48 protein-coding genes are annotated in these 40,904 nt (G+C 28.6%); 7 read left to right on the top strand and 41 right to left on the bottom strand.

What is annotated here, in order from left to right:
• Nucleotides 1-345: 345 nt before the first annotated feature.
• Nucleotides 346-438, bottom strand: coding sequence for a helix-turn-helix domain-containing protein (locus tag KGF52_RS21620; RefSeq protein ID WP_227840063.1), 93 nt, complete (start codon nucleotides 436-438; stop codon nucleotides 346-348).
• 101 nt (nucleotides 439-539) lie between these two features.
• Here KGF52_RS21620 and KGF52_RS09945 point away from each other — a divergent pair, with 101 nt between their 5' ends.
• Nucleotides 540-650 (top strand): helix-turn-helix domain-containing protein, encoded by a 111-nt coding sequence (locus KGF52_RS09945; protein ID WP_413894803.1) that lies wholly within the window; start codon nucleotides 540-542, stop codon nucleotides 648-650.
• 53 nt (nucleotides 651-703) lie between these two features.
• Here KGF52_RS09945 and KGF52_RS09940 read toward each other — a convergent pair whose 3' ends face one another.
• Genes KGF52_RS09940 through KGF52_RS09930 form a run of 3 tightly spaced genes read right to left on the bottom strand, consistent with a single transcriptional unit; the run spans nucleotide 704 to nucleotide 1,724 of the window.
• Nucleotides 704-904, bottom strand: a complete 201-nt coding sequence (locus KGF52_RS09940) for a hypothetical protein (RefSeq protein WP_227840061.1) — start codon at nucleotides 902-904, stop codon at nucleotides 704-706.
• 32 nt (nucleotides 905-936) lie between these two features.
• The gene (locus KGF52_RS09935) at nucleotides 937-1,086 is read right to left on the bottom strand and encodes a helix-turn-helix domain-containing protein (RefSeq protein WP_227827704.1); all 150 of its coding nucleotides are present in this window, start codon (nucleotides 1,084-1,086) and stop codon (nucleotides 937-939) included.
• Nucleotides 1,087-1,109: 23 nt separating this feature from the next.
• Entirely contained in the window at nucleotides 1,110-1,724 is a 615-nt protein-coding gene (locus KGF52_RS09930) for a TetR/AcrR family transcriptional regulator (protein ID WP_227827705.1), read from the bottom strand.
• 258 nt (nucleotides 1,725-1,982) lie between these two features.
• On the opposite strand from KGF52_RS09930, the gene KGF52_RS09925 reads away from it, so the two are divergent.
• Complete coding sequence (locus KGF52_RS09925) at nucleotides 1,983-2,627, top strand: nitroreductase family protein (protein WP_227840060.1); 645 nt, start codon at nucleotides 1,983-1,985, stop codon at nucleotides 2,625-2,627.
• A gap of 367 nt (nucleotides 2,628-2,994) precedes the next feature.
• On the opposite strand, the gene KGF52_RS09920 is transcribed toward KGF52_RS09925, so the two are convergent.
• The 27 genes from KGF52_RS09920 to KGF52_RS09790 form a co-directional block, all read right to left on the bottom strand.
• The gene (locus tag KGF52_RS09920) at nucleotides 2,995-4,380 is read right to left on the bottom strand and encodes a M20 family metallopeptidase (protein ID WP_227840059.1); all 1,386 of its coding nucleotides are present in this window, start codon (nucleotides 4,378-4,380) and stop codon (nucleotides 2,995-2,997) included.
• Between the two features lie 162 nt (nucleotides 4,381-4,542).
• Nucleotides 4,543-5,286 (bottom strand): glutamine amidotransferase, encoded by a 744-nt coding sequence (locus KGF52_RS09915; protein ID WP_227840058.1) that lies wholly within the window; start codon nucleotides 5,284-5,286, stop codon nucleotides 4,543-4,545.
• 19 nt (nucleotides 5,287-5,305) lie between these two features.
• Nucleotides 5,306-6,568, bottom strand: coding sequence for a M20 family metallopeptidase (locus KGF52_RS09910; protein WP_227840057.1), 1,263 nt, complete (start codon nucleotides 6,566-6,568; stop codon nucleotides 5,306-5,308).
• An 18-nt stretch (nucleotides 6,569-6,586) separates the two neighbouring features.
• Nucleotides 6,587-7,585: an ABC transporter permease gene (locus KGF52_RS09905; RefSeq protein ID WP_227827710.1), complete on the bottom strand. Its 999-nt coding sequence runs from the start codon at nucleotides 7,583-7,585 to the stop codon at nucleotides 6,587-6,589.
• Nucleotides 7,569-9,080 (bottom strand): sugar ABC transporter ATP-binding protein, encoded by a 1,512-nt coding sequence (locus tag KGF52_RS09900; RefSeq protein WP_227840056.1) that lies wholly within the window; start codon nucleotides 9,078-9,080, stop codon nucleotides 7,569-7,571. The genes KGF52_RS09905 and KGF52_RS09900 overlap by 17 nt, the downstream gene beginning before the upstream one ends.
• A gap of 50 nt (nucleotides 9,081-9,130) precedes the next feature.
• Nucleotides 9,131-10,087, bottom strand: coding sequence for a substrate-binding domain-containing protein (locus KGF52_RS09895; protein WP_227827712.1), 957 nt, complete (start codon nucleotides 10,085-10,087; stop codon nucleotides 9,131-9,133).
• A 47-nt stretch (nucleotides 10,088-10,134) separates the two neighbouring features.
• The gene (gene rbsK / locus KGF52_RS09890; protein ID WP_227840055.1) at nucleotides 10,135-11,028 is read right to left on the bottom strand and encodes a ribokinase; all 894 of its coding nucleotides are present in this window, start codon (nucleotides 11,026-11,028) and stop codon (nucleotides 10,135-10,137) included.
• Nucleotides 11,029-11,069: 41 nt separating this feature from the next.
• Nucleotides 11,070-12,092, bottom strand: coding sequence for a LacI family DNA-binding transcriptional regulator (locus KGF52_RS09885; RefSeq protein WP_227840054.1), 1,023 nt, complete (start codon nucleotides 12,090-12,092; stop codon nucleotides 11,070-11,072).
• A 220-nt stretch (nucleotides 12,093-12,312) separates the two neighbouring features.
• Nucleotides 12,313-13,290 carry a biotin synthase BioB gene (gene bioB / locus KGF52_RS09880; RefSeq protein ID WP_227840053.1) on the bottom strand — a complete coding sequence of 326 codons (978 nt, stop codon included), beginning with the start codon at nucleotides 13,288-13,290 and terminating at the stop codon, nucleotides 12,313-12,315.
• Between the two features lie 196 nt (nucleotides 13,291-13,486).
• A complete protein-coding gene (locus tag KGF52_RS09875; protein WP_227827716.1) occupies nucleotides 13,487-13,750 on the bottom strand; it encodes a hypothetical protein in 264 nt (87 codons plus the stop codon).
• Between the two features lie 68 nt (nucleotides 13,751-13,818).
• Nucleotides 13,819-14,892: a DUF362 domain-containing protein gene (locus KGF52_RS09870; protein WP_227840052.1), complete on the bottom strand. Its 1,074-nt coding sequence runs from the start codon at nucleotides 14,890-14,892 to the stop codon at nucleotides 13,819-13,821.
• 404 nt (nucleotides 14,893-15,296) lie between these two features.
• Complete coding sequence (locus KGF52_RS09865; RefSeq protein WP_227840051.1) at nucleotides 15,297-16,055, bottom strand: ABC transporter permease; 759 nt, start codon at nucleotides 16,053-16,055, stop codon at nucleotides 15,297-15,299.
• A complete protein-coding gene (locus tag KGF52_RS09860) occupies nucleotides 16,052-16,972 on the bottom strand; it encodes an ABC transporter ATP-binding protein (RefSeq protein ID WP_413927391.1) in 921 nt (306 codons plus the stop codon). Before KGF52_RS09860 ends, KGF52_RS09865 begins: the two co-directional genes overlap by 4 nt.
• A complete protein-coding gene (locus tag KGF52_RS09855) occupies nucleotides 16,969-17,169 on the bottom strand; it encodes a PLD nuclease N-terminal domain-containing protein (RefSeq protein WP_227840049.1) in 201 nt (66 codons plus the stop codon). The genes KGF52_RS09860 and KGF52_RS09855 overlap by 4 nt, the downstream gene beginning before the upstream one ends.
• A gap of 4 nt (nucleotides 17,170-17,173) precedes the next feature.
• A complete protein-coding gene (locus tag KGF52_RS09850) occupies nucleotides 17,174-18,268 on the bottom strand; it encodes a helix-turn-helix domain-containing protein (protein ID WP_227840048.1) in 1,095 nt (364 codons plus the stop codon).
• 240 nt (nucleotides 18,269-18,508) lie between these two features.
• The gene (locus KGF52_RS09845; RefSeq protein ID WP_227827722.1) at nucleotides 18,509-18,712 is read right to left on the bottom strand and encodes a hypothetical protein; all 204 of its coding nucleotides are present in this window, start codon (nucleotides 18,710-18,712) and stop codon (nucleotides 18,509-18,511) included.
• Between the two features lie 143 nt (nucleotides 18,713-18,855).
• Nucleotides 18,856-19,020 carry a DUF2185 domain-containing protein gene (locus KGF52_RS09840; protein ID WP_227840047.1) on the bottom strand — a complete coding sequence of 55 codons (165 nt, stop codon included), beginning with the start codon at nucleotides 19,018-19,020 and terminating at the stop codon, nucleotides 18,856-18,858.
• Nucleotides 19,021-19,205: 185 nt separating this feature from the next.
• On the bottom strand, nucleotides 19,206-19,661 hold the full coding sequence (locus KGF52_RS09835; RefSeq protein ID WP_227840046.1) for an L-serine ammonia-lyase, iron-sulfur-dependent, subunit alpha: 456 nt from the start codon (nucleotides 19,659-19,661) through the stop codon (nucleotides 19,206-19,208).
• A gap of 16 nt (nucleotides 19,662-19,677) precedes the next feature.
• Entirely contained in the window at nucleotides 19,678-20,985 is a 1,308-nt protein-coding gene (locus KGF52_RS09830) for a M20 family metallopeptidase (RefSeq protein WP_227840045.1), read from the bottom strand.
• Between the two features lie 64 nt (nucleotides 20,986-21,049).
• Nucleotides 21,050-21,529, bottom strand: coding sequence for an L-2-amino-thiazoline-4-carboxylic acid hydrolase (locus KGF52_RS09825; protein ID WP_227840044.1), 480 nt, complete (start codon nucleotides 21,527-21,529; stop codon nucleotides 21,050-21,052).
• 46 nt (nucleotides 21,530-21,575) lie between these two features.
• Complete coding sequence (locus KGF52_RS09820) at nucleotides 21,576-22,439, bottom strand: PTS system mannose/fructose/sorbose family transporter subunit IID (RefSeq protein WP_227827727.1); 864 nt, start codon at nucleotides 22,437-22,439, stop codon at nucleotides 21,576-21,578.
• Nucleotides 22,439-23,194 carry a PTS mannose/fructose/sorbose/N-acetylgalactosamine transporter subunit IIC gene (locus KGF52_RS09815; protein ID WP_227827728.1) on the bottom strand — a complete coding sequence of 252 codons (756 nt, stop codon included), beginning with the start codon at nucleotides 23,192-23,194 and terminating at the stop codon, nucleotides 22,439-22,441. Before KGF52_RS09815 ends, KGF52_RS09820 begins: the two co-directional genes overlap by 1 nt.
• A 26-nt stretch (nucleotides 23,195-23,220) precedes the next feature.
• The gene (locus tag KGF52_RS09810) at nucleotides 23,221-23,709 is read right to left on the bottom strand and encodes a PTS sugar transporter subunit IIB (protein WP_227840043.1); all 489 of its coding nucleotides are present in this window, start codon (nucleotides 23,707-23,709) and stop codon (nucleotides 23,221-23,223) included.
• A gap of 17 nt (nucleotides 23,710-23,726) precedes the next feature.
• Nucleotides 23,727-24,128 carry a PTS sugar transporter subunit IIA gene (locus KGF52_RS09805; RefSeq protein ID WP_227827730.1) on the bottom strand — a complete coding sequence of 134 codons (402 nt, stop codon included), beginning with the start codon at nucleotides 24,126-24,128 and terminating at the stop codon, nucleotides 23,727-23,729.
• Nucleotides 24,129-24,130: 2 nt separating this feature from the next.
• On the bottom strand, nucleotides 24,131-24,628 hold the full coding sequence (locus KGF52_RS09800) for a PTS sugar transporter subunit IIB (RefSeq protein ID WP_227840042.1): 498 nt from the start codon (nucleotides 24,626-24,628) through the stop codon (nucleotides 24,131-24,133).
• A gap of 23 nt (nucleotides 24,629-24,651) precedes the next feature.
• Nucleotides 24,652-25,056 (bottom strand): PTS sugar transporter subunit IIA, encoded by a 405-nt coding sequence (locus KGF52_RS09795; RefSeq protein ID WP_227827732.1) that lies wholly within the window; start codon nucleotides 25,054-25,056, stop codon nucleotides 24,652-24,654.
• A 230-nt stretch (nucleotides 25,057-25,286) separates the two neighbouring features.
• On the bottom strand, nucleotides 25,287-27,854 hold the full coding sequence (locus tag KGF52_RS09790) for a sigma 54-interacting transcriptional regulator (RefSeq protein ID WP_227840041.1): 2,568 nt from the start codon (nucleotides 27,852-27,854) through the stop codon (nucleotides 25,287-25,289).
• A 165-nt stretch (nucleotides 27,855-28,019) separates the two neighbouring features.
• On the opposite strand from KGF52_RS09790, the gene KGF52_RS09785 reads away from it, so the two are divergent.
• Complete coding sequence (locus KGF52_RS09785) at nucleotides 28,020-28,763, top strand: PHP domain-containing protein (protein WP_227840040.1); 744 nt, start codon at nucleotides 28,020-28,022, stop codon at nucleotides 28,761-28,763.
• 857 nt (nucleotides 28,764-29,620) lie between these two features.
• Here KGF52_RS09785 and KGF52_RS09780 read toward each other — a convergent pair.
• Both KGF52_RS09780 and KGF52_RS09775 read right to left on the bottom strand, forming a co-directional pair.
• Complete coding sequence (locus KGF52_RS09780) at nucleotides 29,621-29,839, bottom strand: hypothetical protein (protein WP_227827736.1); 219 nt, start codon at nucleotides 29,837-29,839, stop codon at nucleotides 29,621-29,623.
• A gap of 21 nt (nucleotides 29,840-29,860) precedes the next feature.
• Nucleotides 29,861-29,980, bottom strand: a complete 120-nt coding sequence (locus KGF52_RS09775) for a helix-turn-helix transcriptional regulator (RefSeq protein ID WP_227827737.1) — start codon at nucleotides 29,978-29,980, stop codon at nucleotides 29,861-29,863.
• A 213-nt stretch (nucleotides 29,981-30,193) separates the two neighbouring features.
• Between KGF52_RS09775 and KGF52_RS09770 the strand changes: the two genes are divergently transcribed.
• The gene (locus KGF52_RS09770) at nucleotides 30,194-30,505 is read left to right on the top strand and encodes a DUF6442 family protein (protein WP_227840039.1); all 312 of its coding nucleotides are present in this window, start codon (nucleotides 30,194-30,196) and stop codon (nucleotides 30,503-30,505) included.
• Between the two features lie 4 nt (nucleotides 30,506-30,509).
• Nucleotides 30,510-30,719: a helix-turn-helix transcriptional regulator gene (locus KGF52_RS09765; RefSeq protein ID WP_227827739.1), complete on the top strand. Its 210-nt coding sequence runs from the start codon at nucleotides 30,510-30,512 to the stop codon at nucleotides 30,717-30,719.
• A gap of 408 nt (nucleotides 30,720-31,127) precedes the next feature.
• On the opposite strand, the gene KGF52_RS09760 is transcribed toward KGF52_RS09765, so the two are convergent.
• Together KGF52_RS09760 and KGF52_RS09755 are read right to left on the bottom strand one after the other, a co-directional pair.
• Nucleotides 31,128-31,334 carry a hypothetical protein gene (locus tag KGF52_RS09760; RefSeq protein WP_227840038.1) on the bottom strand — a complete coding sequence of 69 codons (207 nt, stop codon included), beginning with the start codon at nucleotides 31,332-31,334 and terminating at the stop codon, nucleotides 31,128-31,130.
• A 413-nt stretch (nucleotides 31,335-31,747) separates the two neighbouring features.
• Nucleotides 31,748-32,143, bottom strand: coding sequence for a pyridoxamine 5'-phosphate oxidase family protein (locus tag KGF52_RS09755; RefSeq protein WP_227840037.1), 396 nt, complete (start codon nucleotides 32,141-32,143; stop codon nucleotides 31,748-31,750).
• 141 nt (nucleotides 32,144-32,284) lie between these two features.
• On the opposite strand from KGF52_RS09755, the gene KGF52_RS09750 reads away from it, so the two are divergent.
• Nucleotides 32,285-32,677 (top strand): winged helix-turn-helix transcriptional regulator, encoded by a 393-nt coding sequence (locus KGF52_RS09750; RefSeq protein WP_227827742.1) that lies wholly within the window; start codon nucleotides 32,285-32,287, stop codon nucleotides 32,675-32,677.
• Between the two features lie 96 nt (nucleotides 32,678-32,773).
• Here the strand turns inward: KGF52_RS09750 and KGF52_RS09745 are convergent, their stop codons facing one another.
• Complete coding sequence (locus tag KGF52_RS09745; protein WP_227840036.1) at nucleotides 32,774-33,742, bottom strand: aldo/keto reductase; 969 nt, start codon at nucleotides 33,740-33,742, stop codon at nucleotides 32,774-32,776.
• Between the two features lie 285 nt (nucleotides 33,743-34,027).
• Between KGF52_RS09745 and KGF52_RS09740 the strand changes: the two genes are divergently transcribed.
• The gene (locus KGF52_RS09740) at nucleotides 34,028-34,636 is read left to right on the top strand and encodes a TetR/AcrR family transcriptional regulator (RefSeq protein ID WP_227840035.1); all 609 of its coding nucleotides are present in this window, start codon (nucleotides 34,028-34,030) and stop codon (nucleotides 34,634-34,636) included.
• A gap of 128 nt (nucleotides 34,637-34,764) precedes the next feature.
• Here the strand turns inward: KGF52_RS09740 and KGF52_RS09735 are convergent, their stop codons facing one another.
• The 5 genes from KGF52_RS09735 to htpG form a co-directional block, all read right to left on the bottom strand.
• A complete protein-coding gene (locus KGF52_RS09735; protein ID WP_227827745.1) occupies nucleotides 34,765-35,181 on the bottom strand; it encodes a DUF3788 domain-containing protein in 417 nt (138 codons plus the stop codon).
• A 17-nt stretch (nucleotides 35,182-35,198) separates the two neighbouring features.
• Entirely contained in the window at nucleotides 35,199-36,107 is a 909-nt protein-coding gene (locus KGF52_RS09730) for an AraC family transcriptional regulator (RefSeq protein WP_227840034.1), read from the bottom strand.
• A gap of 181 nt (nucleotides 36,108-36,288) precedes the next feature.
• The gene (gene splB, locus KGF52_RS09725) at nucleotides 36,289-37,311 is read right to left on the bottom strand and encodes a spore photoproduct lyase (protein ID WP_227840033.1); all 1,023 of its coding nucleotides are present in this window, start codon (nucleotides 37,309-37,311) and stop codon (nucleotides 36,289-36,291) included.
• 211 nt (nucleotides 37,312-37,522) lie between these two features.
• Entirely contained in the window at nucleotides 37,523-38,653 is a 1,131-nt protein-coding gene (locus KGF52_RS09720; RefSeq protein WP_227840032.1) for an iron-containing alcohol dehydrogenase, read from the bottom strand.
• A gap of 307 nt (nucleotides 38,654-38,960) precedes the next feature.
• Entirely contained in the window at nucleotides 38,961-40,901 is a 1,941-nt protein-coding gene (gene htpG / locus KGF52_RS09715; protein ID WP_227840062.1) for a molecular chaperone HtpG, read from the bottom strand.
• Between the last annotated feature and the right edge of the window lie 3 nt (nucleotides 40,902-40,904).

Raw genomic sequence — 40,904 nt, 5'->3', positions numbered from 1 at the left:
GTAACAATCTATATCTATAAATATCACATTTAACTCTTTTATATTCTCAATACTTCTTTGTGGTTTATAAAAAGTATTGTGACTTACATAAATGTATACTTAATTGACTCTATTGTTTTATTAGTGAAAAAATGAGTGTATGCCATCAAACATGAACTCATTCTTTTTCTATTTTTTGTTAATTATTATTATATCATTAATAAAATTATAATTCATTGTTTAGAACTATTTTTCTGATGGTTTTAATATATCTTTTTCACTAAAATATCTTGTTAACTCTAAGGCATCAACTTCGAGTGCTTTTGTCAATTTAAGTATCAGTGTTGCTGTTGGACTATGATAAAATCATTCTCTCTCTAATTTTGATATATAACTTTGACTTATATTAGTTATTTTACTAAGTTGATTTTGAGTTATTTTTTTATTTGTATGAAATATTTTTAATATGTTTTCTATTTTTAATTGCTACCAATATTTTACACTTACACTTACACTTACTATATTAATTATATGCAACAATGGTTGTCAATAATTAAATTGTGTACAATACATATCTTGTGATATCTATTAAATTTGATTCATTAGAAAAAATTTGCATGACTCTCAAGTGTTCTCCTAATGAGTTATTAGGTTGGAAGCAAGATAAATAAAAATATTAATTCTAAAGGGTTTATTTATAACTATCAGAAGGCTACTTTAGTAGTTATTTTAGAGGTTTACATATGGATAGATATACATTTGATAATTTACCTATCATGGAGCAGATAAAAGATATTACTAAGAATGTTATGTTAGGTAGTGATTTAGTTACAACCTCATCTATTGTTATATCTGAATCTTTATTTTTCGATAAGCTCTCATTTATTACTTTTAATTCTGTTTTTAAAAGTTCCACTTTTACCATTTGCTCTTCTTACATAAGATAACTCTATATATCTAACTATCATAGATTGATACGCCTAAAATATTATCAATCGCAACCAAAGTCGGTAGGCTAACACTAGAATTGCCAGTCTCAAAATTCGACATGTGTTGAGGCGTAATTTTTATCATTTCTGAAACAGTGTCTTGTGTGAACCTTTTCAAAATAATATCTATTAAAATTGTTTTTATGAATCTTTACGAATACCTACTGCCCTTAATGGACCGAGTAACGACATTCTAGCAAGTATCAGTGCCATTTCATCAGGAGATTCTTTCATGTTTTTTTCAAGCCAATACTGAATTACACCTAAGTCCGCTGAAAGTATATATTGTATAAAATATTCTTCTGAAATTACTGCCTCATCTATGTTAAAATTTTTTAACTTTTGTTTCTCAAACAAATTGATTTCAATAAATCTTTTTATTTTTCTTTCAAAAGTAGGGTCACCTTTGGGACCTAAAATAGATTTAATAATTACCGAATTTTTTCTAAAATATTCAAAAAGCTTTACCATAAATGGAAGGGGTTCATTTGAGGCATCTATATTCATCATGTTGACTGAATCAAGGTGCTTAGTCTCTTCTTCAATTTCTTGTATTATTTCATTTTCAATCTTCTCTAACAAGTCATACTTATCAACATAATGCAGATAGAAGGTTCCTCTATTTATATCCGCCCTTTGAGTTAAGTCAGTAACTGATATATTGTTAAATCCTTTCTCGTCTATTAACTCTGCTAATGCAGACCTAATCATTTTTTTAGTACGTATTGTTCTTCTATCAATAGATACTTTTTTCATGAATTATTCCCTCATTCTATATAAATTTTTTTAATTTTAATTAACAATTTTATAGTTTATTACTTAACAATTTAAATATTATTGTTCATTGCATAAATCAATATAAATATTATAATATACATATAGGTTATTAATCAACAACGTGTTCATAAAAAATAGCGAATTAATTTGAAGTAAATGTTTAATATGACCGAAAATTTCGCCTTTATATGGATGCATTATAGGATATCTTAAGAATAGTATTAATGGAGGATAAAAATGAACAATTTAGATAAAAACAATGTTAATGAAGTTTTGGATATGCTGTTAAGAACTCGAAGATCCATAAGAAGTTTTACAAAAGAAATACCTTCAAAAGAACTAGTTGAAAAAATAATTGAAACTGGAAGACTTGCACCTTATGCAATACTTGCAGTAGCAAAACAAACAGATTTTAGACATTTTTTTGTTATCTCAAATAACAGTTTACAAATGGATAAAATAAAAACTATTCTTGTTGATGTTATTAAAACTCAAATATCAACCCATGAGAAGGAGGCGGAGAACGACATCACTCTACAATCCTTCATTACTTCCTTAAAGATGCAAGTTAAAAAAGGGGTTCTTGGTGTAGGGACAGCACCTTATCTTATTATTGTGGCAGAACGTCGTGGAATACCAGCCATAGAACAAAAGTCATTATCTCATGTTATGCAGAATATGTGGCTTAAAGCAACTGCTTTAGGATTAGGTTTTGAACTTGTTAGTATAATAGGAAGATTAAGTAATAATAAAGATTTTTGCGATATTTTAGGAATACCAACAGGTGAATATGGATTTGATGCCTGTACAATTGGTTTCTCTACAGCATCTGTAACTAAGGAAGGCAGAGCCGTTCCTCATCCATCCATAAAATGGATATAATAAATAATATTGAAAATCAAATATTTATAAACTATTCTTACATATTTTTAATAATAGGTGACATGTTGTTTCTCAGAGGAATCTATAATTTAACTGAACCTAAGATAATCAGATTAATTACAAACAAAGAATAAATATAATAAAAGGACTTATAAATTATAAGTCCTTTTATTGAGCATGAAATTAAATTCTTTTCCTTCAACTCCGATAAATAATTTTCCTGTATTTCTTTTAAAGTATATGTATATCCATCATAATCAATTATTTTTACTTCTGTTTGTGTCTTAGAATTTAATTATTCCTGTGGCTCGCAATATATATTTATACTATTTCATACAATTCAATCTTACTTACATTAAATTAGTTTTTAAATGATTGGAGTATATTCAAAACTGCCTAAAGTATCTTTTAATTCCTTTTTTGCTTTATTTACAATAGATTCATCAAGCATTACATCATTTATTGAACATGCTATAGATTTAGATGCTAACAACATCGCTTTAAATCCCATGTCAGAACCTGCACTAGCACAAGATTGCCATGTATGAGCAGAAATACCAATAGGCCAAACTGAACAAGAACATTGTGCTGTGGGAGTTATGTAACTAACATCTCCAATATCTAATGACAGTGATATACAGTTATTATGAGTAAAGGTATCATCTGTAACTTCATCATGTAGATTCATCTTAGTAATCTCCTTGTTTCCACTCAATACACTAGAAACACTAATTCTTTTGTCTATAGACACTGTTTCAGCTAATTTTTTTGCAAAATAGTAGTCATCTTCATCATACTTTTGCACTCCTATCAATTTCATGTTTTGTGATAAAACATCTGTTAATATTGTATTTGGAATATAGTCATATACTCCACTTATAATATTATATTCCATACTAGTACCAGTCATCAATGCTGCTCCTTTTGCTATATCAACAATTCTGTCAAATACATCTCTTACATGCTCCATTTTAACTCCTCTTATGTAATACCATACTTCTGCATAGTCTGGAACTATGTTTGGCATTTTTCCACCATTAGTAGTTACATAATGAACTCTACAGCTATCAAATATATGCTCTCTTAAATAGTTACAACCTATGTTCATAAGTTCCACTGCATCAAGTGCACTTCTTCCGTTATAAGGAGCTTGTGCTGCATGAGCGCTAATCCCATTATATCTAAATTTTACAGAATAATTAGCAAGTGTTGGAATTCTTATTGGAGTGTTTATATCAAATGGATGCCAACTAAATGCACAATCGATTCCATTAAAGAAGCCTTTTTTTATCATTAATACTTTTCCTGACAAATCTTCTTCTGCTGGACATCCATAGTATTTTATAGTTCCTTTCAATTTTTTTAGTTTGATTAATTCCTTTATTGCAATTGCAGCTCCTATTGAACCTGTACCAAGTAAATTATGTCCACAACCATGACCTGCACCACCATCTGAAATAGGTTCTTTTGTAATGGATACTCTTTGAGACAAACCACCTAAGGCATCATATTCTCCCAAAACTGCTATAACTGGTTTACCTTCTCCATAGCTAGCTACAAATGCTGTATCCATATCCTCTAATTCATCTACACTAAAATCATGTTTTTTTAAATATTCTTTTTGTAAGTTTGAAGCATAATATTCTTTATATTGAAGTTCTGGATTTTTCCATATTTTATCTGATATATCTCTTAACTCTTCCTGTATCTCATCTATATATTCAACTAAAAACTTTTTATTTAAATCACTCATATTAATCGTATAAACCTCCTTATTTCTAATAACTTATCAATTACTAACCAAAATAACTGATTTAAAAATATTTTCTATTGTACAGCTACTTTATACAATAAAACCTCTTGACTTGTAAGTTTCATTTTATCAAGTAAGAGGTCTTTTAAATTTATAAAATTTTTAGCATGTTAACCAATCAAGCATATTAACCCATAATTTATTATAATATTTCCAATCAGTAAATTCTCTTGGACCCCAATGAGGTGCACAATCAGAACTAAAGATAGCAGATTTTCCTTTTCCAAATTCACCAATAGCTACAAATGGGTCTCCTCCAATAGTCGCTAGTACAGGACAATTATCTTTAGCTATTGTCTTATTATATCCTAAGAACTGTGGCCATTCCTTTGGTATATCTTTTAAAACTGGATGTTCAGAATCAACAACAACTGGAGTTATTCCTGCTGGTTTTTCAACTCTATCATCTTTATCTATCATTGTTATTGGCAATACATCTTTGATAGCAGTTTCTCCAAATCTAGCTTTTGCATCTATACCTGTAAATGACATATATCCACCTACCATGATTAATGCTCCACCACTATTTACATACTCTTTGATTAATTCAAGTCTATCCGGATTACTATTACAATCTATAAATGTACTATTAGATAATAAGAATGTATTAGAACCTATATCAGATAATATTATACAATCATACTCATTTAACTCTTCCAATTTGTGTGGGAAGCTGTCTGCTGCTACATGTGCAGGCATATGAACTACTTCATATCCTCCAGACTCCACTGCTTCTTTTAACCATTTTACTGCTTCTTCATAATGTGTTGTAACAAATGTGTCAAATCCCTTTATATGAGTTATATTTTTTACCCATGATTCCCCTACTATTAATACTTTTTTCATCTATATATTCCTCCTACTTTTATAAGTTTAATATTAGACTGGCATACATAAGTATACTGTCTAAATACTCTTGAATTTCAACATACTCATCTATCGCATGACATTGTTCTATTGAACCTGGACCTAATATTAATGTTGGAATTTTAGCTAAGTTTTTCATCAGTCTCGCATCATTTCCAGCCGTTGACCCTTTTATATTTAACTTTCTTTCTAAGGTTTCTTCTAATATCTTTTGAGTATTAACTATAAATTCAGATTGCTTGTCCATCTCAAAACCTAATCCTGATTGATATATGTTTATCTCTGGTTTATTATCTTTAAGCCATAAATCTCCATCAGCTCTTGTCATTATAACCTTAGTTATATCGTCTACAACTTGCTCATAACTCATTGTATTTGGCAAGAAATGTACACATAAATTAAATACACACTTATCTGGTACAGTAGAGCCTGCTGTTCCACCATTTATTACACCTAAATTTATTGTAGGTGGAGGTAATAAAGCATGCTTATATTTCATAAGCCAATTATGTTCTAACTCTTTTATATCTTGAAGTAATAACATCGCTTTTTCTATAGCGTTTACACCTTCCCACTTGCTTCCACAGTGGAGAGATACACCTTTAACTTCAACCTCAAAGAATACAAATCCCATATGTGCAATTATTATGTCCTTTTCTGATGGTTCACAAATTACACAATAGTCTCCATCAATGCCATTCATAACTGCATTTATAGTTCCATTTCCTCCGCCTTCTTCATCTACCACTGACATTACCTTTATATTGCCAGGTATATTTAAGCCACTATCTTTTATAAGTTTTACAGCTAATATTGAGGCTATTAGACCAGATTTCATATCTGCAGTTCCAAGTCCATAAAGCTTCCCTTTATCTTCTGTAGCACAATATGGATTATATCTCCACTTTTTTATATCACCAGGTGGCATAGTATCTACATGACCATTAAAAACTATTGTCTTACCAGGCAAATTATCACTGTACTTACATATTAAATTATATCTATCATCATAATTGTGACCTAGACTACCTTCTTTATATATGTCTTTTGCCTTTTTAATTAAATCTTCGCTCATTTCTTGTCTATTTACACTAAACCCTATGGAATTTGCAAGTTTTTCAATATATTCTTGACCTTCCTTTTCAAATCCACCTAGTATTCCATGACCTACATCTTCGGTTTTGATACTTACAAGCTCTTTTAAATAATCTATATATTCTTGTTTGTTACTATTTAATGTATCTAAGAGAATTTTTTTCATATTTCCTCCCAAGATTTATTATTTTGCTTTAGCTGACTTTTTTAATTTTATGTTATTTATCCATATAGCAAATAACATTACCAAACCTTTTATAATCATCTGATTATATGAAGATACACTCAATAGGTTTAATCCATTTCCCAATATTCCTATTATTCCAACACCTATACATGTACCTACTATAGAACCAGAACCACCCATCATATTAGTACCTCCAAGCACAACCGCTGCTATAGCATCCAATTCTGCTCCATCTCCAACAGTTGGTGAACCTGATGCTAAACGTGAAGATAATATTATTCCAGCTAATGCTGTTAATAATCCAGCTAATGCATACACTTTAACTATAACTTTATTTACCTTTACTCCACATAGTCTAGCTGCTTCTTCATTCCCACCTACAGCATGTACATGGCGTCCAAAATCAGTTCTTTTTAAGAGAAAATGTCCTGCTATTACAACTATAATCATAATTATAACTGGTATTGGTATTGGTCCAACATATCCTCTACCCAGCATCTTAAATGCATCTGTGTTTACTGATATAGGTCTCCCTCCTGTAAACACAAAACTTGCTCCACTTATTATCGTCAACATAGCTAAAGTTACGATAAATGGTGGTAGTTTTTGTGTTGAAATAATTGCACCTTTTATGACACCTAGTATTGTTCCAATTGCTAATGCAAGTAACATGCCTACCCATATGGGTGCATTATAATTTACTACTGTTGTAGCCCAGAATGTACCTACTAAAGCAATTACTGCTCCTACACTTAAGTCTATTCCTCCTGTAATTATTACAAAAGTCATCCCTACTGCAAGAATTGCATTTATTGATATTTGTCTTCCAACATTAATTAAATTATCTAAAGTTAAAAAATTAGATGAAGCTACACTCATTATTATAAAAATTATTACAAGTCCTATAGCTGCACTCCCCTGGTCTTTAAATACACTTGTTAATTTTGATAATAATGGAGATGAAGTATTCTCTTTATGCTTAGTTATTGAACTCATTAATTTTACCTCCAAAAGCCAATTTTAATACATTATTTTCAACCATTTCTTCACCTTCTAAAAAGCCACTTATATGACCCTCTCTCATAACCATTATTCTGTCACTCATTGATATCAATTCTGGTATCTCTGAAGATATCATTATGATACTTACACCATCCTCTACCAAGTCACCCATTAGATTGTATATCTCTGCTTTAGCATTTACATCTATACCTCTAGTTGGTTCATCCATAATTAATATGTCTGGTTGTAATAAAAGCCATCTGGCTATTATAGCTTTTTGTTGGTTACCACCACTTAAACTCTGTATAACCTGATTCATATGTGGAGTCTTTATTTTTAAAGCTTCTATGTATTTTTCTAAAACTTCTTTTTCTTTTTTTCTGTCTATAACTGATTTAAATTTAGATACTTTCTTTAATCCCGCCATAGTTGTATTTTCTTTGACACTCATCTGTAAAAATAATCCAGTACCTTTTCTATCTTCTGTTATCAACCCTAAACCATTTTCAATTGCATCTGATGGTGTTTTGAATTTAATTTCTTTATTATTTAAATATATTTTCCCAGAGTTATATGTTCTAAGTCCAAATATAGCTTCTACGATTTCACTTCTCTTGCTTCCAACTAGTCCACCTATTCCTAAAATTTCGCCTTTTCTTATGTTAAAACTGACATTATTAAAAACATTGTTTTTAGTTAGATTTTCTACCCTCATAATTTCTTCTTTGATTTCTACTTTTCTTTTAGGGAAAAATTGGTCTAATTTTCTATCTATCATTAAATTAACTAATTCTTCCTCAGATGATACTTCTTTGGTATTCAAAGTCGAAATCGTTTTCCCATCTCGCATTATAGTTATTCTGTCACAAATCTCAAAAAGCTCTTCCATTCTATGAGAAATATATATTATACTAACTCCACTACTCTTTAAATCATTTATAAGTCTAAAAAGTATCTCAGTTTCTTTTTTACTTATTGAAGATGTCGGCTCATCCATTATTAAGACCTTAGTTTCTGATGATAAAACTCTTGCGATTTCAACCATTTGCTTTTGAGCTATACTAAGTTCTTTGACTAAGCTACTTGGATTTATATCTATTCCCATATTGTCAAAAATCTTTTTAGATTCTTCATTCATTTTTTTATCATTAGTTAAGACCTTGCCACTTATTTCTTTTCCCATAAAAATATTTTGTGCTACTGTCAATTCATCAAATACTGTTAATTCTTGATATATGGCATTTATACCTATTTTTTTAGAAATATCCGGTGATATATTTTCTATTTCTTTTCCCTCAAAAATAAATTTACCAGAAGTCTTTGCATGTGCACCAGTTAAAATCTTTATCATTGTTGATTTACCAGCACCATTTTCACCCAGTAGTGCATGAATTTCGCCATGAAATAACTCAAAATTAACATTATCTAACGCCCTAACTCCAGGAAATTCCTTAGCAATATTACTTAACTTTAGAATTATATTACTCATAATGACACTCCTTTTTAGATAGGATTTCTTTTAAATAATCTTATTTTTTATTAATTCTTAAAGTCTTTTATATTTTCTTTATCATAAAGTAAAGCTGGTACTGGTATATTTTTCTCTACCTTTTCACCTTTTATAGCCTTTACTACTGCTTCTACTGCCAAACGTCCCATTTCTTTAGGTTGTTGCTGAATCATAGCAAGAACAGTTCCATCTGTTATTCCAGTTGCTGCTTCATCAGTTAAATCAAATCCTACAATCTTAACATCCTTATTTTTTGCAGATTCAAGTGCAGCTTTAGCTCCTAATACACTATTTTCAGCTGTTGCATATATTATGTCTACATTTGGATTAGATTGAACTAAGTTTTCTACAGTATTAAGAGATTCTTCTCTATCATATCCTGGTTGTGAGTTTAATATTTTAACATTAGCTGAACCTTTTAATGCTTCTTTAAATCCATCTATTCTTTGCATTTGTATTTGAGATTTTAAATCTGTTACTATTGCAATTTCTGATTTCCCACCTAAGTTTTCATCTATGTACTTTTTAGTGTATTCGCCTAATTTTTTACCAGCATCATAACTAACTGTTCCAACATAACTTGTAATATTTTCAGTATTTAATACAGCATCTACTGTAACTACAGGCATTTTTTCAAATGCTCCTTCTACAGCTGGTACTATAGCTGAGTTGTCTGTTCCAAGTACTATCATTCCATCTACATCTTGTTGTATAAAATCTTCTATAGCTGATGTTTGCTTAGCTACATCTTGGTCTGGGTCATTTACTATGACTTTTACACCTAGTTCTTTAGCTTTTTCTTTTATCCCTTCGTCAATGTCTATAAAAAATTGATGTTGAAGAGTTATTGTAGATACTCCTATAGTTAAATCTTTCTTAGCTGAACTATCCTTCTTTTCTGATTTACTTGGTCCATCCATTGAACATCCTGTTAACATTCCTACTGCTAGTGTTGCAACAATTCCTAAAGATAAAATTTTTCTCATAATTACCCTCCATTTTTAATAGTTTTAGATTTGAACAATTTTAATTTTTATTTATTAATATCTAAATATTTTTCAACATCTTCCCTATAAGGCATTCCAGATTGAGCACCTAATTTTGTTACAGAGAGTCCTGACACTACTACAGCATACCCTACCGCTGTATATAAGTCTTTGCCTTCTGTTATAGCTACTGACAATGCTCCATTAAAAGTATCTCCTGCCCCTGTAGTATCTTGAACATCAACATTTATACAAGACACATGTTTTACTTCTTTGCCATCATAAAATCTAGCTCCATTTTTTCCTTCTGTTATTACAAGTTTATTTGGATGTTTTTTTAATACTTCTTCTATACTTTCCTCTGTGTCAAAAACTATCTTATATTCATGTTCATTTGGTGTTAAATAAGTTACTTTTTCTATTATATCTTCATCTAATCTTATTGCTGGTGCTGGATTTAATAAAACCTTTATCTTATTTTCAAAACAGAAATTTACTACATAATTTATTGTTTCTATTGGAATCTCTAACTGTAGTAATACTATATCTGCATTCTTTATCTCTTCTTCATTCTTTTTAATTAAATTTATATCTACTAGCTCATTTGTTCCTGGCACAACAACAATACTATTATCATTTTCACATAGTGTTATGACAGCAACACCAGAACTTTTTTGATTATTTCTAGCTATCAAATTATAATCAATTTTATTCTCTTTAAAATTTCGTATCAATTCTTCGCCTAAGCTATCTTCCCCTATACAAGATATCATTTTTACATTTGCACCTAACTTAGATGCTGAAACTGCTTGGTTAGCACCTTTTCCCCCAGGTGATGTAAAAAAACTATTACCTAGTATTGTTTCTCCTTTTTCAGGTCTTTTATCTACAGAACATACCATGTCCATATTTACACTTCCTATGACAACTATGTTTCCCATTACATTACTCCTTTACATATCTATTTATGCCTTTCTTGCTGTTAATTACTTTCTTTCGTTGAAGCTCTTACCACTAGTTCTGGTTTGAAAATTAATTCATCAAAGGATTCTTTCTTATCTCCTCTTAGACAATTTATTAATATTTCACTGGCTTTATATCCTATATCATAAGATGGTTGTCGTACTGTTGTAAGTGGAGGACTTATTAAACTAGAAGTTTGAATATCATCAAATCCCACAACACTTACATCGTTTGGTATATTTAATCCTCTTTCTTGAAGACCTCTGATAACACCTATTGCAATCAAATCATTTGCACAAAATATCGCATTAAAATCTATCTCTTCTAAAGTTTTTATAAATTCTTGCCCCCATTCAATCTTATATTTTCCTTCAAATACATAATTAGAATTGTAATCTAAATTATACTCAGTTAAAGCTTTTTTATATCCTTCTAATCTATCTATTGCTATTTCATTTTGAAGTGGACCACTTAAATATATTATTTTCTTATGTCCAATATCCAATAAATGTTTTGTAGCTATATATGCACCCTCAAAGTTATTTATTTTGACTATCCCTTTTAAGGTTTCTTTATTCATACTTATTTTCTTATCAATTAATACTGTTGGTATTTTTATATCTTTGTAATTTGCCTCTTTCCAGTTTGTATTTGACGATGCTGCAAAGATAATTCCATCTATCATTCTTTCTGATAATGTTCTTATCCCTTCATATTCCTTTTTGGCATCTTCATCTGTATTACATAAAATTATATTATAGCCTTCCTCATTAGCTTTATCTTCAACACCTCTTGATACGTCTGTGAAAAATGGATTTCGTATATCTGGTATAAGAAGTCCTATTGTATTTGTTCTTTTAGTCACTAAACTTTGTGCCAATTTATTTGGAACATAATTTTTTTCCTTCATTATTTTTAAAATCTTTTCTCTTGTTGCTTGACTTATATTTTCATCTTTATTGTTAATGACTTTTGACACAGTTGTTTTGGAAACACCAGCCAATTCGCCAATCTCTTTTATAGTTATACTCAAGAAGTTCACCCCCACAATTTAGGAAACCGTTTTACTTAACCGGTTACCTAGATACTATCACATCTTTTTTCGCTTTGCAACTACTTTATACAAATTTTGATATTTTTCTTATTTTTCAAAATATTTTCAACTATTAATTTAAATTTAGCATATTAGCCGATTTCCAAAAAAAAATTAATATACTTTTTTAATTCTTAAAAAGTATATTAATTAATTTAAGCAATTTCTATTAAATTTTAAAGCCTTGTTCTTCAATCATTTTTTTATCATTTTCAATACCATTTCCTACAGTTGTTAAATAATCACCGACAATTGCAGAATTTACGCCCCCATTAAATCCTACCTTATCATATCCTTTTAAGGACAATCTTCCACCAGCATATCTTATATATATATTAGGAATTATAAATCTAAATACTGCTGTTGTTTTCAATATTTCCATTGGTTCTAATACATCATAATTTTCCATTGGAGTATTCTCAATTGGATTTAAAATATTTATTGGAAATGACTTCACATTTAACTCTTTTATTTCAAATGCCATCTTCATTCTTTGTTCTTTGCTCTCATTCATTCCAATTATTCCACCAACACATACATCTAGACCTGCTCTTTTAGCTTCTTTGATGGTTTTTATTCTTTCTTCATATGTATGTGTTGTACATATGCTTTTAAAATTATCCTTAGATGTCTCAACATTATGATGATATGTAGATACTCCTACTTCTTTTAATTTTTCAGCTTGATTATAATCTATAATCCCCAAAGATGCACACAATTTTAGACTGGTATTCTCTCTTAAACCTTCATAAATATGTAAAATATTATTAAACTCATCCCCTGTCATTCCTTTCCCACTTGTAACTAAAGAAAATCTATGGACTCCTTTGCTTTCCATTTCTTTAGCCCTATTTAGAATCACGTCATAATTGAGTAATGAATATTCATCAATACCAGTTTTATAATGAGATGACTGAGCACAAAACTTACAATCTTCACTGCATTTTCCAGATTTTGCATTTACTATTGTACATAAATCTGCCTTGTTACCCATAAAAAATTCTCTTATTTCATTTGCTGATTCTAATAAAATATCAAAATCATGTTTATTATTTGTATCAATATTTATTAAACTAAAAGCTTCTTTATAACTTATTTCTTTTCCATTTAAAACTTTATTTTTTAATTTGATTATGTATTCTTTCATATGTCCTCCTATTAGTTAACCTTTTTAATTTCCATAGTTTACTTATTATATATAGTATTACATATTTCCTATTTAATGGTCAACTTTATTTTAGATATAGGTTTACTATTTAAAAATAAAAAATACTGCTTTAAAATGACATTAGTATAACAAATTATATTATACATATCATTATTAAAGCAGTATTCTTAATAATTTACAAAACTATCCTTGTTTTTACTCCATCCAAGCTTTCCATTGTAATAATCTCTAAGCCTTCATACTCTCTAAAAAGCCACTTTAAATCTTTCATAGCTTGATTAACTTGACTCTTTGTTAGATTATTTATAAAATATTCTTTTCTAGTTTCTTCATATTCTTTACTTGTTAAAAAATTTCTTAGAAAATTAAATGCAAAGACACTTGGAATATTGTTTACATTTGCTTTCTTGCTATTTTCTTTTTCATAGTAAATTTTCATAAATGCATACTCCTTTGATACTTTTAAATTCCTCTTACATCATTATATGCATTTAAGTCTATCTATTCTTATAATTTTATTAATTCATATTCTTTACTTCCCATTCCCATTTCACATGCATAGTCTATTATTCTAGTTCCATTTACATGAGGATGCTCATGTTTGAACACATCATGACCCATTTCCTTACAAACCAAATCATAACATGCTTGCTCAATGGCTACAGGGTCAGTTGATGCTAGAATTCCTATATCATGTGCAATTGGTCTACCTGACCAAGGTACACAATCACAAAGGGGAGTCACATTCATAACAAAAGTTATATACCCAACCTTATCTTTTTTATTTGATACTGCTCCATAAGCGTATTCTGCCATTTTTTCAACAAATACATCTGAGTCACTTTCCCATTGTATAGTTACTGCCCTAGTTGGACAGACAGTCGGACATTCCCCACAACCATAGCATACATCAGAGTCTATTACTGCCTTCTTATCTACTATACTTATAGCTTTAGTTGGGCAAGAATTAACACATTTTCCACATCCTATACACTTCTTTTCATTTACTCCAGGAGTAACATCAGAATGTTGCATTTGTTTTCCTGCTGCACTTGCACATCCCATAGCTAAATTTTTTAATGCTCCTCCAAATCCAGCAGCTTCATGACCTTTAAAATGACTCATTACTATCATGGCAGAAGAATTATAAATTTCCCCACCTATTTTTACACTTTCAAAATGTTTTTTATCTATTTGTACATTTTCATAATTTCTACTGTACAATCCATCTGCAATTATTACTGGCGCATTTACCACTGCATATGCAAAACCATTTTCTATAGCTGTTGTAAGATGGTCTACAGAATTTGTTCTACTCCCTGTATATAATGTATTTGTATCTGTTAAAAATGGCTTGCCTTCACAATCCTTAACCTTATCAACTACCTGTCTAACTGCAACAGGACTCATATATGTAGTATTTCCCTTTTCTCCAAAGTGAAGTTTTATTGCGACTTGGTCATTTTTTGATATTAAATCTTTAAATCCAGCTTTATCAAACAATCTTCTCACATTATTTGGTACATTCTTATTTTGCGAATTTGAATATAAATCACAAAAATATACTTTTGACTTTTCCATATCTACACCCCTTTAAAATATTTACTTGAATTAATTTTATCACTTTTAAAGTAATTTTTTAGTATATTTTACCACAATTAAAGATTCTTATCTTTATTTAATAAAAACAATATTATTTTAACTCCTTACTACATTGTTTTAACTCTTTACTAGTTTAGGCTCTATATACTTATAGCATATCTTAAATAACTGATAATCACTAGATTATAATCTATCTCCTTTTTTATTTTTAAACAGTTCCTTAAGGTAATAATTTAATTATTATAAAACATAATGAGTACGACTAAAACAAAAAAAGACTTGAAACTTAAGTTCAAATCTTTTTTACTTAGATATATTCTTATACATTACTAAGTATATTTTCACACAATACAGTGCTATTTATATTTATAATAAAGATATCATTAAACTGGTTTTTTATTAAATAAAATAACAGCTGATAACAGACACACTATTGAAATAATGATTGTTACAATGATTGGAATAATAAATTCTGGAGCTGTCACTTTACCTAAAATCAAATCTATATTTTTTGATAATATAAAATTAGGCGTATAAGGTGCAACCTGTTTAGGAATAGAAATTAAACTCAAAACAATAGTTGCTACTAATACAAGTAATACACTTGCAAATGCTGGTCTAAATAGTACACATCCAAGAATTAATATAGTAATATACATAATACCAATTATCCATAAGTTAAATGCTGAAAATACAACATGATTAAGATTTGCAGTTGGCCAAAAATACATTGTATAACCATAAGTACATAAAAAGCTCAGCCAGAAACCAATGGTCATAATAATTACTGCAATAGAAAATTTAGACAATACTACAGACAAACGTGACAATCCTTTAGTCAGCATAATAACAAGAGTTCCTTTGGAATATTCGTTCGATAAAATATTACAAAAAATAATTAGAGTTAAACTCATGCCAAGACCAGAGATATTGCTAGAAAATTGTGTCCAAGAATCTAAAGCAGTTGGTGCAGCAGTAACTTTTAAAGTTGGCGCAAAATGGGCAATCAAGTCTGGCATAAATTTTGCAGAAAGAGGGCTACTTATACCTAATATTAAAAATAAAGTAATCAGACTAAATAATTTATAATTTCTTATGTTCTCTACAAATTCTTTTTTTGTAAATGCTATGTATTCTCTCACTTTACTACCTCCAAAAATAAATTTTCAAGTGACAATTCTATTAATTCCATCTTTATTGGACAAAGATTCATTTCTGCAAGTGTAGATATGACTGTTTGTTGTATTGATTTTATATCTTTACCATGGAAAATAATTTCCATATTAGTCTCTTCTGAATCTTTAAGTAAGGATTTAATACTACTACTAGACTTAAATGCTTGGATTTCATCCTTACTTGAAAACTCCAATAAAAGTCTATCTTTTCCGTGCATACTTTTTATTTCTGAAAGTGTACCACTAAGAGCAATGCTTCCTTTATTTAATATGGCAACATGGTCACAAATTCTTTCAACATCAGACAGTATATGTGTTGAAAATATTACGGTTGTTGAGTCTTTGATTTTAAGCATAATATCTAATATTTCTTTTCTACCAACAGGGTCAAGTGCGCTTGTTGGTTCATCACAAATAAGTAATTTAGGGCGTGAAAGTAATGCTTGAGCTATCCCAAGACGTTGCTTCATTCCACGAGAAAATCCACCTATTCGTTTCTTTTCATTTCCAAGTCCTACAAGTGACAACAACTCTTCACTTCTTAACTTTATTTCTTGTTTTGAAAGCCCTGTGATTTCTCCACAAAGAGAAAGATATTCAAGTGGTCTCATATAGTTATAAAACTCTGGAACATCAGGTAGATAACCTACATGGCGATTAGAACTTGTTCTTCCATAGGTCACTTTCTCACCACAAACATTTATAGTTCCACTATCTGCTTCAAGTAACCCAAGCACCATTTTCATTGTTGTAGTCTTGCCTGCACCATTCTTACCTACAAATCCAAAGACTGACCCTTCTGGTACAGTAAGATTTAGATTATCTATTATCTTTCGATTACCAAAACTTTTTGATAACCCATTTATCGAAACAATATTCATCATTCATCACCTCTTCCTATAGTAAAATATAAAATTGGACCTATTATACTTATAAATAGCACTAAAAGAATCCATATTGTTTTATTACCAATTTTATAATTTGGATGTTTTATTATATGAATAAGTGCAGTAATTACAAGTATTAAATTTAAAATAATAACAGGAAGCAAAAGTGGTAGATATTCCATTAAATTTTCCATAATCTTATTCCTCCAATAAAGATAATTTTTCTATAAGAAATCTGTATTCTTTGTTCTCATTTAATACAGAGAACATAGAATTATTCTTAATAGCCGCAACAATACCTGCTTTTACAATTGTATCATCACGTGTAATACCTGTTCCAATCTCAGAAATCCAGCCATCGATATGATTAAAAAAGTCATCACTATGTAGCATAATTGGATATATATCACTTATTGCCAAATCTACATATCTTTGTAACGACTTAATAGCTCCTTTAGTATTTCCATGTATTAAATTCATTTGTATCTGGGTCAAATATACAGAAAACATAACACCGGGAGATAATGCATTAAGGTCAAAAGTATCTGAAATTATTAAAATACGTCTTTCTATTTCTTTAATTTGTGATTTATCTGAGTTTTGCAGAAGTCCCACTAAATCTTGAACTAATAACGTAAGATTCTGATATGCTCCAATCTGTAACGTTTCATTAGCTTCATTAGTTTGACCATTCATCATTTGTCCCTGTGCAAGAAGTATGCTTTCATTTACCATGGGAAAATTGCTATCTTGAAATAAATCAATAACTTCTCTAGGTTGATTTAACAAGATATAACAAGTTGCCTCCATACCTTTTGACTGACGACAAATTTCTATATCATCACTTGTTTCTCGTATTCGAATAAAAATTTCTAATGCTTCACTAATTAATAGTTCACGTTTTTCTTCATCTACAAGGTCATAATGATTAATTATCAAAATCCCCATCTGATAAATCAAAGGAAAGCATGAATAATATTTTTTTATGGTTTCTCTTATTTCATCCATAACTTCGTCAAATGATTTAACAGTAAAATCTTTACACAATCGCTGATATAGTTTATTAATATCTTCCTTAATCATTTGTGGTTCGTAGCAAATTAATTCATCAACTGTAATGTTGAAATATGTCGCGAGTTGTGGCAAAAAAGTGATATCAGGATAGCTTTGCCCAGTTTCCCATTTAGACACAGAAGCTTTAGAGATACCTATATAATTTGCAAGTTCATCTTGTGTAATTCCTTTTTCTTTACGCTTTAAAATCAGTGTTTTTGCAATGTTTAATTCATTCATATCAACGCCTCCTTTGTATAATTATATCCTTAAATCCATAAACCTAACAAGCGATTTGAAGTTGACTTTTGATGAAAAAATCAACCATAGAGAAACAAATAAGCAGGTATCTTAGATACCTGCTTAAATATATTTTTAAACATAATTTACATAATTTATTTATTATTCCAATTTTATCCGCATCATTATACAAAACCACAGATGAATATATCCAAATATAGTTTTTATTTATCATGTTTTTTAAACGTCTTGTATAAAATATCTTTTAATATAACCAATAATATATTTGTTTTCATATCCATATTTTCCATATTCACATTGCAACATATATTTAGGATTGATGTGTAAAATATCTTTTATGCCAACAGCAACAGCAAGCCTTGTCTGTGAAACACAATACTTTTCAATTTTTTCATTTAATTCTTTTATAAAGTTATTATTCATATTTATTCCTCCAATCATAACAGGCAACTATCATGTATTGATAATTGCCTGTTATATAAAAATCTATAAAAGAAAAGCAGTCAATCATTTAGACTAACTGCTTGTACATACATCATATTAAATTGTATAAACTATAATTTTTATTATTGTTCATGGATAAAGATTTCTTTTAAACCATCATCAATTTCAAAGTTATTGCTATCTATTCTTATATATGCACTTCCAACATCTGCATGTAAGTATGGAATAATATCTTTATCATAGTTAAAAATTATATTGATTGCGAACACATATACAACCTTCTCCATTTGGCTCATTCCACTCAATTAACTTTTCAACCTTAACTTTTATAAAATCATCTTTTTTAATAATTTCATACTTATTTCCTCTATAACTTCTAATTTATGTGAAATGTCATAATTTCATGTCACACCTATAAAAATCGCTGTACCCTGTATAAATACAAGAGATTTCGTACTTTATTAACAATTTTCTATGTATCTTTTGCCTCCTTGTTATCAGTATTTGCAAGTCCTTCTTTTACTAACTTTGCTATACTCTTTATTGTCTCTTCAACATCATCAAATACTATTCCATCTTTAGATGATGGAATAGTATTTGATGATGTTGAACATTGTATAGTTGCAGTAGCTATCTTTAATACACAGCTTGTTTTTGCTCTATCACAAATTAATCCTGATAAATCAGCTAACATGTTATTAATTGCTCTCTTTATATTTTCCAACGTCCCCCCTTGTAAATATGTCATTCCACAACAAGCTCCTGTAGCCTCTGCAATACCTGCTCCACCAAGTGTAGCTGCTATTTCTATTCCTATTTTCCCAGTTCCAGGTATACCTATCCCTAATGCATTCTTAATTATGTTTGCACTTAAATAAAGTTGAATTTGTTTTATCTCTCTTTTTAAGATATCTATATATTTGCACATAAGATCTCTTCTCCTTTTACAATTCTAATAGTTTTATTAAAGCCAAGGTATATATCTCCATATTCTTTCGTATATGCTCTATTGGTACTCTTTCATCTGCTCCATGACCACCAGTTTTATACTCTAAGAACTTAGGTCCAAACGCCACCATATCTTTAAACCAACTTGCATATGTGCCACCACCCATAGCAATTGTATATCCATTTTCATCTGTTACTTCTTCATAGGCTTCTAATAACTTTTTAAGTACTAAATTACTCTCATCCACATAATGTAAGTCTTTATGAGCAATAACCTTTATTTTCCAACCATTACAAAAAAACTTTTTGAATCTATCTATTATATTGTTTAAAACTATATTTTTACCATACCTTATATCTATCTCACATATGATTTTTTCCTCATTCACTTTTAATATTCCTAAATTTAAAGTAGTGCTTTTGAATACCTCATCATATTGATTAATTCCCAATGCATCTCCATAATAGTCACTACAAAGGTATTTTGAAACTAATTCTATATCTTCTCTATACTGAAAATCCATATTATCTTCAACTATCTTTATTATCATTTTAGATATAGCATTTTCTCCCTTTTCAGGATTACTTGCATGCACAGCTACTCCTTTAGTAGTTAACTCTGAAATAATTCCATTAATAATTTTTGCAGTACAATAAGATGGAACAACATTTTCTTTAGTTCCTCCCCTTACTATTATGTAAGGTTTACCTTTATCAACTTTAATCTCTTTTTCTATCCTTATATGAACTCTTCCTTTTTCTCCATTAACCACTGGATACATAGCATCTGGAGTAAATCCCATACTTGGAATTTCTTCACCTTTATCTAAATAATATTTGATACACTCCATACCTGTTTCCTCATTTGTACCAAAAATTAATCTTATTCTTTTATTAATTGTAGGATACGTATCCTCTATGTTTTTCAATACATGTATAAGCATAGATACAGCCCCCTTATTATCTATGGCACCTCTTCCATAAATAATATTGTCAATTACTGCTCCCGAAAATGGTTCTACACTCCACCCATCTCCTGGTGGAACTACATCTAAATGCATTGGAATTCCTATTAATTCTTCTCCTTCCCCAATTTCTGCATATCCAATATAATTATCAATATTTTTAACGCTAAAACCCAAACTAGCACAGTAATCTAAAGTTTTCTCTAAAGATTTTTTAGGTCCTATACCAAAAGGACATTGTGAAATAGGTTCACCTTGTTGTGTATCAATTTTTATTAATTCTTTTAGGAATTCCACTGTTCTATTTAAACTATTATCTACACTTCTGCTTATATCCATAAATCAACCTACTTTCTGTCTTTTTAAAGCCTGTCCTTAAAGAACAGGCTTTTAGCATTAAAAACTATTTTCTTGTGAATACTAATTCGCAAACTTCATCATCATGAGCACATTTTTGAGCAAACTCTAATCTAACACCTTGTGCACAATCAACTCTTCCATAATCACCGTAGCAAGCTAATCTACAAATTTCTTTTCTTTCTTCTTTAGTTAATCCATATTCTTTCCAAGCAGCATCTAATGGACAGTGATGGAATTTTAAAACTCCATTCTCATCTGTATTTTCTACTAATTCCATTTCAAAAACTTTTTGTCCTTTACTGTTATATAACATTTCTGCCATTTTTCCTGGAGTATCTGCTACGCTATATTTTTGACCTCTCATTTTACCAAATCCATATATTGCTTCTTTACATATATCATCTTGATTAACTCCTAATTTTTCAGCTTCTTTCATAAGAAGATAGAACCATACTGCTCTTTCTCCTGTTGCTCCTCTAATTCCTTCTAAATATTCCTTTTCTGTATACATTTTTTCTGACATTTCTTTCTCCTCCTAAAATTAAATTCTATATTTTAACCATTGTAAATTAGAATATTCCAATGAATGATCCTACTAATGCTACTACAACTAAAATTACTAATAACTTAGTTATTGTCCACTTCTTGTATTTCATTCCCCAATACACGAAGAATACAACACCAAGTGGTAATAAACCTGGAGCAATCATGTTTAATGTATCTTGAACAACAATTGCTTTACCACCAATATCAAATGATAATGGAGTTGAAAGCTTAACTGTAGTTGCAGATAATGCTCCCATCATAAACATTCCTAGAATTGAAGCACCATCAATTATCTTATTGACAATACCACCTGATAGAATTTTCTTAATTGAATCTCTACCTAAAGAATATCCTAAATGGAATAAGTAATAACCTTCGCAAAATAGTAATATACTAAACATTATTGGGAAAAATGCACCTATAACACTTCCTTCTGCTCCAAACGAAGCACCTAAAGCTAAGAATATTGTTTGAAATGTACCAAAATCTAAAGTATCTCCAATTCCAGCCAAAGGTCCCATAAGCCCATTCTTAACACCTGAAATAACTTCTCCTGGGATTTTTCCTTCAGTAGCTTTCTCTTCTTCCATAGCTAAAACTGTACCATGAATTAACCCTCCCCATATAGCTTGAGTATTAAAAAATTGTAAGTGCCTCTTTAACGCATCTATTAAATCTTCTTTTTTCTTATATAACTTTTCTAAAGCCGGAGTGAAACTTGCACAAACTGCTAATGCTTGCATTCTTTCAAAAGAGTTAGATAATTCTGCTGTCCACCACCATCTTAGATATGTTTTTGTTACATCTTTCTTCGTAAGTACTCTTATCTTATTAACTTCAGTTGTACCTTGCTCATCTTTAGCTTCTTTATTTTTTATTTCTTGCATTATACTTCACCCACCCTTTTATCTTCTTTCATAAATGTAACTAAAAGAGCTATACAAACACCAAATATTGCAGCTGCAGTAATTGATATTTCAAAATATTGAACCATAAAAAATCCTATAATAAACATTGGTAAGAATTTATTTTTACCTATAGTAAATATTGTTGTTGCAAAACCTAATGCAGGTAATATACCACCCATTACTGTTAATCCATTCATTAACCATTGTGGTATAACATCTAATAATGATTGAACTAAATCTGCTCCAAAAAAGTTACATACAAAAACTATTGGAAATCTTAAAACAAACCCAAATATTAAAGAATAAAGTGTTGCACATCTCCAGATACCTTTTGTATTACCTTCTTCGGCATACTTATCTGCCTTATGAACTAATACAGCATTACCAGTTCTTCTTAAGTTATTAACTAATACTCCTATAACACCTAAAGGTACCGCAATAGATACTGCAACTTCTGCATTAACACCAGTTTGGAGTGCTACTGGTATTGCAATAAGAGCAGCTAAACATTTATCTGATGGGATATTTCCTCCTGCTGCTACCATTCCTAGATAAACCATTTCTATACTTGCACCAACAATCATACCGGTTGTTACATCACCCCAAAGCAATCCAAGGCTAAAACCTATAAATAAAGGGGACTTTAGTGTTGAGAAAAGGGTATACCCTGCAAGACCTGCTGCAAACCAATACCATAATCCTGTTACAATTGCCAACATCAAAACAGATTCCATTTATAATTCCTCCTAATTTATAATTTTTATTTAAACTTCTTTAAGGCATTTTCATATGTCATAGATGATTCCTCTGGTATAACTTGTAGAACTATTTCAACCCCATCTTCATTAAGTTCATTTAGTTGTTCTACATCTTCACTTCCTAATGAAACAGCTGTAAATACCATCTTCTTTCCTGCTTCATTTGGAATACCTCCTAATTGAATCTTTTCATATTTAAGTCCAGCCTTATACGCCTTATTTGCCATATCAACGTTCTTAAATAGAATAAATATATTTTTATCTCCTAAAATATTGTTTTGGAATGCTTGTCCTGCATCTTCTGCTGTTAAAATAGCTACTTCTACTCCTGATGGCGCTGCCATTCTATATACATCAGCCATAAATTCATCTTGACCTAAGAAGTCATCAACTATTACTATTTTTTGAGCTTGAGCGATTTTCACCCATTTTGTTATAACTTGTCCATGAATTAATCTGTGATCTACTCTTACTAATGTTATTTTTGCCATTATATCCACCTCATAATTTATATTTTTTTAAATTCTTTAATTAAATCCACACAAAGGTTATTATTTTTTTTGACGATTCTTTCTGGTAATGTATGTACTTTATCTTCTTTGCTTAATTCTTCATCTACGATTAAAATTGTCTGTAAGCTAAGTCCATTTATTGCATCTATCCCTCTTCTTATAGCAACAGCTATTGCAACACTTGACGTAGATCCCCCATACAGATCTGATATTATAATTTTCACATCCTCTTTATCTACTACTTCTTCAACCTCTTTCATGAATACAGAAATATCTTTTTCAGAGCTTAGTGATAAAACTTCGTATTGATTTGACAATCCAAAATTTTTATTTGCTTCTTCTACTAATACCTTTCCCCACGTTCCATGGCAGAGTATGATTACCTTATATTTATTCATTGCTAAACAAACTCTCCTTTATAGCGATTAATACTTTGATTTAATTCTACTTCTTCCTCATCAGGTACCATTTGAATTGATACATTAATATTTTTTTTAATAAATTCATCTATTAAAAGAAACTCTTTTTTATTAATGTATACATTTTGAGATATTTTCTTTTTTCCTATCCCTGTAGGTATTCTTCCAATAATAAGTTTTTTAATATCAATTCCTTCTTCTCTCATTCTATTTGCAGTATCTAAGTTTTTAATTAATACAAAAACGTTATCATCAGCTTGCTTATTATAAAAATACCTCCTTGATTCACTTACAGTTAATATTGATAAATCAATATTCTTTGGTGCTGCCATTTTTATCAAACCTTTAGCAATTACATCATTGGTTGTTTCATCATCTACTACTACTATTTTTTTAACACCTAGATGCTTAACCCATTTATATATCACTTGACCATGTATTAATCTATCATCACATCTGCAATATTTTACTAAAGACATTTTTAATCGAACTCCTTTTTCTATTACATTGAGCTAAGAACTTTATTAATATGGTTTATACCAGTTTTCCCCGCTTCAATGCATGTCTCTGCTAACTCTTCTAAACTTTTTCCCTCTCTATTAATTAAAGCTTCAAGTAGCATTGGAAGATTTACTCCAGTAAGTGCATGAAACTTTCCACCTTTTTTAAGGTTTAAACTTGCAACATTACTTGGTGAACCTCCTAATAGGTCAGCTAATACTAAAACTCCGTCACCTTCATCTAATTCATTTAACTTTTCTACAAAATTTCTATTTAAGTCTTCAATATTATCATTCCTATTTAGTTTAATTGCTGCTGTTCTTTCTGCTGGTCCTGCAATAAGTTCACAGCTTTTTATAATTTCTTCACTAAAACTCCCATGAGTCATAACTATTATCCCAATCACCAATCTCACCTCACTTTTCTTGTCACTTTTTATATAAGCAATTGCCGTGCCAACTTATGTGTATCAATAACAAATGGCCATTTTACAGGATTTAATCAAATCTTTTTACTTAATTTATAAAAAAAACTTACTCTTTCAATATGTATCAAAATCTTTTTCAAACCTGTATCAAATCTGTATCAAAAAGAAGTAAAAAAAAGATAGCCTTTTGGCTATTTTTAAATTTTGTATCAACTTTTGAATTTATCTGTATCATATTGTGATTCAAATATATCTAATATATTTGCATATTCCATATCTGAAATAATTATATCGAATGTCTCTTCTACAAGCTTAAAACTTTCTTTTATAACTAAATATAATGCTTTACTTCTACTAATTCTTTCTTCATATGATTTATAAACTAAAGACTCTTTTATTATTACTCTTTCAATCATACATGAACAATGAAATATAAACTTTACTAAAAGCTCATCTTGAATTACTAAAGAATAATGTTCGCTAATTCTATTAATTACTTCTTTTAATATAAAATAAGCCTTTTCCCCATTTAAAAAAGTCAAAGTTTTACTAATATTATCAATTAGTAATCTATCAAAATATCTACCACCATTATCTTTTTCAGCATATGTAATTTCCATATCTCCATAATGTTTCTTTATAGAGTCTATAATATTAAAATATAATTTCTCTAATGTCATTTCCGGAGTTAGGGCCTTTCTAGTTGCTTCTATTACAATAGGTGTACTTACCATATCTATTGCTTTTACTTCTTTTCCAGTAGCATCATGAATAACTTTAGCAAATGTTAAAATAGATCCCATATCAGTTAGAATTAAAATTCCCTTTCCTTTGTCAATTTCATTGGCTATTTCTACAGCTTGGACTAAAATATCCTGAACTCTATCCTCTAATCCCATATTGATTGCCACTGCATGCTTACAATCCAGTAAAGTATTAGCTACATTCACCATGCTAGATGCCGTAGATTCACCATGCATTATAACTAATATTGCTATACTCTCCTCATTTAATCCCACATAAGATAAATAAAGAAACGTTGCTAAAAAAATTGCTTCATCTTCTGGAAACTCAACTCCATACATTAACGACACGTTAGATAATATTTCTTTTGCTATGTTATATTCATATGCTCTTTCTTTCATAATTTCATCTTTATTAGGATGCTTTACTATGTTCCCAATCTTTATTCTTTCAATTAAATTCTGAATATGTAAGGCTATAGCTTTTATTAATTTATCTAATCCTTCTCTTTTGCTCCATTTATCATGATTTTGTAAAATATGCTTCACAGTAGTTGCAATTGAATCATTAACAATATTGTTATAAGCTGTTTGATTACTACTATTATATATAAAAGTATTCATTAAATTATAGGAATACTTCTGTATATCTTCATCTATAACGCTTCTAATTTGTGACTCTTTAATACCTTCTTGTTGAAGTTTATTCCAAGTTTCTTTTATCATTCCATAGAAATCTAAATCATATTTTTTATTTTCTATTAATAAATTTTCACTTTCAAAATTCTTTCCTTCTGGTAAAAAAATAATATCATCTTTCCCAATAAAACTGAAGTTTTGTACAAACTCCTCTTTTCTATTATTTCCATATAATGATTCCCTAATATTGTTTGGTAGAAGAGAGAGTCTTACATATACACATTCCCTTTTATAGGTCATATAATCTAAAAAAGCTCTTGCACAAATTAATTGTATGTCGCTTTTTAATTGTCCTATATTTCCCTTACACTTATATAAAATAAATGCCTTAATAACTTCTTTTGAAACCTTTAACTTAACACCAATCCTAATACTTTCTTCTTTAAAAAAATAACATATAAGCTTCATTCTCTCTTGAAAACCTCTTTCCTCTAAAGACGGAATCTTTATAGTTACAGGTATTCTTCTTAAAAACGTTTCCAACATTGCTATCTCTGGATCCTCTGTAGTAGCTGCAATTATCATAATCCTACACTCATGTACCTTATTAGCCTCTCCTAACCTTCTATATATACCCTTATCCATAAGCAGAAATAGCATTTCTTGTCCCTCTGCAGATAACCTATGAACTTCATCTAAAAACAATATTCCATTATTAGCTTCATGTACAATACCATACTTATCTTTATCAGCTCCAGTAAATGCTCCTTTTACATATCCAAAAAGCTGTGCTAATAATAATTGCTGATTATCAGAATAATCAGCACAGTTAAATATGATAAATGGTGCATTATCACTATCTTCTTTTATAGTTAAACTATACTTATACATATATTCTGCAAATATAGATTTACCAACTCCTGTAGGTCCTATTATTAATGTACTCAACCCCTTAGGTGGATATATTACTGCTGCTTTAGCTTGCTCTATTTGGGACTTTAAACTTCCATCACATCCTACTAAATTAAAAATATTGTTCTCTTTTTTTATACCCTCTACAATATACTCATCTTTGATAGCATCATTTTCACTATATTCGTTTATAGAGTTAATATTATCAAATATCCCTTTATTTAGTTTCTTTCCTAAAATACTCTCAATACTTTCTTTATATAAGTACTGAACAGGTTTTCCCTTTATCTTTATAATAATACTTTCCTTTATTAATTGATTTAATTCCTTACTAGCATTACTTCTATTTATACCTACTTCAGTAGCAATATACTCTGCATCAAATCCAAATCTAATGCCATTATTAAGATTCAAGTGTTCTTCTGTTAACCTTTTCAAGCAAATTAAAACTTTTTCTTTCCTTGATAGCTTCTTTTGTATCATAGTTAACCTCCCATATAAGCAGTAATACTGTTAAATATTTATTATTAAGCTTAATTCTACAATATTTTAATATTTTTGTCTAATTGTGTAACTATTGATTTTATTTCCTATTCGTTTTATAATATAAATTACGTTACCCTCATCTTTTATAGAGGAGGAATTTATATGAATTTTTTATCAGATTTACACACCCACTCTATAGTCAGTGGTCATGGCTATAGTACTTTGTTAGAAAATATTAATTATTGTAAAGAAAATGGAATTAAGATACTAGGTACATCTGAACATGGTCCTAAGATGCCTGGTTCTCCCCACAAATGGTACTTTCACAACATTCAAAATATCCCAAGAATCATAAATAACATTATAATCTTAAGAGGATGTGAAGCAAATATACTAGACACTGAAGGAAACATAGATCTAGAGTCCTTTGTCATTCCTCGATTGGATTATCTTATCTTGTCATTTCACGAAGCCGTTTTTTCACCAAATACATTAGAGAATAATACTAAAGCCTTAATAAATGCAATAAATAAGCATGATAATATTGAAATATTAGGCCACCTTGGAAACCCAAACTACCCAATCGACTATGAATTAATCATTAAATTAGCCATGGAAAAGAATATCTTAATAGAAATAAATAATTGTTCTATCAAAGGCGTGTCAAGAAATGGTAGCTCGGATAATTGTAAGTATATTGCTACACTTTGCAAAAAATATGGTGCTAAAATCATACTAACTTCAGATGCTCACATTTGTTTTGATATAGGTAACTATGAGTATTCTGAGAATATCTTAAAAGAAATTAATTTTCCAGATGAATTAATAATGAATTATCCTAAAAAACTTATTAATCATTTTCACCAAAAAGGTAAATTACTAGATGTTGATTATACAAATATTTGAGTAATAATACATGCTTGCTTTAACTCTTATAAAAATCTTAATACTATTTATACTATATGAAATGAGGATATTTCTAATAAAATATATATTATTGGTATTGACGGTTTAGGAGGGTCAGGTAAAAGTACACTTGCTAATTCACTAAAATTACAATTGCAAAATTTGAATTATCCTTCTTACATCTTACGCATTTATTATTTTATACATCCTAAGTTTATTAGGTATAATAATTCTAAAGAAGAGTGGTATTATTATTACAATATCCAATGGAGATATGATTATTTACTAAATGAAATTTTAGTTCCTGTAAAAAATGGAGATAAAATATTATAAAGAAAATGATAGATATATAGGTAATTTAGAAGATATAAAATGTAAATAGGAAAATAGGTACTTCCCCGCTGAAGAAAAATATACCTTGGAATATTATCCTATTGAAAATGCCAATCTCATATTAACTACAAATAGACTATAATTTACATATTTGTCTACTTTTTATGTATTTACAAAAAAGGTACTATACTATTAATGTTTTAGTATAGTACCTTAAGTGAATATTTATAGTGTAAATTAAAATTCTTCATCTATATCACAAGTAATTATTTACTATTACAAATCTATTGTATAGACTTTACTCTAAATTAATTTGAATTCTTTTATTCTCTTTATAAGTTCTTTAAATCTTGGATTATCTTTTATAGCATCAAATGATTCATTTCCTTCAAATAAAAGATTAATATTATATTTCATATGCTCATTTGTTTAATAACTTTTTCCATATCTCTATCTGATATTTCAATATCTTCATTAGATAAGATTAAATCATAATTTATTAGTCCCACTACTATTTTACCTCACTATTGATACATTAGAATGCGCAATTCATAATTAATATTCTTTGATAGTTTTTTAGAGAATCTTACATTTTTAAATTTAGATTCAAGTACATTACTTTGCTGTTGGTGCTCATACTGAAATTCATCATATTGATTTCTTAACCATATGTACTTCTTATAAAGTTCTTCTACTTGTTTGTTTAATTTCATTATTGGTTTAGCAAGCAGGTATGCATACATTGTTTTTTATCTTTAACTAGGTTATACTCCTAATTCCCACTTACTAATAGTTTGCCTAGATACATTTAGTCTTTCAGCCAACAATTCTTGATAATAATTATATTTCTTTCTTAGTTTTATAATCTTGTCTCCTAAATTCATATATTAAACTCCTTTCAAGTTAAAAGTAATTATATTTCAATTATAAAGTATTAAACTCAGCTGTTCTACAAAGCAGAGTTTGAAATATATTTTAAAGAGATAAATCTGGTGAATTTATGCCAAGTTTTGTTGTCAAATATATTGACAAGTAGACTTGGCATGATATAATGAAAATACCAAGTAAACTTGGCATCTAAATAGGAGGTGTCTTATATGAATAAAGAAGAAATTTTAAGTAAAAGTCGTCAATCTAATAAAGATGAAGGATTAGAGTATATTGAAAATAAGGGTAGAAAAGTAGGGTATTCAATTTTCACATGTGTATTCTGCTTTATTGTAATATTTAACACCTTTATTGGGCAAAAAAGTGATGCAGTATCTGCTTTATTTTGGACATTTGGATTTGCTGAAAATATAGCAAAATACCAATTTACACATGAGAAAAAGAATTTAGTTTTTGCTTTTGGTTTCTTAATTCTGACAATCTTCTCATTGACAAATTTTATTTTATCATCATTGAGGTAAGCATATGAATGAAGAATTGATATTAAAAAATCGCTTAAAAATAGCAAGAACAGAGAAAAAATTATCCCAAAGCCAACTGGCAGAAATGGTTGGAGTATCAAGAAATACAATTAGTTCAATAGAAACAGGTCAGTTTAATCCAACAGCAAAGTTAGCACTTATTTTATGTATTGCTCTAGATAAAAAATTTGAAGATTTATTTTACTTTGAGTAAATCTTCATGTAATCATAAAATATTAGAGAATGTATAGAACTCTATATTTTATTTATATAATTTAAAATAAAAAGATTTCAATAAATAAAACAAACTATTCTTTAATTACACTTAATATTGCATCCAGTGTTTATATATTTATTATTTAAATGTTAAAAGTGAAAACCTTAGAAGATTTTTGCATTATATAAAATCAAAATAAATAGCCAAATTAAAATATATAACATACTTAGAATGACAGTAATAGAAATTATAACTTTTTTAATAGGTACAATTTTATACCTTATGGTATAAAACTAAAAAATCATCAACTAAAAATAAAGTAAGTCTTATTATAAGACTTACTTTATTTTTAGTTATATATGATAGTCAATACAAACTATCTTATTCTATGTAATTATTAACACCTTAATCAATTTTATTAAAAATAATCGTCTTCTCTTTTAAAGAAATTTTTCCAACTTGATATCCATATTCATTTAATTCTTTTTTATATTTCAAAAAAGAATGATCTATCTCTATTCCAGCAATATTTTTTATTTCTTCAAAAGTTAATTTAAATGATGAAGTACCATTTTTCTCAACATATTCCCACAAAGAACTATATTTACTCACTTTATATCACTCTTTTTAAAATTATATCTTATCTATTAATTTATATTCTATCACTATTAATTTATAAAGTCATGCTACTTATTATTTATATACAAAAATATATAAATAATAAGTAATAATTTTTTATAATCATCATATTTTCTTCATATTAAATAAAAATTACTTGCAATCATTTACAGTTAAAATATTTTTAAAAGGAATTACACTCCATCATAAAATAAACTTTAATTATTCTTATTTTTGTTATGAAATTATTCAAAACAATATGTAATTGTTGGAATATAAATCTAATAACTAAAAATTTTTACACATTTACTGCTTAAAAATCTTTTTATTGTCTTTAGGTTTAAATTTCTAATATATTAGTAGTAACATTTTCTTAACTTTCATCATGAATGTTGATTCAGCTATAATTAAAGTTCTATATCAACTTTTTTACCACTCATTGAACAGCAACTAATTTTTGCATTATCAATAGAGAATATTTCAAATTTGCCATCTCCTACAGAGTACATTTTACTTAGGCTTGGCATTATTTCAAGTGCTTTAGCTTGTGTTTCTTTTGATGTAACAAATACTGCTTCACCTAAAATACGTAAGGTATTAAATTTTTGGTCGATACAGCAAATTTCAACCTTTGGATTAAAAATAAGTTGCTTAAACATATTTTTTTGGTTAGATGTACAAAATGTCAGTTTTCCATCGTACTCCATAACGAATCCAAGAGGACGTACATGTGCTTGATTACTTTCATCAATTGTTGCTAAATAATAAACTCCTGCTTTGTTTAAAAAATCTAATGCTTTCATAATTATTACACCCCTTTTAAATAGTTGTATTAAGGATTATCCTTTGATATAATTTTAATATAAAATAAGAAAAAAACAAGTATGCAGTTTTTTCTGATAAAGTATAAAAAAGATACTATTGAAATTGAGGAGTGAATTAAAATGAGTTTAGATAATAAAAATAATATAACTGAAAATGATGAAGAATTAACTTGTCCAATACGTTATGCATTAGATATTGTTGGTGGAAAATGGAAATTACCTATTATATGTATGTTAGCAGTTGATAATCCAATTAGGTATAGTAGTATAAAAAGAAAACTAGATGGAATTACAAATACTATGCTAGCTCAATCATTAAAAGATTTAGAGTCTGATGGTATTGTTCATCGCAAACAATACAATGAAATTCCTCCAAAAGTTGAATATACATTAACGGATAAGGGTAAAAGTATTGTACCTATTTTGCGACAATTTGCTAATTGGGGTGCTATCAATATGCAGGAAAAAAACACATGTGGACTTAACTGTAGGGAATGCAGAAAAATAACTTAAATTGATATTTGCTGAATAACTTATACTATAGTTTGTTTATTGGATTATTTAATGGAATGTAAAAAGCCACTCTTTTAAAGGGTGGCTTATGAGAACTTATTTAACTACTTTACCATTCTTAAATTTCATGTTAGGAAAACTTGCACCTAAAATTTCATTCTCATTTATAGCATTTTCTATTCTTCTAATGTCTTCATCACTTAGTTTAATATCTTTGGCTTTTAAGGAATCCCTTAGTGTCACTCTTCTTGATGCCCCAACTAAAGTTATGATATCATCTCCTTTTGATAATACCCATGCAAGAGCTATTTGTGGAATAGTAGTTTCTTTTTCATTTGCTATTTCTCTTATATTTTCTACTAGTCCAAGGTTTTTGTCTATATTTTCATCAAAAAACAAAGGTATCATAGAGTTATATCTTTGACCATTAGCTTTTGACCAAACTCCACTTAAAAGTCCATGAGCAAGAGCACCAAAAGCAACAACCCCTATCTCTAATTCTCTAGCAGTTGGTAATATATTTTTTTCTATTTCTCTATTGAAAAGAGAATATTCAGATTCTATAAGGCTTATCGGATGAACTTTATTAGCTCTTCTTAAAGTTTCATCATCAACTTGAGTGATGCCTATATACTTTATATACCCTTCTTTTACTAGGTCAGAAATAGCTCCAATAGTTTCCTCTACAGGTATAGCTAAATCTATTCTAGCTGTTTGATAAAGGTCTATGTAATCTAAATTTAATCTCTTAAGAGTTTGAGCTACATGACTTTTTATGTTAAAAGGATTAACATCAAGACCATACATTTGACCATTAGGTGCAACAAGAGCTCCAGTTTTTACAGATACAAAAGCATCATCTCTTTTTCTGCCTTTAAGAGCTTCACCTATTATCATTTCACTTTGCCCTGCACCATAAAAGTCAGCTGTATTTAACATATTTATACCACTATCTAAAGCTTCATGAATTGTAGCTATATTTTCAGATTTATTATCAAGCTTTATCATTCCTCCACAACCTAGTCCAAGTTTATAAAGTTCAAAATTATTATTTTTATATTTCATTTTATAACCTCCCAATATTAAATTTAATGTACTTTTAAAGTAATACAAGATTAATCAAAGCATAGGATAATATAAAATACTTTTTCCTCTTCATCAACTTTTATGTAAATAATATCTTAGTCTTTATAGATTTTAGATTTATAATATAAAACCAAAATCTTTAATTTATCTATCCCAGAATGACTTAAATATTTTTAGTACATTTGTACTATATTTGACATTGTAGTACTAATGTACTAAAATGTCAAATAAAAGTTATTATAAATTTTTATTGGAGGATTCAATATGGCAAAACAAACAAAAGTGGATATTTTAATTAAAGCTCGTGATTTATTTAATGAATATGGCTACAATAATGTATCTATGAGAAATGTTGCTGATGCTTTAGGAATGAGTGTTGGGAACTTAACATATTATTTTAAAAAAAAGGAAGATTTAATTGAGGAAGTAGTTGCATACAAACATAAAAATTATAAGAAAATAGATATCCCTGAGTCCTTAAAAGATTTAAATGAGCTATTTTTAAATTCATTGAGTATTCAAAATGAAAATGCATATTATTTTAAGCACTATGACCAACTATCTCAAATAAGCCCTAAAATATATAAATTTCAACTTGACTTCATAAAAGAACTTAAAGAATTCTTGAAAGAAAGTTTTCTTAATTTACAAAATTCTAATTTAATTCAAGAATGTACAATTCCTAATCAGATAGAAAATATTATTGAATGTATTTTAACAATACTTATATATAAACCCGTTGGCACTAAAGAACTTGATGAACATGATAGTATAAAAAACACTCTAAACTGTTTATGGAGCATTATTTTTATGTTTCTTACTGATAAAGGAAAAAGTATATATTTAAACTCTATCTCAAATCAATTTCAATAATAATTGATAAACATAAGTTATATAATATCATGAAAAATTGAAATACAAAAGCTTCTCAAATTCATACAAGCTATTAAAAGTTAATATATAAAAACAGGATGAGTATATAAGTCACCCTGTTTTATATATTAAACTCTAAATTTAATAAGCTCAAGTGTGTCATTTAATGTCGACATACTATCTATTTGAATCATTAACCACTTACTTCCATTAAAAAATTTTATCTCATTGTACAATTGTTTTATATAATCACAACAAGTATTAATAAATAAGTCAACTTCTACTCTATTACTTTCATTTACAATGACTAAAGCTTTGAAAGAACCTTCTTGAGGATATAAAGTACATAATGACTTTCCTCTTTTTTTGTATTTTACATTCCAACCTCTTTGCATTGAACATTTACTATACTCAAGTTTTGGTTCCACATTATAGGTTGAACTTAACACACTATTTAGCTTGTCCCATAATGGACTATTAATAAATTCTTTAATTTGTTCAAGTGTTGGTTTATTATCTTGGAAAAATGTATCTTGCCAATCCATATTTACCACCCTTTCCCCTATTTAATAGGAACTGGAACAATCCAATGTTCCAGATATGCTACTTCAGATGTAGATGGATAATACATTTCAATTGCAAAATCAGTTGTTGTTAGATTATGTTTCTTCATCCATCTTTCCATAAATTTGTCAGCTTTAAAAACAGCTGAGTCAACTAACTCATCAAAATTTTCTGCTTCAAACCCACATACTAAATACTCTCTAGCAGGTAACTCAAAAGAACTATATCCTTCTACTGATGTACCTGGCTCTACTTCTACTCCTGCCATATAAATACAATTTCCTTCTTTTGCATTACCCATATAAAGAGCACCAAAATCATTTCCACCTGGAATTTGATTTGGTATATTATTTTTTTGGCTACCAAATTTCATCCATAATTCCTTTGCTATTGCAATGCCTGTTGTTTCGCCACCCATTAGTTGGCAAATAGGTATTTCTCCTTCAAGGCCAACAAAAGTTCTTGGTTTACTTAATTTTTTACGATTTACTTCAATTACTATACCATCTGTAATCAATGGTACACCTTCATCCACCATGACATAATTTAAAATTAACTCTGGCTTAACAAATTGATTGAGTTTTACTGGATTTGCTCTATACTTTTCTGGAGTTAATCCATATGCTTTTTTAAAGGAACGTGTAAATGTTTCATGGCTATCAAATCCAAAATTTAAAGCTACATCAAGTATACGATTCTTATGTTCTACTAAGTATTCAGAAGCTTTTGCAAGACGACGAAGTTTTATATACTCCATTACAGTCTTATTTACTAATCTTTTAAATAGTCTTTGATAGTAAAATGGTGATAAATTTGCTTTATTTGCTAATTCATTGATTGATATTTCTTCTGATAAGTTTGCCTCTATTAAATCTAATGTAATTTGAATAGATTCCCATGCATGCATATCATAACTCCTCCTGATATTTTTATTAATCCTATATTTTTATATTATCAAAACTTAAAAAAATGGTCTTGATAGACAGTGCCTTTTTTATTTTCTCATATGACAGTACTAAATCCTATCACTTTATTATAAACATAGAATATATAAAAATAAAATATAGCAAATCTTTAGATAAGATTTGCTATATTATATATTTTATTAAGCTATTTTTAAATACTTCATTGATTTCCTTATGAAAGAACTCTTTCATATCATCTAATTGCTCTTTAGTATATACATATTTTCCATATCCAAATTGACCATATTTAAACTTTCTATTATCATTTTCCATTGGCAATAATGTGTCTGGATAAATTTCTAATATTCTATTCTTTGCTTTAGTTGTATATCTATGTGATATAACTTCAAATATAATTTTTCTATCAAAATCTTTTGGAAGAGCTTCTTTTATGCTTCTAATCAGACTTCTATATTCCTCTTTCCAACCTTCATATAAAAACACAGGAGCTATTATAAATCCAATCTGATATCCAGCTTTTGCAAGTTTTACGGCTGATTCTATTCTTTTATTTGCAGAAGCTGTATAATGTTCATGCCCATCTATAATTCTAGGTGTATTTATGCTAAATCTTATCTCTGTATGATTATTATGCTCAGCATCCAACAAGCTATCTATATCACTGTATTTAGTAACAAATCTAAATCTTCCCTTTTCTTCTTTTCCAAAAAACTCTATTGTCTTTTTCAGTGAATTAGTATATGGTTCTACTGGAACAGGGTCTGATGTAGCTGCTCCTTCAAATATAGTTACCTGTGGTTTTCTATCTTCAATATATTTCTTTGTTTGTTCAAGTATTTCATCTACATTTACAAACACTCTTATAAATGGCTTATCACCTAACTGTGTATTTAGATAACAATATTCACATCTTCCCATACACCCACTGACAAGTGGCAATTGATAGTTAGCAGAAGGTTTACATGTTTGAAACTTTAGACTTTTTCTAATCCCAACTACCATGGTTTGTTTTCCATTTCTATACTGTTCATATAGATTTTCTCCTGGGATATGTTCCTTAATCCTATTTGATGATATATTAATTATTTCTACATCTTTTTTATCCTTAAATTTATCGTATATGTTTTTCCCAATATTTGTATCTAGGGTACCTTTTTCAAATATTATTCTTTTAGGATTAAACATTTATCTCACCTCTACTTAAAGTTTTTAAAATGAAGATTTTTATAAAATATTACTTAGTTAATCTTCCCTTTTTTAAGTTCCTTTATTTATCAGAAAGTAAAATAAACATTTGAGATAAATTTATTTTTTTGCATTAACTAATTATAAGTTTATTTACTTATAACAACCAACACAACCAATTTTTATCTAAAATTTAATCTATAAATCTAATTTACAAAGATTTATAGTACATTTCTCTTATTTGTTCCTTATTAAAAGTCTTTGGATGTCTCTTAATATTTGCAGCAGATATTTTCATACAATTATCAGTTAACCAATCAATATCTGATTTTACAATACCTAGGTCACTTAGTTTTATATCTAAATCTATCTTTTTAAGGAAATTTTTGATTGCATCTGAACAGTCTTCTGCACAAGTTCCGCCCAATATTTTTGATATATTTCCAAACCTTTCAATATCACTATCCCATGAACTTTCTATAATGGTTGGAGTTAAAGCTGCAAGTCCTTTTCCATGCATTACATCTCTAAGACCACTTACAGGGTGCTCCATACCATGTTGAAGAGTTGTTCCAGCTGTACCAATTGTCATCCCACCAATAGTACTTGCAAGTGTTATTCTCTCCCAAGCTTCTAAATTATCAGAATTATTGTATACATTTACTAAGCTTTCTGATATAAGTTCAATCCCATAGATAGCCTGTACATCTGCAAGAGGATTTCTTCCATTCGAAAGATATGCTTCTATGTTGTGAGCAAGTGCATCAAATCCAACTGATGCAATTATATGTTTTGGCATTGTTACCATAAGCTCTGGGTCAATTATTGAGGCTTTTGCATACATGCTATTCTTTTTTATAGATTTTTTATCTTTAGTATCTGAATTTGTAAGCACTGCAAAACAATTCCCTTCACTACCTGTGCCTGATGTTGTTGGGACTAAAACTATAGGTAGGGCTTCTTCACCTTGTTTAATTCCAAATATGTAATCATTCAAATCTCCTGGATTTTTATAAGAAAAAGCTATACTTTTAGCTGCATCCATTATACTTCCTCCACCAAGGCCTAAAACACAATCACAACCAGTTTCTTTTATAGCTTCTACTCCTGCATATATAGTAGTTATAAGAGGATTTTGCTCTACTCTATCAAAAACTTCATATTCTACTTTAGCACCTTTTAGCAAATCTATTGTCTTATCAAGTAACCCTGTTTTCTTTGTACTGTTTTTACCAGTTACAATTAATACTTTTTTACCATATTTGGATACTTCTATACCTACATCATTAATTCTCCCTCTTCCAAATAAAATATTTACTGGCAAACTATAATTAAAATTCATGCTAAAACCTCCTATTTTTCTACTTTAGTAACGACTTTATTTTTTAATAAAAGTGTAATTATGTATTGAAACATAATTTATAAAATAATCTTTTACTTAATTATATGTATTATCTTCTTTCATATCAAGTTAACTCTATTTAATCAAATATATTTCTTGTTAAAGTACAGTTAACTGTTTAAAACTTAACTAAAAATTATAAAAACAAAAAAGAGTTACCTAAAGATAATTTCAATCATCTTAAGATAACTCTTCTCATTGTTCTATTTTACAAATTTTTAAAACTTTATTTTTCTATATTTTAAGTCTATAGTTCTATTAACATATTCATAAGTTTATTACTTCTTTGTACAAATGAATCTAATTCTCCTGGCTTTAATTCTTTATTAGAAAGTAAAGCTAAATCAGCTATTTGATTACATATAAGTGCTACTTTATCTTTCTTTTCTTCATCATTTTTAAGAGAAACTAATTTTTTGATAATCGGGCTGTTTTCATTTATTACAAGAGTCTTTTCTTCCTCAAAACTCATTCCTAAATCCATTCCAGCAAATCTTGACTGCATTTCTGCCATTCTAATAGATTGTTCAGATACTAAAATCATAGCTGGAGTTTCTTCGTTTTTTAATCCTTCTACAGAATAATTTTTTACTCTTTCTCCAACAGCTTCTTTAAATAATCCTTCTATCTTGGCTATCTCTTCTTTATTTTCTTCACTATCTTTATTTTCATTTTTGTCTTTTAATACATCAGAAAGGTCTGCATCTATCCTGTTAAATTTAACACCATTTTCTTTGTATTCCATAAATGAAATAAAATGAGTGTCTATTGATGAATTTAATACCACAGCATTTAGGTCATAGTCCTTAAATAGTTTAATATATTGTGATTGTTGCTCTTTATCACTTACATAGAATACTTTATTTTCATGTTTTTCTTTACATTTTTCTAAGTAATCTTGAAGTGTTATATACTCGTCATCAATAGTTTTAAATAATATACATTCTTTCACCTTTTCATAGAAGCTATCATCTTTTAAACAACCATATTTAATAAATATTTGTATATCATCCCAGAACTTGTTATATTCTTCCCTTTGATTTTTACAAAGAGATTTTAACTTATCTGCTACTTTTTTAATTATATGTTTAGAAATTTTACTTACATCTCTATCATTTTGTAAAAAGCTTCTTGATACATTTAGTGGTAAATCTGGGCAGTCTATTACACCTTTTAATAAAAGTAAAAACTCTGGTATAACTTCTTTTATGTTGTCAGCTACAAAGACCTGATTGTTATATAATTTTACTTTTCCTTCTGTCAATTCAAATTCATTTTTTAATTTAGGGAAATAAAGTATACCCTTTAAATTGAAAGGATAATCAACATTTAGATGTATCCAAAATAAAGGTTCATCAAATACATTGAATACTTTTCTATAAAACTCTTTATACTCATCATCAGTACAATCCTTTGGAGATTTAAGCCATAAAGGATTAGTATCATTTAAGGGTTCAATTACCTTTGCATCTATAACTTCTTCTTCTTTTCCATCTTCTTTTTGCTTTTTAGCTTTTTCTTCAGCTTCCTTAGCTTCTCTTTCTAATCTTTCAACATCTTCTAAATATATCTCTACTGGTAGGAAAGAACAGTATTTATTTATTACTCCTCTTACAGTAAATTCATCTAAAAATTCCTTACTATCATCATCAATAAATAGTGTTATAGTAGTTCCTCTGTCATGTCTACTATCTGATTCAGATATTTCATATTCTGTACCACCTTCAGATATCCATCTTACAGGAGTTGCTCCTTCCACATATGAAAGTGTATCTATTTGTACTTTTTTAGACACCATAAATGCAGAATAAAACCCTAACCCAAAATGACCTATTATGTCATTTGACTCTTCCATTTTATCCTTATATTTATTAAAGAAATCTTCTGCACCTGAAAAGGCAACTTGGTTTATGTATTTTTTTATTTCTTCCTCAGTCATACCTATTCCATTATCAATAAATTTAAGTGTACCCTCACCCTTATTTACAGATACAGTAATTTTATAATCTGATGGATTATTTTCTGATATTTCTCCTAATGATACAAGTCTTTTGTATTTACTTACTGCATCACATGCATTACTGATAAGCTCTCTTATAAATATGTCCTTATCAGAATATAACCATTTTTTAATTATAGGAAAAATATTTTCTGTATGAATTGAAATACTTCCTTTTTCAAACTCCATTTT

This window comes from Clostridioides sp. ZZV15-6597, assembly GCF_020657815.1.
Classification (GTDB): Bacteria; Bacillota; Clostridia; order Peptostreptococcales; family Peptostreptococcaceae; genus Clostridioides.
Note: the sequence above shows the minus strand (reverse complement) of the source record. Positions and strands in the feature narration are given on the sequence as shown.

Excerpts from the sequence above, each read along its gene's own strand:
- KGF52_RS09940 (WP_227840061.1), bottom strand. The coding sequence starts at position 904 with ATGGTAAAAGTGGAACTTTTAAAAACAGAATTAAAAGTAATAAATGAG.
- KGF52_RS09930 (WP_227827705.1), bottom strand. The coding sequence starts at position 1,724 with ATGAAAAAAGTATCTATTGATAGAAGAACAATACGTACTAAAAAAATG.
- KGF52_RS09925 (WP_227840060.1), top strand. The coding sequence starts at position 1,983 with ATGAACAATTTAGATAAAAACAATGTTAATGAAGTTTTGGATATGCTG.
- KGF52_RS09920 (WP_227840059.1), bottom strand. The coding sequence starts at position 4,380 with ATGAGTGATTTAAATAAAAAGTTTTTAGTTGAATATATAGATGAGATA.
- KGF52_RS09915 (WP_227840058.1), bottom strand. The coding sequence starts at position 5,286 with ATGAAAAAAGTATTAATAGTAGGGGAATCATGGGTAAAAAATATAACT.
- KGF52_RS09910 (WP_227840057.1), bottom strand. The coding sequence starts at position 6,568 with ATGAAAAAAATTCTCTTAGATACATTAAATAGTAACAAACAAGAATAT.
- KGF52_RS09905 (WP_227827710.1), bottom strand. The coding sequence starts at position 7,585 with ATGAGTTCAATAACTAAGCATAAAGAGAATACTTCATCTCCATTATTA.
- KGF52_RS09900 (WP_227840056.1), bottom strand. The coding sequence starts at position 9,080 with ATGAGTAATATAATTCTAAAGTTAAGTAATATTGCTAAGGAATTTCCT.
- KGF52_RS09895 (WP_227827712.1), bottom strand. The coding sequence starts at position 10,087 with ATGAGAAAAATTTTATCTTTAGGAATTGTTGCAACACTAGCAGTAGGA.
- rbsK (WP_227840055.1), bottom strand. The coding sequence starts at position 11,028 with ATGGGAAACATAGTTGTCATAGGAAGTGTAAATATGGACATGGTATGT.
- bioB (WP_227840053.1), bottom strand. The coding sequence starts at position 13,290 with ATGAAAGAATACATAATCAAATTAAAAAATAAAGTTTTAAATGGAAAA.
- KGF52_RS09875 (WP_227827716.1), bottom strand. The coding sequence starts at position 13,750 with ATGAAAATTTACTATGAAAAAGAAAATAGCAAGAAAGCAAATGTAAAC.
- KGF52_RS09870 (WP_227840052.1), bottom strand. The coding sequence starts at position 14,892 with ATGGAAAAGTCAAAAGTATATTTTTGTGATTTATATTCAAATTCGCAA.
- KGF52_RS09860 (WP_413927391.1), bottom strand. The coding sequence starts at position 16,972 with ATGATGAATATTGTTTCGATAAATGGGTTATCAAAAAGTTTTGGTAAT.
- KGF52_RS09855 (WP_227840049.1), bottom strand. The coding sequence starts at position 17,169 with ATGGAAAATTTAATGGAATATCTACCACTTTTGCTTCCTGTTATTATT.
- KGF52_RS09850 (WP_227840048.1), bottom strand. The coding sequence starts at position 18,268 with ATGAATGAATTAAACATTGCAAAAACACTGATTTTAAAGCGTAAAGAA.
- KGF52_RS09845 (WP_227827722.1), bottom strand. The coding sequence starts at position 18,712 with ATGAATAATAACTTTATAAAAGAATTAAATGAAAAAATTGAAAAGTAT.
- KGF52_RS09840 (WP_227840047.1), bottom strand. The coding sequence starts at position 19,020 with ATGGAGAAGGTTGTATATGTGTTCGCAATCAATATAATTTTTAACTAT.
- KGF52_RS09835 (WP_227840046.1), bottom strand. The coding sequence starts at position 19,661 with ATGTGCAAATATATAGATATCTTAAAAAGAGAGATAAAACAAATTCAA.
- KGF52_RS09830 (WP_227840045.1), bottom strand. The coding sequence starts at position 20,985 with ATGGATATAAGCAGAAGTGTAGATAATAGTTTAAATAGAACAGTGGAA.
- KGF52_RS09825 (WP_227840044.1), bottom strand. The coding sequence starts at position 21,529 with ATGTCAGAAAAAATGTATACAGAAAAGGAATATTTAGAAGGAATTAGA.
- KGF52_RS09820 (WP_227827727.1), bottom strand. The coding sequence starts at position 22,439 with ATGCAAGAAATAAAAAATAAAGAAGCTAAAGATGAGCAAGGTACAACT.
- KGF52_RS09815 (WP_227827728.1), bottom strand. The coding sequence starts at position 23,194 with ATGGAATCTGTTTTGATGTTGGCAATTGTAACAGGATTATGGTATTGG.
- KGF52_RS09810 (WP_227840043.1), bottom strand. The coding sequence starts at position 23,709 with ATGGCAAAAATAACATTAGTAAGAGTAGATCACAGATTAATTCATGGA.
- KGF52_RS09805 (WP_227827730.1), bottom strand. The coding sequence starts at position 24,128 with ATGAATAAATATAAGGTAATCATACTCTGCCATGGAACGTGGGGAAAG.
- KGF52_RS09800 (WP_227840042.1), bottom strand. The coding sequence starts at position 24,628 with ATGTCTTTAGTAAAATATTGCAGATGTGATGATAGATTAATACATGGT.
- KGF52_RS09790 (WP_227840041.1), bottom strand. The coding sequence starts at position 27,854 with ATGATACAAAAGAAGCTATCAAGGAAAGAAAAAGTTTTAATTTGCTTG.
- KGF52_RS09785 (WP_227840040.1), top strand. The coding sequence starts at position 28,020 with ATGAATTTTTTATCAGATTTACACACCCACTCTATAGTCAGTGGTCAT.
- KGF52_RS09780 (WP_227827736.1), bottom strand. The coding sequence starts at position 29,839 with ATGTATGCATACCTGCTTGCTAAACCAATAATGAAATTAAACAAACAA.
- KGF52_RS09775 (WP_227827737.1), bottom strand. The coding sequence starts at position 29,980 with ATGAATTTAGGAGACAAGATTATAAAACTAAGAAAGAAATATAATTAT.
- KGF52_RS09770 (WP_227840039.1), top strand. The coding sequence starts at position 30,194 with ATGAATAAAGAAGAAATTTTAAGTAAAAGTCGTCAATCTAATAAAGAT.
- KGF52_RS09765 (WP_227827739.1), top strand. The coding sequence starts at position 30,510 with ATGAATGAAGAATTGATATTAAAAAATCGCTTAAAAATAGCAAGAACA.
- KGF52_RS09755 (WP_227840037.1), bottom strand. The coding sequence starts at position 32,143 with ATGAAAGCATTAGATTTTTTAAACAAAGCAGGAGTTTATTATTTAGCA.
- KGF52_RS09750 (WP_227827742.1), top strand. The coding sequence starts at position 32,285 with ATGAGTTTAGATAATAAAAATAATATAACTGAAAATGATGAAGAATTA.
- KGF52_RS09745 (WP_227840036.1), bottom strand. The coding sequence starts at position 33,742 with ATGAAATATAAAAATAATAATTTTGAACTTTATAAACTTGGACTAGGT.
- KGF52_RS09740 (WP_227840035.1), top strand. The coding sequence starts at position 34,028 with ATGGCAAAACAAACAAAAGTGGATATTTTAATTAAAGCTCGTGATTTA.
- KGF52_RS09735 (WP_227827745.1), bottom strand. The coding sequence starts at position 35,181 with ATGGATTGGCAAGATACATTTTTCCAAGATAATAAACCAACACTTGAA.
- KGF52_RS09730 (WP_227840034.1), bottom strand. The coding sequence starts at position 36,107 with ATGCATGCATGGGAATCTATTCAAATTACATTAGATTTAATAGAGGCA.
- splB (WP_227840033.1), bottom strand. The coding sequence starts at position 37,311 with ATGTTTAATCCTAAAAGAATAATATTTGAAAAAGGTACCCTAGATACA.
- KGF52_RS09720 (WP_227840032.1), bottom strand. The coding sequence starts at position 38,653 with ATGAATTTTAATTATAGTTTGCCAGTAAATATTTTATTTGGAAGAGGG.
- htpG (WP_227840062.1), bottom strand. The coding sequence starts at position 40,901 with ATGGAGTTTGAAAAAGGAAGTATTTCAATTCATACAGAAAATATTTTT.